56 protein-coding genes and 2 tRNA genes (1 of these 58 running past the window's edge) are annotated in these 55,037 nt (G+C 68.7%); 13 read left to right on the forward strand and 45 right to left on the reverse strand.

Annotated features, from left to right (window positions below):
- The 3 genes from RJQ01_RS01990 to RJQ01_RS02000 form a co-directional block, all read right to left on the reverse strand.
- The coding region (locus RJQ01_RS01990) for a hypothetical protein (protein ID WP_350475031.1) at positions 1–732 on the reverse strand (732 nt) is incomplete at its 3' end.
- A gap of 316 nt (positions 733–1,048) precedes the next feature.
- Positions 1,049–1,124: transfer RNA gene (locus tag RJQ01_RS01995), tRNA-Thr, on the reverse strand.
- Positions 1,125–1,172: 48 nt separating this feature from the next.
- A complete protein-coding gene (locus tag RJQ01_RS02000) occupies positions 1,173–2,105 on the reverse strand; it encodes a DsbA family protein (protein ID WP_350475032.1) in 933 nt (310 codons plus the stop codon).
- A gap of 225 nt (positions 2,106–2,330) precedes the next feature.
- Here RJQ01_RS02000 and RJQ01_RS02005 point away from each other — a divergent pair, with 225 nt between their 5' ends.
- Positions 2,331–3,431 (forward strand): ABC transporter ATP-binding protein, encoded by a 1,101-nt coding sequence (locus RJQ01_RS02005; protein ID WP_350475033.1) that lies wholly within the window; start codon positions 2,331–2,333, stop codon positions 3,429–3,431.
- A gap of 137 nt (positions 3,432–3,568) precedes the next feature.
- Positions 3,569–4,882: a DUF4032 domain-containing protein gene (locus tag RJQ01_RS02010; RefSeq protein WP_350475034.1), complete on the forward strand. Its 1,314-nt coding sequence runs from the start codon at positions 3,569–3,571 to the stop codon at positions 4,880–4,882.
- A gap of 9 nt (positions 4,883–4,891) precedes the next feature.
- Here RJQ01_RS02010 and RJQ01_RS02015 read toward each other — a convergent pair whose 3' ends face one another.
- From RJQ01_RS02015 to RJQ01_RS02035, 5 genes are all read right to left on the reverse strand, one after another.
- Positions 4,892–6,298, reverse strand: a complete 1,407-nt coding sequence (locus tag RJQ01_RS02015; RefSeq protein WP_350475035.1) for an NAD(P)(+) transhydrogenase (Re/Si-specific) subunit beta — start codon at positions 6,296–6,298, stop codon at positions 4,892–4,894.
- Positions 6,295–6,609, reverse strand: a complete 315-nt coding sequence (locus RJQ01_RS02020; protein WP_350475036.1) for an NAD(P) transhydrogenase subunit alpha part 2 — start codon at positions 6,607–6,609, stop codon at positions 6,295–6,297. The genes RJQ01_RS02015 and RJQ01_RS02020 overlap by 4 nt, the downstream gene beginning before the upstream one ends.
- Positions 6,609–7,760: a Re/Si-specific NAD(P)(+) transhydrogenase subunit alpha gene (locus RJQ01_RS02025; protein WP_350475037.1), complete on the reverse strand. Its 1,152-nt coding sequence runs from the start codon at positions 7,758–7,760 to the stop codon at positions 6,609–6,611. Before RJQ01_RS02025 ends, RJQ01_RS02020 begins: the two co-directional genes overlap by 1 nt.
- A 64-nt stretch (positions 7,761–7,824) precedes the next feature.
- On the reverse strand, positions 7,825–9,186 hold the full coding sequence (locus RJQ01_RS02030) for a dihydrolipoamide acetyltransferase family protein (protein WP_350475038.1): 1,362 nt from the start codon (positions 9,184–9,186) through the stop codon (positions 7,825–7,827).
- Entirely contained in the window at positions 9,186–11,375 is a 2,190-nt protein-coding gene (locus tag RJQ01_RS02035; protein WP_350475039.1) for an alpha-ketoacid dehydrogenase subunit alpha/beta, read from the reverse strand. Before RJQ01_RS02035 ends, RJQ01_RS02030 begins: the two co-directional genes overlap by 1 nt.
- A gap of 195 nt (positions 11,376–11,570) precedes the next feature.
- Here RJQ01_RS02035 and RJQ01_RS02040 point away from each other — a divergent pair, with 195 nt between their 5' ends.
- From RJQ01_RS02040 to RJQ01_RS02050, 3 genes are read left to right on the forward strand one after another with little or no spacing between them, the layout of a single operon-like run.
- Positions 11,571–12,071: a VOC family protein gene (locus RJQ01_RS02040; RefSeq protein ID WP_350475040.1), complete on the forward strand. Its 501-nt coding sequence runs from the start codon at positions 11,571–11,573 to the stop codon at positions 12,069–12,071.
- Entirely contained in the window at positions 12,068–12,829 is a 762-nt protein-coding gene (locus RJQ01_RS02045) for a GntR family transcriptional regulator (protein WP_350475041.1), read from the forward strand. Before RJQ01_RS02040 ends, RJQ01_RS02045 begins: the two co-directional genes overlap by 4 nt.
- Positions 12,814–14,190, forward strand: coding sequence for an NADP-dependent succinic semialdehyde dehydrogenase (locus tag RJQ01_RS02050; protein WP_350475042.1), 1,377 nt, complete (start codon positions 12,814–12,816; stop codon positions 14,188–14,190). Before RJQ01_RS02045 ends, RJQ01_RS02050 begins: the two co-directional genes overlap by 16 nt.
- A gap of 40 nt (positions 14,191–14,230) precedes the next feature.
- Here RJQ01_RS02050 and RJQ01_RS02055 read toward each other — a convergent pair whose 3' ends face one another.
- Together RJQ01_RS02055 and RJQ01_RS02060 are read right to left on the reverse strand one after the other, a co-directional pair.
- A complete protein-coding gene (locus RJQ01_RS02055) occupies positions 14,231–14,938 on the reverse strand; it encodes a helix-turn-helix domain-containing protein (RefSeq protein ID WP_350475043.1) in 708 nt (235 codons plus the stop codon).
- Between the two features lie 93 nt (positions 14,939–15,031).
- A complete protein-coding gene (locus RJQ01_RS02060) occupies positions 15,032–15,769 on the reverse strand; it encodes a helix-turn-helix domain-containing protein (protein ID WP_350475044.1) in 738 nt (245 codons plus the stop codon).
- A 159-nt stretch (positions 15,770–15,928) separates the two neighbouring features.
- Between RJQ01_RS02060 and RJQ01_RS02065 the strand changes: the two genes are divergently transcribed.
- Positions 15,929–16,849, forward strand: coding sequence for an NAD(P)-dependent oxidoreductase (locus RJQ01_RS02065; protein ID WP_350475045.1), 921 nt, complete (start codon positions 15,929–15,931; stop codon positions 16,847–16,849).
- Here RJQ01_RS02065 and RJQ01_RS02070 read toward each other — a convergent pair.
- The 7 genes from RJQ01_RS02070 to RJQ01_RS02100 all read right to left on the reverse strand — a co-directional run bounded on the left by RJQ01_RS02070 (position 16,846) and on the right by RJQ01_RS02100 (position 23,673).
- Positions 16,846–17,868, reverse strand: coding sequence for a ketopantoate reductase family protein (locus RJQ01_RS02070; RefSeq protein ID WP_350475046.1), 1,023 nt, complete (start codon positions 17,866–17,868; stop codon positions 16,846–16,848). The genes RJQ01_RS02065 and RJQ01_RS02070 overlap by 4 nt on opposite strands.
- Before the next feature lie 58 nt (positions 17,869–17,926).
- Positions 17,927–18,352: a cupin domain-containing protein gene (locus tag RJQ01_RS02075; protein WP_350475047.1), complete on the reverse strand. Its 426-nt coding sequence runs from the start codon at positions 18,350–18,352 to the stop codon at positions 17,927–17,929.
- A gap of 84 nt (positions 18,353–18,436) precedes the next feature.
- A complete protein-coding gene (locus RJQ01_RS02080) occupies positions 18,437–19,477 on the reverse strand; it encodes a ketopantoate reductase family protein (protein ID WP_350475048.1) in 1,041 nt (346 codons plus the stop codon).
- 75 nt (positions 19,478–19,552) lie between these two features.
- A complete protein-coding gene (rlmB, locus tag RJQ01_RS02085; RefSeq protein WP_350475049.1) occupies positions 19,553–20,542 on the reverse strand; it encodes a 23S rRNA (guanosine(2251)-2'-O)-methyltransferase RlmB in 990 nt (329 codons plus the stop codon).
- Positions 20,535–21,941, reverse strand: a complete 1,407-nt coding sequence (gene cysS, locus RJQ01_RS02090; RefSeq protein WP_350475050.1) for a cysteine--tRNA ligase — start codon at positions 21,939–21,941, stop codon at positions 20,535–20,537. The genes rlmB and cysS overlap by 8 nt, the downstream gene beginning before the upstream one ends.
- Before the next feature lie 24 nt (positions 21,942–21,965).
- Positions 21,966–23,132, reverse strand: coding sequence for a 2-C-methyl-D-erythritol 4-phosphate cytidylyltransferase (ispD, locus tag RJQ01_RS02095; protein ID WP_350475051.1), 1,167 nt, complete (start codon positions 23,130–23,132; stop codon positions 21,966–21,968).
- Between the two features lie 58 nt (positions 23,133–23,190).
- Positions 23,191–23,673, reverse strand: coding sequence for a CarD family transcriptional regulator (locus tag RJQ01_RS02100; protein WP_152582259.1), 483 nt, complete (start codon positions 23,671–23,673; stop codon positions 23,191–23,193).
- A 201-nt stretch (positions 23,674–23,874) separates the two neighbouring features.
- Between RJQ01_RS02100 and RJQ01_RS02105 the strand changes: the two genes are divergently transcribed.
- Positions 23,875–24,369: a hypothetical protein gene (locus tag RJQ01_RS02105; protein WP_350475052.1), complete on the forward strand. Its 495-nt coding sequence runs from the start codon at positions 23,875–23,877 to the stop codon at positions 24,367–24,369.
- Between the two features lie 30 nt (positions 24,370–24,399).
- Here RJQ01_RS02105 and RJQ01_RS02110 read toward each other — a convergent pair whose 3' ends face one another.
- Together RJQ01_RS02110 and RJQ01_RS02115 are read right to left on the reverse strand one after the other, a co-directional pair.
- A complete protein-coding gene (locus tag RJQ01_RS02110; RefSeq protein ID WP_350475053.1) occupies positions 24,400–25,080 on the reverse strand; it encodes a winged helix-turn-helix domain-containing protein in 681 nt (226 codons plus the stop codon).
- Positions 25,077–26,231, reverse strand: a complete 1,155-nt coding sequence (locus RJQ01_RS02115) for a sensor histidine kinase (protein WP_350475054.1) — start codon at positions 26,229–26,231, stop codon at positions 25,077–25,079. The genes RJQ01_RS02110 and RJQ01_RS02115 overlap by 4 nt, the downstream gene beginning before the upstream one ends.
- Positions 26,232–26,402: 171 nt before the next feature.
- On the opposite strand from RJQ01_RS02115, the gene phoU reads away from it, so the two are divergent.
- Positions 26,403–27,056, forward strand: coding sequence for a phosphate signaling complex protein PhoU (phoU, locus tag RJQ01_RS02120; RefSeq protein ID WP_350475092.1), 654 nt, complete (start codon positions 26,403–26,405; stop codon positions 27,054–27,056).
- Between the two features lie 14 nt (positions 27,057–27,070).
- On the opposite strand, the gene RJQ01_RS02125 is transcribed toward phoU, so the two are convergent.
- Both RJQ01_RS02125 and RJQ01_RS02130 read right to left on the reverse strand, forming a co-directional pair.
- Positions 27,071–27,544: a hypothetical protein gene (locus tag RJQ01_RS02125; RefSeq protein WP_350475055.1), complete on the reverse strand. Its 474-nt coding sequence runs from the start codon at positions 27,542–27,544 to the stop codon at positions 27,071–27,073.
- Between the two features lie 20 nt (positions 27,545–27,564).
- Positions 27,565–28,308 carry a phosphoglyceromutase gene (locus tag RJQ01_RS02130; RefSeq protein WP_350475056.1) on the reverse strand — a complete coding sequence of 248 codons (744 nt, stop codon included), beginning with the start codon at positions 28,306–28,308 and terminating at the stop codon, positions 27,565–27,567.
- On the opposite strand from RJQ01_RS02130, the gene RJQ01_RS02135 reads away from it, so the two are divergent.
- Positions 28,307–29,128 (forward strand): class I SAM-dependent methyltransferase, encoded by an 822-nt coding sequence (locus tag RJQ01_RS02135; protein WP_350475057.1) that lies wholly within the window; start codon positions 28,307–28,309, stop codon positions 29,126–29,128. The genes RJQ01_RS02130 and RJQ01_RS02135 overlap by 2 nt on opposite strands.
- Before the next feature lie 17 nt (positions 29,129–29,145).
- Here RJQ01_RS02135 and RJQ01_RS02140 read toward each other — a convergent pair whose 3' ends face one another.
- The 4 genes from RJQ01_RS02140 to RJQ01_RS02155 all read right to left on the reverse strand — a co-directional run bounded on the left by RJQ01_RS02140 (position 29,146) and on the right by RJQ01_RS02155 (position 32,415).
- The gene (locus RJQ01_RS02140) at positions 29,146–30,252 is read right to left on the reverse strand and encodes an FUSC family protein (protein ID WP_350475058.1); all 1,107 of its coding nucleotides are present in this window, start codon (positions 30,250–30,252) and stop codon (positions 29,146–29,148) included.
- 17 nt (positions 30,253–30,269) lie between these two features.
- Positions 30,270–31,397: a CAF17-like 4Fe-4S cluster assembly/insertion protein YgfZ gene (ygfZ, locus tag RJQ01_RS02145; RefSeq protein WP_350475059.1), complete on the reverse strand. Its 1,128-nt coding sequence runs from the start codon at positions 31,395–31,397 to the stop codon at positions 30,270–30,272.
- Position 31,398: 1 nt separating this feature from the next.
- The gene (locus RJQ01_RS02150) at positions 31,399–31,995 is read right to left on the reverse strand and encodes a heme-binding beta-barrel domain-containing protein (RefSeq protein WP_350475060.1); all 597 of its coding nucleotides are present in this window, start codon (positions 31,993–31,995) and stop codon (positions 31,399–31,401) included.
- A 153-nt stretch (positions 31,996–32,148) separates the two neighbouring features.
- The gene (locus RJQ01_RS02155) at positions 32,149–32,415 is read right to left on the reverse strand and encodes a hypothetical protein (protein ID WP_350475061.1); all 267 of its coding nucleotides are present in this window, start codon (positions 32,413–32,415) and stop codon (positions 32,149–32,151) included.
- A 50-nt stretch (positions 32,416–32,465) separates the two neighbouring features.
- On the opposite strand from RJQ01_RS02155, the gene RJQ01_RS02160 reads away from it, so the two are divergent.
- Entirely contained in the window at positions 32,466–33,158 is a 693-nt protein-coding gene (locus RJQ01_RS02160) for a winged helix-turn-helix domain-containing protein (RefSeq protein WP_350475062.1), read from the forward strand.
- A 39-nt stretch (positions 33,159–33,197) separates the two neighbouring features.
- Here RJQ01_RS02160 and pstB read toward each other — a convergent pair whose 3' ends face one another.
- From pstB to RJQ01_RS02190, 6 genes are all read right to left on the reverse strand, one after another.
- Complete coding sequence (pstB, locus tag RJQ01_RS02165) at positions 33,198–33,977, reverse strand: phosphate ABC transporter ATP-binding protein PstB (RefSeq protein ID WP_350475063.1); 780 nt, start codon at positions 33,975–33,977, stop codon at positions 33,198–33,200.
- An 18-nt stretch (positions 33,978–33,995) separates the two neighbouring features.
- Positions 33,996–35,081 (reverse strand): phosphate ABC transporter permease PstA, encoded by a 1,086-nt coding sequence (gene pstA, locus RJQ01_RS02170; protein WP_350475064.1) that lies wholly within the window; start codon positions 35,079–35,081, stop codon positions 33,996–33,998.
- A 2-nt stretch (positions 35,082–35,083) separates the two neighbouring features.
- Positions 35,084–36,034, reverse strand: a complete 951-nt coding sequence (pstC, locus tag RJQ01_RS02175) for a phosphate ABC transporter permease subunit PstC (RefSeq protein WP_350475065.1) — start codon at positions 36,032–36,034, stop codon at positions 35,084–35,086.
- Between the two features lie 151 nt (positions 36,035–36,185).
- Entirely contained in the window at positions 36,186–37,283 is a 1,098-nt protein-coding gene (locus RJQ01_RS02180; RefSeq protein WP_350475066.1) for a phosphate ABC transporter substrate-binding protein PstS, read from the reverse strand.
- 153 nt (positions 37,284–37,436) lie between these two features.
- On the reverse strand, positions 37,437–38,402 hold the full coding sequence (locus RJQ01_RS02185; RefSeq protein ID WP_350475068.1) for an NUDIX hydrolase: 966 nt from the start codon (positions 38,400–38,402) through the stop codon (positions 37,437–37,439).
- Entirely contained in the window at positions 38,399–40,585 is a 2,187-nt protein-coding gene (locus RJQ01_RS02190) for an RNA degradosome polyphosphate kinase (RefSeq protein ID WP_350475069.1), read from the reverse strand. Before RJQ01_RS02190 ends, RJQ01_RS02185 begins: the two co-directional genes overlap by 4 nt.
- A gap of 134 nt (positions 40,586–40,719) precedes the next feature.
- Here RJQ01_RS02190 and RJQ01_RS02195 point away from each other — a divergent pair, with 134 nt between their 5' ends.
- Together RJQ01_RS02195 and RJQ01_RS02200 are read left to right on the forward strand one after the other, a co-directional pair.
- Positions 40,720–41,634, forward strand: a complete 915-nt coding sequence (locus RJQ01_RS02195; protein ID WP_350475070.1) for a metalloregulator ArsR/SmtB family transcription factor — start codon at positions 40,720–40,722, stop codon at positions 41,632–41,634.
- Positions 41,635–41,686: 52 nt separating this feature from the next.
- Positions 41,687–42,115, forward strand: coding sequence for an arsenate reductase ArsC (locus RJQ01_RS02200; protein WP_350475071.1), 429 nt, complete (start codon positions 41,687–41,689; stop codon positions 42,113–42,115).
- Positions 42,116–42,144: 29 nt separating this feature from the next.
- Here RJQ01_RS02200 and RJQ01_RS02205 read toward each other — a convergent pair whose 3' ends face one another.
- From RJQ01_RS02205 to RJQ01_RS02230, 6 genes are all read right to left on the reverse strand, one after another.
- Positions 42,145–42,825: an anti-sigma factor gene (locus RJQ01_RS02205; RefSeq protein ID WP_350475072.1), complete on the reverse strand. Its 681-nt coding sequence runs from the start codon at positions 42,823–42,825 to the stop codon at positions 42,145–42,147.
- Positions 42,822–43,409, reverse strand: coding sequence for a sigma-70 family RNA polymerase sigma factor (locus RJQ01_RS02210; protein ID WP_350475073.1), 588 nt, complete (start codon positions 43,407–43,409; stop codon positions 42,822–42,824). The genes RJQ01_RS02205 and RJQ01_RS02210 overlap by 4 nt, the downstream gene beginning before the upstream one ends.
- 71 nt (positions 43,410–43,480) lie before the next feature.
- Positions 43,481–43,903, reverse strand: a complete 423-nt coding sequence (locus RJQ01_RS02215; protein WP_350475074.1) for a hypothetical protein — start codon at positions 43,901–43,903, stop codon at positions 43,481–43,483.
- A gap of 104 nt (positions 43,904–44,007) precedes the next feature.
- The gene (locus tag RJQ01_RS02220) at positions 44,008–44,679 is read right to left on the reverse strand and encodes a hypothetical protein (protein WP_350475075.1); all 672 of its coding nucleotides are present in this window, start codon (positions 44,677–44,679) and stop codon (positions 44,008–44,010) included.
- Positions 44,680–44,734: 55 nt separating this feature from the next.
- The gene (locus RJQ01_RS02225) at positions 44,735–45,217 is read right to left on the reverse strand and encodes a cupredoxin domain-containing protein (protein ID WP_350475076.1); all 483 of its coding nucleotides are present in this window, start codon (positions 45,215–45,217) and stop codon (positions 44,735–44,737) included.
- Between the two features lie 274 nt (positions 45,218–45,491).
- Positions 45,492–46,124: a DNA-directed RNA polymerase subunit beta gene (locus RJQ01_RS02230; protein WP_350475077.1), complete on the reverse strand. Its 633-nt coding sequence runs from the start codon at positions 46,122–46,124 to the stop codon at positions 45,492–45,494.
- Positions 46,125–46,180: 56 nt separating this feature from the next.
- On the opposite strand from RJQ01_RS02230, the gene RJQ01_RS02235 reads away from it, so the two are divergent.
- A tRNA-Lys gene (locus RJQ01_RS02235) sits at positions 46,181–46,253 on the forward strand.
- Positions 46,254–46,465: 212 nt separating this feature from the next.
- Here RJQ01_RS02235 and RJQ01_RS02240 read toward each other — a convergent pair.
- From RJQ01_RS02240 to RJQ01_RS02275, 8 genes are all read right to left on the reverse strand, one after another.
- On the reverse strand, positions 46,466–47,269 hold the full coding sequence (locus RJQ01_RS02240) for an SDR family NAD(P)-dependent oxidoreductase (RefSeq protein WP_350475078.1): 804 nt from the start codon (positions 47,267–47,269) through the stop codon (positions 46,466–46,468).
- 53 nt (positions 47,270–47,322) lie between these two features.
- Positions 47,323–48,612, reverse strand: a complete 1,290-nt coding sequence (locus RJQ01_RS02245; protein WP_350475079.1) for a M24 family metallopeptidase — start codon at positions 48,610–48,612, stop codon at positions 47,323–47,325.
- 120 nt (positions 48,613–48,732) lie between these two features.
- Positions 48,733–49,734: a sugar ABC transporter substrate-binding protein gene (locus RJQ01_RS02250; protein WP_350475080.1), complete on the reverse strand. Its 1,002-nt coding sequence runs from the start codon at positions 49,732–49,734 to the stop codon at positions 48,733–48,735.
- Between the two features lie 58 nt (positions 49,735–49,792).
- On the reverse strand, positions 49,793–50,869 hold the full coding sequence (locus RJQ01_RS02255) for an ABC transporter permease (protein ID WP_350475081.1): 1,077 nt from the start codon (positions 50,867–50,869) through the stop codon (positions 49,793–49,795).
- Positions 50,866–51,882, reverse strand: a complete 1,017-nt coding sequence (locus RJQ01_RS02260) for an ABC transporter permease (protein WP_350475082.1) — start codon at positions 51,880–51,882, stop codon at positions 50,866–50,868. Before RJQ01_RS02260 ends, RJQ01_RS02255 begins: the two co-directional genes overlap by 4 nt.
- Entirely contained in the window at positions 51,882–53,396 is a 1,515-nt protein-coding gene (locus RJQ01_RS02265; protein ID WP_350475083.1) for a sugar ABC transporter ATP-binding protein, read from the reverse strand. The genes RJQ01_RS02260 and RJQ01_RS02265 overlap by 1 nt, the downstream gene beginning before the upstream one ends.
- A gap of 212 nt (positions 53,397–53,608) precedes the next feature.
- Positions 53,609–54,556 carry an aldose 1-epimerase family protein gene (locus tag RJQ01_RS02270; RefSeq protein ID WP_350475084.1) on the reverse strand — a complete coding sequence of 316 codons (948 nt, stop codon included), beginning with the start codon at positions 54,554–54,556 and terminating at the stop codon, positions 53,609–53,611.
- 4 nt (positions 54,557–54,560) lie between these two features.
- Positions 54,561–55,037: the 3' portion of a DeoR/GlpR family DNA-binding transcription regulator gene (locus RJQ01_RS02275; protein ID WP_350475085.1), read on the reverse strand. It continues 327 nt past the right edge of the window; only the last 477 of its 804 coding nucleotides appear in the window; its start codon lies beyond the right edge, outside the window — the gene reads right to left on this strand; its stop codon occupies positions 54,561–54,563.

Here is a 55,037-nt window from a genome sequence, read left to right on the forward strand (position 1 = left end):
ACTGCGCTGCGACCCGATATGACCCCACGCACTCATCGGATCCGTGCTCGGATCCTCCGCCATCCAGAACAGACGCTGCTCCATGCACGAGTCGTACCGAATGTTCGCGAACGGCACCGGAGGAAGACAGTTCGCCACCCGAATCTGATTGAACCGCGCCGCGAACGTCGCCAGATCGGAGGAGGTTGTACCCGCGACACCGCCAGAGGACGTCGTGCCGGGCGCGCCGCCGGTGGATCCACCCACCGCAGCAGGGCAGGCGGGAGGCTCCGGAGCGGGCGGAGGCTTCGGTGCAGGCGGAGGCTCGCTCGAGCCCGACCCGCCCGACGAGCCGCCGGACGAAGAGCCGCCGTTCGACGATCCACCCGACGACGTGCCGCTGCCGCCGGTAGAGCCGTCCGACGAGCCGGAACTGGTCCCGCCCGATCCGGGCGACGTGCCGACAGCGACGGGCTTCTGCGCGGAGTGCTCGGTGTCGCTGTCGCGAGAATCGCTGTCGGCATCATCGACGCCGGCCTCGGGAGCGGCACGCTCCACCATCTCGAGGAGGCGGATGCTCGACTCGTCTGCCGTGCGTCGCGCGTCGATGCCGGAGATCACGGGCGAGCTGCTCGCCGCTCCCACCTGGCCGCCCACGATGCTCGCCACCTCGCCGCTCGTGCCCCCGAAAAACGGCACGGCGGCGAGCAGGAGGGTCGCAAGAGCGGTTGCCGCGGTCGCGGACTTGAGCATGTGAGGCTCCCCCCGAGCCAGGTCGGCTCGAACTTGTGGCTCGAACCAGCGGAGTGACGGCCCCCCGGCCGCACTGGTCACGGTAGGGTGCTCCGGCACTCCCCGACAAGCGTGTCTGTTCGCAAAACGACCAGATCACCCGCGAACTGGGGGCGTGTCCGGCGCCTCGCGCCCCCCGAGCGGGGCACACCGGGAGGGGTGAGCGCACGGCGCAGCGCAGGAGGGTGGAGAACAGTGGTGCCGGCTGCGGGCGTGGAGCACCGCTCCACGCTGAGGACAACTCGCGCACGGCGCCGCGCAGGAGGATGGAGAACAGTGGTGCCGGCTGCGGGACTTGAACCCGCAACCTTCCGATTACAAGTCGGGTGCGCTACCAGTTGCGCCAAGCCGGCGGGGGCGATCGCGGCGTGCGTCGCCGAATGAAGACTACCGTCGCGTCGCTACGGGGTCGGCGTGGGAGTCGGCGTGGGTGTGGGGTTGGTGGCGAACTCGGCTCCGGCTGCTTCGAGCACGAACTGGGAGAATTCGGACTCTTCGAAGGGGTACCGGAACTCGAACAGAACGCCGTTGACGAACACTGCCGGGGTGCCGGAGATACTGTCGACAGTCGTGCCGGCGATCGGCAGCGGACCGGCAAGCGCACGGTCGGTGGCGTCCCGCACCCAGTCGCGGAAGCGGAGATCCTGCACGCACTTCTCGACGGCGTTGAGCGTCACTGTGCTCGCATCCACCCCGGCCCCGGCTGCGAGCTCGACGAGTTGCTCGTCGGTGAGCCCCGGCGTGCCCTCCTCGGGCTGCTGTGCGAAGAGCGCCTCGTGGAAGTCGAGGTAGCGGTTCGGTGCGTAGTTGGCGACGCAGGCGGCAGCGTTCGCAGAGCGCAGGGAGTACCGCGTGCCCGCGGAGAGATTGGTGAGGGTCGAGAGGGGGTGGTACTCGACGGTTGCTGCACCCGACTCGATGAGGGTGCGGATGAGGTCGCCGTTCTCTTGGTCGAACTCCGCGCACCGTGGGCACAGGTAGTCGACGAAGATCTGAATCTCCACCACTCCGGCCGGGTTCGGTTCCGAGGGGATCGGTCTCGCCCCGGCGGGTCGAGACGGTGTCGCGACGGCCTCGAAGCCCTGACCGATCTTGATGCCATCGCTCGCCATGTTGAGGGGTCCACCGCTCTCCGGCCGCACAGAGTTCGTCAGTACCAGCGCGACGATCGCGATCGCGGCGAGCACGACGGCAGCGATGCTGCCCTGCACGATCCAGAGCGTGCGCCTCTCCTTCTTGCGCTGCGTCTCGCGCAGCGCGCGCGCTTTGTCGCGGGCCTCGGCGCGCCGCTCGCTCCGCGTCGGGGTGTGCGCGGGAGGGATGGCCTCGTTCATGCAACCTCGCTCACGGGGATGGGACGTTCTTCGCCGTCCGTCGTCGGCCGGCGCCGACGGGCGCCCCCACGATGGTACCCGCCGCTCCTGGCCCTCAACCCCCCCCCGCGCGAGGGTCATGACATACTGATCCATAGTGACCGAGGACGTTCCACCGCTCTTGGACACCATCCATTCACTACGGACCGTCCGGCACGTACCTGCCGGTGAAGGAGAAAGTTCACAATGGCAACCGTCACGTATGACAAGGCAACACGTCTCTACCCGGGTTCGGAAACCCCCGCAGTCGACGCTCTCGACCTCGACATCGCCGATGGCGAATTCCTCGTGCTCGTCGGCCCCTCCGGCTGCGGCAAGTCCACGTCGTTGCGCATGCTCGCCGGCCTGGAAGAGGTCAACGACGGCAGCATCTTCATCGGCGACCGCAACGTCACTGACCTGCCGCCGAAGGATCGCGATATCGCGATGGTGTTCCAGAACTACGCCCTGTACCCGCACATGACGGTGGCCGAGAACATGGGCTTCGCCCTGAAGATCGCCGGCGTGAACAAGGACGAGCGCGCCAACCGTGTTCTCGAGGCGGCGAAGCTGCTTGACCTCGAACCGTATCTCGACCGCAAGCCGAAGGCGCTCTCAGGCGGCCAGCGTCAGCGCGTCGCGATGGGCCGCGCCATCGTGCGCCAGCCCCAGGTGTTCCTCATGGACGAGCCGCTGTCGAACCTCGACGCGAAGCTGCGCGTGCAGACGCGTACTCAAATCGCGTCGCTGCAGCGCCGCCTCGGCGTCACGACCGTCTACGTCACGCACGACCAGACGGAGGCCCTCACGATGGGCGACCGCATCTGCGTGCTCAAGGACGGAGTTCTGCAGCAGGTGGGAACCCCCAGCGACCTGTACGAGACGCCCAACAACGTCTTCGTCGCAGGGTTCATCGGCTCTCCCGCGATGAACCTCTTCCCGGCCGCTGTGGCCGACGGCGGAGTGCAGTTCGGTACCGCGATCGCGCCCGTCTCGCGCGACGTGCTCTCGTCGACGAGCGAGAAGACGGTGACCGTCGGCGTGCGACCTGAAGACCTGGTTCTCAACACGAAGGGCGAGGGCCTCTCGGTGGAGATCGACCTCGTCGAGGAGCTCGGCGCTGACGGCTACCTGTACGGCCACATCGACGTCGAGGGTCAGCGCGTTGACATCGTCGCGCGTGTCGATGGACGCTCGCACCCGCACAGCGGCGAGACAGTCTTCCTCACGCCCGAGCCGAAGCACGTGCACGTGTTCGACACCGCGTCGGGCCAGCGCCTCAACAAGGAGCCCATCTCCGCCAACTAGGCGACGCGGCCGAAGCAGACGCTGAGGGCGGGTGGTGTCACACGGCACCCCCGCCCTCCGTGCGTTTGGCGCACCGAGCTGCCCGCGCTCCGCACCGCCCGCGAACCTCCGATGACTCCACCAGAGAGACCACCCCTGTGAGCGCATCCCTGTCGATCACCTCCGCCGTCACCGACCCGGGCCTGCTCGACCTGCCCTGGCATGAACCGCTCGATGTCTGGCCCGATGACGCGATCGCCACTCTGCCGAAGGGCATCTCTCGACACCTGGTGCGCTTCGTGCATCTGAGCGACTACGTCGTAGCGATCAAGGAGACCACTGAGGAGATGGCGCGGCGCGAGTACGAGGTGCTGCGCACCCTGCAACGCATGGACATTCCCTGCGTCGAGCCCGTGGCCGTCATCACTGGTCGTCTCGACAATGACGGCGAGCCGCTCATGCCCGTTCTCGTCACCCGGCACCTGCGCTTCTCCCTCCCGTATCGCGCGCTGTACTCGCAGACGCTGCGCACCGACACGGCGACACGACTCGTGGATGCTCTCGCCGTGCTCCTCGTGCGCCTTCACATCGCCGGCTTTTTCTGGGGCGACGTCTCGCTCTCCAACACTCTTTTCCGACGCGACGCGGGCTCCTTCGCCGCGTACCTGGTCGACGCCGAGACGGGGCAGCTCTACTCGGGTGGCCTCTCGAACGGTCAGCGGGAGAACGATCTGGAGATCGGCCGCGTCAACATCGCAGGCGAGCTGCTCGATCTGGAGGCCGGTGGGCGGCTCGATGAGAACATCGACCCGATCGAGACGAGCAACGGCATCATCGAGTCCTACCGTTCGCTGTGGAAGGAGCTCACGGGCTGGGAGTCGTTCGACAAGTCTGAGCGCTGGCGCATCAATCAGCGGGTTGAGCGCCTCAACGATCTCGGCTTCGACATCGAGGAGCTCGCCATCACGACGGATGGCGGGAGCACGGAGGTGCGCATCCAGCCGAAGGTCGTGGACGCGGGGCACCACACGAGGCGTCTGCTGCGCCTCACGGGCATCGATGCGGGAGAGAACCAGGCCAGGCGCCTGCTCAACGACCTCGATGCATACACCGCGTCTACCTACCCCGGCAGGAAGGTGGACGACGAGGTTGTCGCGCACGAGTGGCTCGCGCGCGTGTTCGAGCCCGTGGTGCGCGCGATTCCCAAAGAGCTGCGCGGCAAGCTCGAGGCGCCGGAGGTCTTCCACCAGCTGCTCGAGCATCGCTGGTACCTCTCGCAGAACGAGTCGCGCGCCATCCCGCTCGCCGAGGCCCTCAGCTCCTACATCGATTCGGTGCTGCGTCACCGTCGCGACGAGGCGACCGTCATCGCGCCCGCGACCGAGACCCTCAGCGTGCCACCGCTGGACACCGCCGCCGTCGACCTTCCCGACGACGACACCGTTGCGGGGTCGTGGCGCGACAAGGTGTGAGGCGGCCTCCTACAGTCGCTTGACGGCGCTGAGAACAGACGTGAGGGAGTCTTTCGCGTCGCCGAACAGCAGCGTCGTCTGGGGCTCGAAGAGCAGCTCGTTCTCGATACCGGCGAATCCGGGACGCATCGACCTCTTGAGGAAGACCACCTGACGGGCCGCAGCGACGTCGAGGATGGGCATCCCGTAGATCGGCGAGCCTGGGCTCGTCTTCGCCGCCGGGTTCACGACATCGTTGGCTCCGACGACGAGCGCCACATCCGCGGTCTTGAACTGGGGGTTGACCTCGCTCATCTCGGCGAGCACCTCGTAGGGAACGTTCGCCTCGGCGAGCAGCACGTTCATATGGCCGGGCATGCGTCCGGCGACAGGGTGAATGCCGAAGACGACCTCGATACCTTTGGCTTCGAGGGTCGAGGCCAGCTCTGCCATGGTGTGCTGCGCCTGCGCGACGGCGAGACCGTAGCCGGGCACGACGATGACGCGCTGCGCGTAGCCGAGGAGGATCGCCACATCCTCGGGCGTGGAGGACCGCACCGGGCGATCGCTCGCGACGGTGGATCCCGCCGTCGATCCGCCCGCGAACGCTCCGAACAGGATTCCCGCCACGCTGCGCCCCATCGCCTTCGCCATCTCGCGGGTGAGGATCGAGCCGGAGGCGCCGACGAGCGTGCCGGCCACGAGCAGCAGCGTGTTGCTGAGAACCAGGCCGGATGCGGCGACGGCGAGGCCCGTGCCCGCGTTCAGGAGGGAGATGACGATCGGCACGTCCGCCCCGCCGACGGGCAGCACGAGCAGCACGCCCAGGGTGAGGCCGACGATGAGGCCGACCACGGCGGCGACTCCCTTGATGCCCGCCATGCCGAGCGCGGCGAGCGCGGCGTCATCGAGCACGATGAGGGTGGCGACGACGAGGCCGAGCACCACGAGCAGCACGATGACGATCGCCTGCCCGGGGAAGATGATCGGCCGGGTGGGCATGAGCTCCTGCAGCTTGAGGAAGGTGATGATCGAGCCGGAGAAGGCGATCGACCCGACGAGAACGGTGAAGGCCACGGCGAGGAACGCCCCTACGGTATCGCTGTGCTCGAGCTCGAGCAGGGCGACGAGGGCCGCGGCACCGCCACCGACGCCGTTGAAGAGAGCCACGAGCTGCGGCATCTGCGTCATCTTGACCAGGCGGGACGCGGGCACGGCGATGATTGTGCCGACGGCGATGACGCCGAGGATGAGCGCGAGGTTGTCGAGCTCCGTCGAGAGGAACACGACGATCATCGCGAGGAGCGCGCCCAGCGCGCCGAGGAGGTTTCCCCGGCGGGCGGTCGCCGGCGAGCCGAGGCCCTTGAGCGCGAGGATGAAGCAGACGGCCGCGACGAGGTACAGGAGGGCCGTCCCTTCAGGGCTGAGGATGCTCATCTCTCCTCGCCCTTCGCCGCGGTCTCGGCGCTCGGACGGCGGCGGCCGAACATCTGCAGCATGCGGTCGGTGACGACGAATCCGCCGACCAGGTTGATGGTCGCCATCAGGACGGCGAGCAGTGCCACCACGAGCACGAAGGTGCTCTCCGCCTGCCCGGCGACGATGACCGCACCGACGAGGATGATGCCGTGGATGGCGTTCGCCCCCGACATGAGGGGCGTGTGCAACGTGCTCGAGACCTTCGACACCACTTCGAAGCCGACGAACACCGACAGCACGAAGAACGTGAGAAGCGTGATGGCGTCCATCAGCGCGCTCCCTTCTGGTCGGCAAGGGCGGTGGCGGTGGGCTCGTGCCGCACGACGCCCCCGTGCGTCACGCACGACGCGGCGATGATCTCGTCGTCGAAGTCCGGCGCGACGGAACCCTCGACGCTCATGAGCGCGATCACGTTGGCGATGTTCTGGGCGAGCAAGCGGGAGGCGTCGGAGGCCATGGTGGAGGGGGCGTCCTTCATGCCGACGATCGTGACGCTGCCGCCCGGCACGTCCACCGCGACGGTCTCGCCGGCGACGGCACCCTCGACGTTCCCTCCGGTCTCGGCGGCGAGGTCGACGACGACGGATCCAGCGGTCATGCCTTCCAGCATCGGCGACGTGATGAGCCGAGGTGCGGGGCGACCGGGGATCGCTGCCGTCGTCACGATGACGTCTGCGGCGGCGACATGCGGTGCGAGCAGCTCTCGCTGACGGTCGGCGCGATCGGCGGCGAGCTCTTTCGCGTAGCCGCCAGCCGCATCCGCGTTCTCCTCGAGATCGAGGGCGATGAACGTGCCGCCCATCGACCGCACCTCGTCGGCAGAGGCCGAGCGCACGTCGTAGGCAGAGACCTTGGCGCCGAGCCGTTTCGCCGTGGCGATCGCCTGCAGGCCCGCGACTCCCGCGCCGAGCACGAGAACCCGAGCCGGGGGGATCGTGCCGGCGGCTGTCATGTAGAGCGGGAAGAAACGAGGAAAGTGCAGGGCTGCCTCGAGCACGCAGCGGTAGCCGGCGATGAGGGACTGCGAGGTGAGGGCATCCATCGACTGAGCGCGCGAAATGCGCGGGATCAGCTCGAGCGAGAACGCGGTGATGCCGCGCTCGGCGAGGGCCGCGACGGCGGGCAGCTCGCTCGCCGGTGAGGCGAAGCCGATCGTGATCGTGCCAGGGGCCAGCGCACCGATCGTCGCGGGGTCCAGTGGCCGCACGTGGGCGAGCACATCCGCGGCGCCGAGGTCGACCTCGGCGACGACCTCCGCCCCCGCATCCCGGTAGGCCCCATCAGGATGCCCCGCCGCGAGGCCGGCCTCCTGCTCGACGACGACCGAGAATCCGGCGGCGGTGTACTGTGCGACCGTCGCCGGTGTGGCCGCGACGCGGCGCTCCCCGGGTATCGGTTCACGTCGGATGGCGATCTGCATCGATCGTGCTCCACTTCTCTGCGCGCGGTGGCGTGAGGGAACTGTACCGCGGCGACGAGCGAGATCAGGCGAGGATCGTGAGCGGGTGCTCGATGCGGGCGACGAAGGCGGCGAGCCAGCGCGCGGCGAGCGCGCCATCCCAGGCCCGGTGGTCCGCTGACAGGGTCACCGACATGACCGACCCGACCTCGAGCGCACCGTCGACGACGACCGGGCGCGTCGATGCCGCGCCGACGGCGAGGATGCCCGCCTGGGGTGGATTGATGATCGCGCTGAATGACTGCGTGCCGAACATCCCCAGGTTGGAGACGGCAAAGCTTCCGCCCTCCATCTCGTCGGGGCGCAACTTGCCGCCACGCCCGCGCTCGGCGAGATCGGCGATCTGCGCGCCGAGCGCGGAGACACTCAGCCCCTGCACGTCGCGCACGATCGGGACGACGAGGCCGTCGTCGAGCGAGACCGCGATGCCGATGTCGACCGAGGCGTGCTGGAGCATTCCGTCGTCGGTCCACGTGCGGTTCGCCTCGGGAACGTCCCGGAACGCGCCCGCGACCGCCTTGACGACGAGGTCGTTGACGCTCACCTTCACCGTGCCTGCCGCGTTGATCTCGGCTCGCATGGCGAGCAGGGCGTCCACCCGGCAGTCCGCCGTGAGGTAGAAGTGCGGCACCTGGTTCTTGCTCTCGGTGAGCCGGCGCGCGATCGTCTTGCGCATGCGGCTGTGCGGCACGAGCTCGGGCTCGGCGCCGGAGCCGCGCGGGGCGGCGGGCGCAGCCTGGGCAGAGTCGGCGGCGGGCGGCGCGCTCGAGGGCGGCGCTGCCGGGGCCGCGGTGCGCTCGCCCGTCAGCAGCGCCTCGATGTCGCGGCGCACGATGCGACCGTCGGGGCCGGAGCCCTGCACGGCGTCGAGCGAGAGGTCGTGCTCGCGTGCAAGGCGGCGCACGAGCGGGCTGATGAACCGGCGCCCCGCGGAGGGGTCGTCGGTGTCGCCGCGAGCGGGGGCGCTGGCGGCGCTGGGCGCATCCCCACCGGATGCCACGGCGGCTGATGCCGCTGTCGGAGCCGATGCGGAGGGTGTGGATGACTCCGCCGAGGGCGCGGCGGACGCCGGCTCGGGGGCGGAGGATGCGGAGGGCGCGGCGGCCGACTCGGCGGCGGGTGCGGAGGGCTGGCCTTCGACGGACTCGCCCTCTGTTCCGACGACGGCAATCGGGGCGCCCACGTCGATCGAATCGCCTTCGGCGACGAGAAGCTCGAGCACCGTGCCCGCCGTCTCCGCGGTGTACTCCACGACCGCCTTCTCTGTCTCGATCTCGGCAAAGGGCTGGCCGACCGCGATCTCGTCGCCCGCGGCGACAAGCCACTTCTGCACGGCCGCCTCGGTGACGTTCGCGAGCACCTCCGGCATGCGGATGGTCGTCGACATCAGACTGCCCCTCCCGCGTGGCGCCGCACTGTCTCGAGACCGGCGACGACCTCCTCCGTGCGCGCGATCGCCGCACGCTCGAGAACTCGTGAGATCGAGGGGGACGACTCGGCGCCCGTGACACGCTGCACGGGCTGATCGAGCCAGTCGAACAAGCGCCTCTGGATCTCGTCGGCGAGCCAGCCGCCGTACGAGGTGCCGACCGCTCCCTGCTCGACGATGAGCACAGCGTTGGTCTTCTTCACGCTCTTCTCGATCGTCTCCCAGTCGAGAGAGGCGCGGTCGAGCCAGCGCAGGTCGATGAGCTCAGCATCGACACCGGTCTGCTCGATCGCCTCGAGGCTGTGCTTCACCATGGAGAGGTAGCTGATCACCGTGACCTCCTCGCCCTCCCGGCGCACGGCGGCGGTGCCGGGCGGGATGATGTAGTCGAGGTCGCCCGCGATCATCTCGTCCTTCTCGCCGTACAGATCGACGTGCTCGATGACGAGCACCGGGTCTCCGAGCGCGAGCGCCGCGTTCATGAGGCCGACGTAGTCGGCCGCCGTCGAAGGCGCAACGATGCGCCAGCCGGGGCTCGTGACGAAGATGCCCGCAGGATCCATGAGGTGCTGCGAGCCGTAGCCCGACCCCATCGCGACCTTCGTACGCAGCACCAGGGGCACGGGGTTTTGGCCGCCGAACATGTGGCGCGCCTTGCCGATCTGGTTGAACACCTGGTCGGCGGCGACCCAGAGGAAGTCCGGATACATGAACTCGATGACAGGCACGAAGCGGCCGTCGAGGGCGAGACCGCCACCGAGGCCAGCGAAGGCGTTCTCACTGATCGGCGTGCCCAGAGTGCGCTCGGGGAACGCCGTCGCCAGACCCTTGGTCGCGCCGTTCGTTCCCCCCTTGAGGCGGTGCACGTCTTCTCCGAGCACGAGAATGCGCTCGTCCTGGCCCATGCGGTGCTCCATGACTCCCGAGACGGCGTCGACGAACTTCACCGATTCGCGGTCTCGGGTGTCGGTGAGCGGCTCGACAGTGCGGAGCTCCGACAACTCGCTCGCGTCTCCGCGCACTCCGACGTCGACGAAGTCGGGGTTGGGCCAGAGCTCGGGGCGGATGCGACGCTTGCCCTGCTTGTCGGGGTCGGCCTCGAGCAGGGGTTCGGTGGCCGCATCCATCGCCGCAAGCGCCTGCTCGCGCACCGACTGCACGCCCGCCTCGTCGATGTGCCCGAGCTTGATCATCTCGCGGGCGACACGCTCGAGGGGGTCGCGTTCCTTCCACTCGGCCTCCTCTTCCTTCGTGCGGTAGCCGAAGGCGCTGCCCGGGTAGGGGCCGTTCTGGTGGAAGAAGCGATAGACCTCAGCCTCAACGACCGCGGGGCCGCCTCCGCTGCGCATGACCTCGGCAGCCTGCTCCATCGCGAGATGCACGGCAAGAGGATCCATGCCATCGACCCGCCAGGAGGGGATTCCGAAGCCCATGCCGCGCACGGAGAGCCGGGTATCCGCCACGCTCTCCTCGATGCGGGTCGCCACCGCGTAGAAGTTGTTCTCGACGAAGAAGCAGACGGGCAGCTTCCACGCCGCCGCGAGGTTCATCGATTCGAGCACCGACCCGATCTGCGCGGCGCCGTCGCCGAAGTAGTTGATCGTGAGGTCGGTCGTACCGGAGTGCTTCTGGGCGTAGGCGTTGCCGGTCGCCATCGGAGCACCGCCTCCGACGATCGCGTTGGTGCCCAGAGCACCCGCCTCGAACCACTGCAGGTGCATCGAGCCGCCGCGGCCCGCGCAGAAGCCCTGGGCGAGGCCGAGGATCTCGGCGAGCGTGCGCTGCAGGACGCCCTGGAGGGTGTCGTCGACGAGGCTCGTGAGATCAAGCTTTCCCTGACTGACGTGCGTGATGGCCTTGGCGAGAAACTGGTGATGGCCGCGGTGCGAGCCGTTCACCGCGTCCGTCGTGCGCAGGCCCACGATCGACCCGACCGCGCCGCCCTCCTGCCCGATGCTGGAGTGCGCGGGGCCGTGCACAAGGCCCTCCCCAGCGAGTTCGAGCACCCGCTCCTCGAAAGCGCGGATGAGGTGCAGTTGCCCGAGCATGGTGGCGAGCAGGGCGGGGTCGGCATTCTTCCAGTCGGCCGCTGTCGTGGACAGCTCGACCCACGGTGCGGTCGATTCCAAACGTCGTTGTCTCGGCATGGCCGTTCCTTCGTCGATACGTGAGCCCGCCGAACTGCGACGGTCGGTGGTGCCACTGTAGACGGGATTGCATCCAATCACAAGAATTTTCCCGCCGAATCCTGGTCTTCACGCCGTTGTTCCAGGTATATTGCATCCACGACGAGCGTGCGCGACGAAGGGACGACGATGCGGGGACTACCGGGACTGCGGGGCATGGAGCACATCGGCTTCACCGTTCCCGACCTCGACGAGGCCGACGACTTCTTCGTCAACGTCATCGGGTGCGAGCGCGTTTACTCGCTCGGCCCCTACGTACGCGATGACGACTGGATGGCCACGAACCTCAACGTGCACCCGCGTACGACCATCCCGGAGCTGCGCTTCTACCGGTGCGGCCACGGTTCGAACTTCGAGATCTTCCAGTACGACGCAGCTGATGGGCAAGCGCAGCAGCCGCGCAACAGCGACATCGGCGGCCACCACCTGGCCTTCTACGTCGACGACTTCGACGCGGGCCTGCAGCATTTGCGCGACCACGGAGTGCGCGTCCTCGGCGAACCGACCGACAGCAGGAACGCGAGCGAAGGGCAGCGGTGGGTGTACTTCCTCAGCCCGTGGGGCATGCAACTGGAGCTCGTGAGCTACCCGAACGGCAAGGCGTACGAACGGGATGCGCCCGTACTGCTGTGGAACCCGAAGGATCCGGCGGCGTGAGCGAGTCGATAGCGGCTCCCCTCTTGCCACCCACAGCCAGTGTCGCGCCGCAGACCCGCGACGGCCATGCCAGCCTGCGCGTCGCACGAGGACTGCGCGAGGCGATCGTCGCGGGCGACTACCCTCCCGGCTCGCGCCTGCGACAGGAGGAGATCGCCGAGCGATTCGGGGCAAGCCGGGTCCCGGTGCGCGAAGCGCTCAAGGTGCTCGAGGCCGACGGGCTCATCACGCTCGTCGCCAACGCGGGCGCCTGGGTCTCCCAGCTCACCCTGGCCGAATGCGAGGAGGTCTATCAGACCCGCGAGCGCGTCGAGCCGCTCCTGCTGCGGCTCGCCGCCGACAGCATCACCGCCGAGACCCTCGACCAGTTGGACTCCCTCGCCGAGGGCATGGTCGACAACGACGACGTCGAGGAGTTCCTGCGCCTCGACCGCGCCTTCCACCTCACGATGTACGCCGGCGCCCGCACGCTCGTGCTCGGCGACCTCGTCGAGCGGCTGTGGAATTCCACTCAGCCTTACCGCCGCGCGTACACCCTCATGATTGACGCGCACAGCCAGCGCATCGTGCACGACGAGCACCACATGCTCGTCACCGCTCTGCGCGAGGGCGACATCGACAGCGCCGAGAGGATCCTCGAGGGGCACATTCGCCGCACGCGTCGTCGACTGGCCGCGCACCCGCAGCTCTTCGCCGACACCACGACAGACCGCCCGACGACACCACGACAGAAGGGGCCCTCATGGCCATCGCAGTGATCAACCCGACCACCGGCGCGACGGAGCGCACCCTCGAGCCGCACGACTCGGCTGAGATCGAGCGGCGTATCGCCGCGGCGCACGCCGCAGAGCAGGCCCTGCGCAGCGAGACCTACGCCCAGCGCGCCACGTGGATGCGCGCCGCCGCCGACGTTCTCGAGTCGGAGGCGGAGGAGGTTGCGGTCATGATCACGCGCGAGATGGGCAAGCCCATCGCGCAGTCCCGCGCGGAGGCGCACAAGTGCGTCAAGAACATGCGCTTCTACGCCGACAATGCGGAAGCCTTCCTCGCCGATGAGCCGCTCGGCGACCCGTCGAGCGTCGGCGCGAGCGCCGCCTGGGCGCGCTACGAGCCGCTCGGGGCCGTGCTCGCCGTGATGCCGTGGAACTACCCGCTCTGGCAGGTCATCCGTTTCGCTGCCCCCGCCCTCATGGCCGGCAACTCCGGCGTGCTCAAGCACGCCTCCAACGTGCCCGAGTCGGCGCTCTACCTCGACACGCTCTTCACCCGGGGCGGGTTCCCGGAGGGATCGTTCACGACGCTGCTCATCGGAGCCTCCGCCGTGGACGCCGTCATCGACGACCCGCGCATCACCGCCGTCACGCTCACCGGCTCCGAGCCGGCTGGCCGCTCGGTCGGCGCGCGGGCCGGTGGTCAGGTGAAGAAGGCCGTTCTCGAGCTCGGCGGTTCTGATCCGTTCATCGTCATGCCCTCCGCTGATCTCGAGAAGGCCGTCGAGACGGCGGTGACCGCGCGCATCAACAACAACGGCCAGTCCTGCATCGCGGGCAAGCGCTTCATCATCCACACCGAGGTGTACGACGCCTTCGTCGCGGGATTCACGGAGGCGATGGCGGCCCTGACGGTCGGCGACCCGATGGACGAGTCGGTGCAGGTAGGCCCCCTCGCGACGCGCAGCGGTCGCGACGAGATCGCCGAGCTTGTCGACGACGCCGTGGCTCAGGGCGCGACGCTCCTCACGGGCGGTTCGGCGCCCGAGCGCGACGGCTGGTTCTACCCCCCGACAGTGCTCGCGGACCTGCCGGAGACCGCCCGCCTCGTCATGGAGGAGGCTTTCGGGCCCGTCGCGACCGTCTACCGGGCGGAGAGCGCCGAGCACGCGGTCGAGATCGCCAACCAGACAACGTTCGGTCTGAGCTCGTCGGCCTGGACGACCGATGCGCTGGAGCAGGAGTACTTCCAGAGCGCCCTCGACGCCGGTGCGGTCTTCGTCAACGGCATGACGATCTCCTATCCCGAGCTGCCGTTCGGCGGCATCAAGGATTCGGGATTCGGGCGTGAGCTCGCCGCGGCCGGAATACGGGAGTTCTGCAACCTGAAGACGATCTGGAAGGCCTGAGCCCCAACGGTCGGCATCGGGCGCGGCCCGCTCCGACGGTCTAGAAGCCGTGGAGGTGGGTGGCGCTGCCGCCGGCCGCTGTGGGGAAGTCGGCCTCCGTGCCGTCGTCGAGCCGGTCGAGCACAAACCAGACCGCCTGCACCTCGGCCTCCTCGCTGTTCCAGAATCGATGCGGGATGCTCGAGTCGAACGCGATCGAATCCCCCACATCGAGCACCGAGCGGCCGAAGCCGACCTGCACATTGAGTCGACCGCGCACGATGATGCCGTACTCACGGCCGTCGTGGCGGATGAAGTCAGCAGGCGGTTCCGCGCCGGGGGCCGGGGCGTAGATCACCTCGATGAACTCGGCCTTGGTCTCCGGCTTCGCCGTGAGGCGCTCCCAGCGCGGCCCCGAGCTCATGCTGATCGTCGGCCGGTCAGCCGAGCGGAGCACGATCCCCGCCTCTTCGAGGGAGGTGTCGGGTGAGGTCGCCACGACATCGTCGGCGGGCAGCTCGGGGGGATCCTCACCGGGAGGGGGCGTCTCTTCGAAGAGGCTGTCCATCGAGATGCCAAGCTCGCTCACGACGTTGTAGAGCGCGCGCACGCTGAAGGAGGCGAGGCCGCGTTCGACCTGTGAGACGTGGCTCGCCGAGACCTGCACGCGGCGCGAGAGCTCGCGAACGCTCATGCGAGCGCTCTCGCGGGCCAGTCGGATGCGCTCCCCGACGACGGCCCACTCGGTCTCATTGTCGACGCGGCTCATGTCGTCCTCTCACTGCAGTGTGTACTCACCCAGTGTATGCATGGGACGGCGCGTGTGCACTAGAGCAGAACGATTTCCCGCAATACCCAGAAACTACGCGCCCCGCGCATCGGGTCGCATGGCCTTCATCTCTCGCAGCACGTCGACGGCCGACGTGATCGAGCGGGAGTTCTCGCTCTCTTCGCCATGCCCGAGATCGGCGAGGGTCTGGTAAGCCATCTCGCGCCGCCCGATCACGAACCAGATGCCGCGAGCGGGCGCATCCGTCTGGTTCGTGTACAGATGCGGACGGTTCGCATCGAAGCAGAAGGAGTCGCCCGGGGCGAGCTCGTACGTCTCGAAATCGATGCGCAGGGTCAGGCGTCCCTCGAGGATCACCCCGTACTCCAGCGCGGCGTGGCGCATCATCTTGCCCTCGACGGACGAGGAGCCCGACGGGGCGTAGGTCACGATGAGCGGGTCGGCGACGGCGGAGTCTCCCACCGCGAGACGCTCCCACGTGACGCCGTTCTCCATCTCGATCACCGGGTTGTCCTCGCGGCGCTGCACGACGGAGTCGCTGCGTCGGCCCTCACTCGTCGACGAGTCACCCGGGCGGGAGTCGAGCCCCAGCGGGCTCGCGGCCGCGGTCGGGTGCCCCAGCAGGCCGTCGAGAGAGACGCCCAGGTAGTTGACGAGCGCGTACAGCGTGCTCACGGAGGGATGCGTCTTGCCCGTCTCGACCTGCGACAAGAGGCTCGCGGAGACCCCGACGGCCCCCGCGACAGCTCGCAGACTCAGCTTGCGCTCCTCGCGCGCCCGGCGCAGTTCCTGACCGATGTCGAGCTGCATGGCTTCCCCTTCGCGAGTCACTCGGCGCCCGTGCACCTCCGCTGAGCCGAGCACTCGTCGTCGAGCGGGGAGCACAGCGGTTGAGAACAAGAGTGTTTAGCACTACTGTACAAGCAAGTGGCGAGATCGCGCTCATTCTACGCGAGCAAAGGAAACATCATGAACGCAACGCGCCCCCACGTCGGGTTCCTCGGCCTCGGAGCGATGGGCATGGGCATGGTCTCCCGCCTGCTTGACGAGGGCTACCAGGTGACAGCGTGGAACCGGTCGCCCGGCCCGCTCGAGGCTCTCGCGGACCGAGACGCGGTGCGGCCCGCCACGGCGCCCCTCGAGGTCTTCGCCGCCGCCGAGGTGGTGCACTCGATCCTCAGCGACGATGACGTGGTGCTCGGGCTCTTCAGCGAGGAAATGCTGGCGCAGGTGCCCTCCGGGCGCACCCACGTGAACCATGCCACGATCAGTCCTGGCGCCGCCGACGAGCTGGCCTCGCGGCACGCCCGCCACGGTGTCGGCTACGTGACCGCCCCCGTGCTGGGTCGCTCGACCGTCGCGGCCACGGGCGCCCTGCTCGTCGTCGCCTCCGGCGACGCCGCCGCTGTGGACGCGGGCATGCCCTCGATGGCCTCCCTGGGCTCACGGGTCTGGAATCTCGGCGATGACCCGCGACGAGCGAGCATCGTGAAGATCTCGGTCAACTACTCGATCATCCAGGCGCTCCAGTCGATCACCGAGTCCGTGGTGCTGGCGGAGAGCGCCGGCATCGACCCGTCGACCTTCGTGGAGATCCTCACGCACACGGCATTCAGCGGTTCCGCCCACCGCGGCTACGGGCCGATCATCGCCGAGAAGCGCTACGAGCCGGTGGGCTTCGCCATGGCACTCGGTCTCAAAGACCTCGCTCTCGCCGAGTCAGCGGCGCGCGAATCGGGTGTCGAGCTGCCGCTGGCACCGGTGCTCGCGCAACTCTTCACCGCGGCGCTGGCCGACCCTGACCTCCGCGACCTGGACTGGTCCGCGGTCGCGGAGGTGACCAGGCGCCGCACTATGGGCGGAGACGCCGCCGCCCCGCGCACCGGCTAGCTGCCGGCGAGCAGCAGCTCGAGGTTGTCAGCACCAGCCCGGCGCGCCCCTGACTCGATCTGACGGGCGAGACGCTCGACGCGCGCGTTGCACGGCGCCGAGCCGCCGAGCCGCTCCTGCTCGCGGACGACGAAGCCGTTGAGCTCCTCGACCTCGCCCCGCCGCCCCTTGCGCCAGTCCTGCAGGACGGTGGTAAGCGTCGTCGGCATCGTGTAGTCGCGCAGCACCTTGTCGAGCAGGATGACCGCGTAGTCGTCCGGCTCGGCGATGTCGCGCTCCGTCATCCCGAAGATCGGCATGAGCCGGCCTCCTGATGCCAGGCAGGCGCGCACCGCCTCGTGAGCGGTCTTCTCCATGAACTCGCGCATGCCGGGCATGCGCACGGCCTCGCCGAGCGGCAGATCGAGAATCGCAGAGGGCACGAGCTCAGCAGCGTTGGCGACGAGCTTCATCCATTTCGAGGAGCGGATGTCGTCGGAGATCTCGACAGTGCCCGCGGCCCTGAGGATGCTCGCCGCCTCCTCCTCGCGGCCCCGGGTCGAGTCGTCCAGAGCACCGAGCGCGAACCAGGAGTGGGCGCGCGAGCTCTGACGATCCACGATCCCGGGCTCGAACATGTTCGCCGTGATCTCGATGACCGCGCCCAGGGTGCGGTGGGCACCCAGGATGCCCGCCATCTCCTCGGCCATCATGCCGTTCTGGAGGCCGATAGCGAGGCCGTCCGGCGCCAGGAGCGGCGCGATCAGCTCGCTGGCCCACCGCGTGTCGTACGCCTTGACGACGATGAACACGATGTCGAACGGCTCGCGCATCTCGGCCACCTCGCACAGGTGGTGCACCGTGACCGGTGTCGTGTGCGACTCGTCGGGCATCTCGACGTGGATGCCCCTCGCGCGCATCGCGTCCACGTGGGCCGGCCACTGCTCGATGAAGGTCACGTCATGGCCTGCCCGCACGAGGTCGGCACCGATACCGGCGCCGTTCGCGCCCGTGCCGAGCACGGCGACGCGCGCGGTCACGACCCCGTGCCGCGGCCGTCGACAGTGTTCAGGTGCGACTGCGAGTCGCGCAGCGTGTTCAGTGGGGCGCCCACGGCGTAGTAGCGATGTCGGGCACGCGGTAGGTGTCGTAGCCGTGCTGAGGGCGGGGCGGGGGCGAGTAGATGTCACTCCAGACGGCCGCCGCATCGCCGATCGACTGCCAGGAGTGCGGCACGCCGAGAGGAATGACCCCGTAGTCACCCGCGACGAGGTGCACCGTGGCCTCGGGGGTCACGAGGAGCACCTCGCCCTCGACGAGGTGGAACGACTCCTCGAACGAGTGCACGTGGGTCGGGATCGACCCGCCGACCTCGAGGCGGGACACACCGAAATCAGTGTGGGCGGCGCCGTCGTCGAAGCCCACCGCGCACCAGCGCGTGAAGCCGTGCGAGTCGGGGGCGAGCGCGCCGGCATCCCGGTAGTCGGCGTCGGCGGCCGTGCGCACGACGAAACGATCCGTCATCGTTGACTCCTCATCCTCCATCAGCGTGAGCGGACGGTCCGTTCAGCGCAGATGAACAGAGTCAAGGGGATCGCGGCGCTCCTGTCAAGCCGCGTAGAGGGCCGCGATGAGGTGCGGAGCGTTCTCGGGCGAGGGCACCAGCTCACCGCGCTCGACGCGCTCTGCCAGTCTCAGCACTGCCTCATTCACCGGCGTGCGCACTCCGGCGCCCGCGCTCGCCGCGACGACGTACCCGCTGAAGGCGTCGAGCTCGGCTCGGCGACCCTTCTCCCAGTCCTGCAGCACGGCAACCCGGGTGTCGGGCCTCGAGAAGTGCGAGAGCACGCGGTCGAGCAGGTCGAGCGAGTACTGGTCCGAGTTGGGCACGTCCTCGGCCGCGATGCCGAGGCTGGGCAGCATGGTGACGCCGAGGTCGATCGCCAGGGCGTAGGCCTCTCGGGACATCGCATCCATCACCGGCCGGATGCCCGGCATGTGCGCCGCCTCGAGGAGCGGTACTCCCAGCAGGCCGGAGGGCAGCATCTCCGGGATGTTGGCGATGAGCTTCATCCACTTCGCCGACCGGATGTCGGCGGTCACCTCCGTTACCGCCGCGTGCTCCAGGACGGCGGCGACCTGATCGAGCGACTCGGTGGGGGTGCCATCGAGGGTGCCGACCGAGAACCAGGTCTCCGCAGGAGTGACCTGCCGGGTGATGACACCCGGCTCGCGCATATTCGCGGCGATGCCGAGCACGCACCCGATCGTGCGGTCGGCCCCCACGATCTGCGCGCAGTCGTCGATCGTCATGCCGTTCTGGAGCCCCACGAGAACCGAGCGGGGACCCATGAGGGGTCGCATGAGCTCGGCGACCCAGCGGGTGTCGTAGCTCTTGACGGCGGTGAGCACGATGTCGAACGGCTCTCGCAGCTCGGCGACCTGGCACAGGTGCAGGGCGCGCACGGGCGTGACCTGGGTCTCGGAGCTCAGGTGGACGGTGAGCCCGCTCTCGTTCATGGCGTCGACGTGGTCGGGCCACTGGTCGATGAGGGTCGTGTCCACCCCCGCCCGCACGAGATCCGCGGCGACGGACCCGCCGACCGCTCCCGTGCCGACCACGGCGATCCTCAGGTCATCGAGCTTCATCGCGCACTCCTTCACCGTTCACTAGGGATGAACGATGCGATCGTACACGCACCCGTGGGCGGGTGGAGAGAACACCTATCCTGCGGAGCGCTTCCGGGCGACCTCGTAGAGCGTGACGCTCGCGGCGATACCCGCGTTGAGCGACTCCGTCGCCGCGGAGATCGGGATCGACACGATCGCGTCGCAGGTCTCGCTGACGATCCGCGAGATCCCCTTCCCCTCGCTGCCGACCACGATGACGATCGGCTGATCGGCCAGCTCGAGCTGCGGCAGCGAGATGTCGCCGTCGCCGTCGAGCCCGAGCACAAAGAGCCCCTCGGCCTTGAGGGCCTTGAGCGTCTGCGTGAGGTTCGGTGCCATCGCGACGGGCGTGCGCGCCGCGGCGCCCGCCGACGTCTTCCAGGCCGCCGCCGTCACTCCCGCGGATCGACGTTGCGGCACGATGACGCCGTGCCCTCCGAACGCGGCCGTCGAGCGGATGATCGCGCCGAGGTTGCGCGGGTCGGTCACGCCGTCCAGGGCGACGATGAGCGGCACCTCCCCGCGATCGCTCGCGCGCGAGACGAGGTCGAGCGCGTGCGCGTACTCGTACGCCGGCACCGAGATGGCGATGCCCTGGTTGACGGAGTTCTCGCCCGTCATGCGATCGAGCTCGGGCCGCATGATCTCGAGCACGGCGATGCCGCGCTTGGTGGCGAGAGCCAACGACTCCTTCACCCGATCGTCCATGTCGATGCGGGAGGCGAGGTAGAGAGTCGTCGCGGGAACCTTCGCCCGCAACGCCTCGAGCACGGAGTTGCGCCCGCTCACGATCTCCGCCGCGTCGCCGCCCTTCGCGGGCCGCCGCTTCTGCCGCTGCCCTCCCCCGTCTCCGCCGCCGGAGCGCGACTTCGCCGCGGCGAGGCGCTCCTGCGCCGCCTTGCGCTTGCCGGCCGGGTGCCACGAGCGGTCCTCCGCCTTCGGGGTCGGCCCCCGGCCCTCGAGAGCTTGGCGGCCCTGACCGCCCGACCCGACGGTCGCGCCCTTCTTGCCCTTGCGTGCGCCGGGGCGCTGCGGCTTAGCCATCGATACTCCAGTCTGTTGCCGTCGGTGTGTCCTCGAGCACGATCCCCGCTGCCGCGAGGTCGTCACGAATGCGATCGGCGGTCGCCCAGTCCCGTGACTCGCGGGCCGCGCGCCGTTCCGCGATGAGACGATCGACGAGGATGCTCAGCGCGCGTCGCGCGGGATCCGCATCGTCGGTGACGCGGTCGTCGGGAGCGTCGAGCCCGAGAACCGAGACCATGGCCTGGACGGCTGCCGCGGCGGACGCGACCGCCGCGACGTCGTCCGCATCGAGCGCGGCGTTGCCCGAGCGCACGGTCTCGTGCAGCACGGCGAGCGCCTGCGGCACCGCGAGGTCGTCGTCGAGCGCCGCGGCGAACTCGTCGGGCACCGTGAGCGGAGCATCCGCGAACCGGGTGCCGGCCACGCGGCGCGCGGCGCGCGCGAGAAACGACTCGATGCGGTCGAGAGCAGCCTCGGCCTCGTCGAGCACGCCGTCGTGGTAGTCGATGGTCGAGCGGTAGTGTGCCGAGCCGAGCCAGTAACGTACGACCGCTGGCCGTGCCGTCGCGAGCAGGTCGCGGGCGAGCACCGAGTTGCCAAGCGACTTCGACATCTTCTGCCCGCCGATGGTCACGAGCCCGTTGTGCACCCAGTGCCGTGCGAAGGCGTGCCCCGCGGCCGAGGATTGCGCGAGCTCGTTCTCGTGGTGCGGGAATCTCAGGTCGAGTCCGCCGCCGTGAATGTCGAACTCCTCGCCCAGGTAGCGGGCGGCCATCGCGGAGCACTCGATGTGCCAGCCGGGGCGCCCCGCGCCCCACGGCGACTGCCAGTGGGCGCTCGGAGGCTCGGTCGCCTTGGCGCCCTTCCAGAGCGCGAAGTCGCGCGGGTCGCGCTTGGCGCGCGCGGGCGCATCCCCCGCGTGCTCCATATCATCGGGTCTCTGCCGGGTGAGCTCTCCGTAGCGCGGCCAGCTGCGCACGTCGAAATACACGTCGCCGCTGCCGTCGTCAGCCGCGTAGGCGTGCCCGGACTCGATGAGGCGCGCGATGAGGGCATGCATGTGCGCGATGCTCGCCGTCGCCCTGGGCTCGTAGGTGGGTGCGAGCAGGCCCAGAGCGCGGTACGCCGCGGTGAACTCGAGCTCGACCCGGTAGGCCAGCGCGTACCACTCCTCTCCCGCGGAGGCGTCGAGAATCTTGTCGTCGATGTCGGTGACGTTCCGGATGAACGTCACCTGCAGCCCGCGGTGGGTGAACCAGCGCCGCCAGAGGTCGTAGACGAGCGCGCTGCGTACGTGGCCGATGTGGGGCGACGACTGCACCGTCGGCCCGCACACGTAGATGCCGACCCGGCCCGGCACCCGCGGTGCGAAGTCGACGACGGCCTGGTGCAGGCTGTCGTACAGGCGGATGCTCACGCGCACAGCCTAACGGCGGTGCGGTCAGGAGGCGCTGGACAGCAGCGCTGTAGCCACCGCCGTCAACCCTTCGGCGCGTCCGGTGAAGCCGAGCCCGTCGGAGGTGGTCGCCGCGACGCTGACGGGGGCACCGAGTATGCGGGAGAGGAGCGCCTCCACCTCGTGCCGCCGGGCGGCGAACCGCGGCCGTGCCGCGATCACCTGAACGGCGACGTTGACGATGTCGAACCCAGCGTCGCGCACGAGCTCGAGTGTGGCGGAGAGGAAGATGTCACCCCGGGCATCCGCGAATCGCGGGTCGTCGACGCCGAAGCGGGAGCCGATGTCTCCCAGCCCGGCCGCCGACAGCAGGGCGTCGCACACGGCGTGCGCGATCGCGTCGCCATCGCTGTGACCGGCGAGACCCGCTTCGTCCGGCCAGTAGAGGCCCCCGAGCCACAGCGGCTGCGCGTCATCGTAAGCGTGCACGTCGACGCCGATGCCGGTGCGGATGGCCGGTCGCGCCCGCGCGAGCAGCAGCTCGGCCCGCCGCAGGTCCCACGGCGTGGTCACCTTGAAGGCAGCGTCGTCGCCCGCGACGGTGACGACGGGATGCCCGGCCGCCGCGTACACGGAGGCGTCGTCGGTGTGCCCGGGTGTCGCGATCATCGTCGCGGCGCGATAGGCCTCGAGGGGAAAGCCCTGCGGGGTCTGGATGGTGGCAAGCTCGGAGCGGTCGACCTGGTCGCGCACGCGGCCGTCCGGGCTCGTGCGCGCGATCGTGTCGATGACCGGGAGTGCCGGGATGACGCCGACCCCGTCGGCGCGCACGCGGGCGATGACCCGCTCGAAGACGTCGACGGGCGTGAGCGCGCGGGCCGCGTCGTGGATCAGCACCACATCGACCCCGTCGGGCACCGCGGCGACGCCGGCGGCGACGGATTCCTGACGAGTGGCTCCCCCGACGACGATCGTGACGTGGTCGGACGCATACCCGGCAACCCGTCGCGCGATGCGGTCGGCCTCATCATGGTGGGTTCGGGGAGCCACCACAATAAGGTGGACGGGCTCGGCGAGGGTGAAGATGCGCTCAAGGGCATGCTCAAGGAGACTGCGGCCGGCGAGCGGCACGAAGGCCTTCGGTTCTGCGTGACCCAGCCTGCTGCCGCTGCCGGCGGCGACGACGACGACGGCAAGGGAGGGCGCGCTCATGCGACCGAGCGTATCCGACGCCGGTGTTGCGCCGGCTTTGTCGGGTGAGCACGAGGGCTCAGGAGGCGAGAACCTCGTCGAGGGTGCTCGAAGCCTTCTCCTCGTCGGTCTTCTCGGCAAGGGCCAGCTCCGAGATGAGGATCTGGCGCGCCTTCGCGAGCATGCGCTTCTCGCCAGCGCTGAGGCCACGGTCCTGATCGCGGCGCCACAGGTCGCGCACGACTTCGGAGACCTTGATCACGTCGCCGGAGGCGAGCTTCTCAAGGTTGGCCTTGTACCGGCGCGACCAGTTGGTCGGCTCTTCAGTGAAGGGAGCCCGCAGTACCTCAAAGACCTTGTCGAGGCCGTCTTGGCCGATGACATCGCGCACGCCCACGAGGTCGACGTTCTCCGCCGGCACCTCGATGGTCAGGTCACCCTGCGTGACGTTGAGCTTGAGGTAGAGCTTCTCTTCACCCCTGATGGTTCGGTTCTTTACTTCGATGATCGTCGCCGCCCCGTGGTGGGGGTACACGACCGTCTCGCCGACCTGAAAAATCATGGATGGTGGTCCTTCCGCAGAACATCGATTCTACCACAGGCATTTCTCAGAATTCCGGGCCGGTGGGAGCCTCGGCAATGGTCGCGGCGGACGGCGGCGCGACCGTCCCGGCCTCGCTAGACTGGAAACCGGTCGCGTTCTCGCGGGCGCAGCCCGCCCGCGCAGCGACCGCCGAGACGACGGCCACGGGAGGCTACGCACGTGAAGAACCGATGGGCAGCAGCCACCGCGCTCGCCGCCGCACTGATCCTCGGCACCACCGGGTGCACGTTCTCGGCAGAGATCGCCACGCAGAAGGAGTACGACCCGAGCGATGGCGTGAGCACCGAGTTCGGGGAGCTCGCGGTCTACAACGCGATGCTCATCGGCGAGAACCCTGAGGCACTCAACCTCGTGATGACGGTCTTCAACCCGACCGACAGCGTGCGACGGGTCGAGGTGCAGTGGTTCGTCGAGGGTGAGCGCGTGACCGAGTCGGTCTTCGCCGAGGCGTCGGGGCTCACCACCGTCGGCGGTCCTGACGACCCCGTCGTCATCGTGACCGGGCTCGACACGGCCATCGGCGGGCTCGTTCCCCTGTACTTCAGCACCAGCACGGGCTCGGTGAGCGAGCTGCTCGTTCCGACTCTCCGCGGCGATCTGGAGGAGTACGACGAGTACGCACCCGAGTTCGTGGTCGTGCCCGAAGAGGAGTAGCCGTCGAGCCGCAGCTGACGCTCCGATACGTCAGCCTTCGAAGCGGTAGCCGAGCCCTCGCACGGTCACGAGCAGTTGGGGGTTCGAGGGGTCCTTCTCGATCTTCGAGCGGATGCGCTTGACGTGCACGTCGAGTGTCTTGGTGTCGCCGAAGTAGTCGGCGCCCCAGACGCGGTCGATGAGCTGGCCGCGCGTGAGCACGCGCCCCGCATTGCGCAGCAGCAGCTCGAGCAGCTCGAACTCTTTGAGCGGCATCGCGATCTCGCGCCCGTCGACGGTGACCTGATGCCGGTCGACGTCCATGCGCACCCCGTTGGCCTCGAGAGCGCTCTCGGCGGGTCCGTCGTCCTCGACCTGACGGCGAAGGACAGCGCGGACACGCGCGAGCAGTTCGCGCGTGGAGTACGGCTTGGTCACGTAGTCGTCAGCGCCCAGCTCGAGCCCCACGACGATGTCGATCTCGCTGTCCTTGGCCGTGAGCATGATGATCGGCACGCTCGAACGCTGGCGCAGCTCACGGCACACCTCGGTGCCCGACAGGCCGGGCAGCATGAGGTCGAGCAGCACGAGGTCGGCCCCCGCGCGCTCGAACTCGGTGATCGCGGCCAGGCCGTCATCGACGACGGTCGGCTCGTAGCCTTCGCGGCGGAGGAGGTAGGAGAGCGGCTCGCTCAGCGAGGGCTCGTCTTCGACGATCAGGATGCGGGTCATGTGCGTGCTTTCGGTCGTGAGGATGCCGCCTGGAGGACGCGAGGCAGCCTGATGGTGAAGGTGGATCCGCGGCCGGGCTGGGACCACACGCGAATCTCGCCGCCGTGATTCTGCACCACGTGCTTGACGATGCTGAGGCCCAGGCCCGTGCCGCCGGTCGACCGTGATCTCGCCTGGTCGACGCGGAAGAAGCGCTCGAAGACCCGATCGAGCTCGTCGTCGGGAATGCCGATGCCCTGATCGGTGACGGCGATCTCGATTGTGTCGTCGGTGCCGCTCACGCCGATGCCGACGCGGGAGGGCGGAAGCGAGTACTGGATGGCATTGGCGATGAGGTTGTGCACAGCGGTCACGAGCATCGCTTCATCGCCCCAGACGCGCAGGCGCTTGTCGCCGCCGCTCACGAGGGTGATGCCGAGACTGTCGGCGACGACGCGGTTCTTGTCGATCGCGGCCTGCACGATGTCGTCGACGCCGACCTCTTCAGCGGAGTCCAGCACGTCGATGGCCTGCAGGCGCGAGAGTTCGATGATCTCCTGCGTCATCGACGCCAGGCGGTTGGCCTCAGTCGTGAGGCGGTGCGCGAACGCCCGCACCTGGTCGGGGTCATCGGAGGCCTGCTCTAGCGCCTCCGCGAGCAGACCGACCGCGCCGATGGGGGTCTTGAGCTCGTGCGAGATGTTCGCCACGAAGTCGCGGCGCACGGCGTCGAGGCGGTAGGACTCGGTGCGGTCGTCCGCGATGAGCAGGATGAATCGCGAGCCGAGCCGGGCGACCCGCACGACGAGATGCAGTGAGACGTCGCCGAGTGGCCCGCGGCTGATCGCGAGCTCCTGGGTGACCGGCTCTCCCGTGCGGCGCACGTCGTCGACGAGGCCCACGAGGGTCGGCTGCGCGAGGCTGCGGTGCCAGACGAGACCGAGGGCGTACGCACCGGGGGAGGCCGTGACGACGTTGTTGCTCGGGTCGAGGACGACGGCGGCCGACTCGAGCGCGTCGATCACCTGATCGACGCCATCCGGAACCGAGGAGGACGCGACCTCGACCGCCACCCGGCCGCGCCGGGCCGCGCTCACGACGATCGCGACGGCTCCGCCCCCGACGATCGCCCCGACGGCGATGGCGAGGGGCACGAGCAGTGCCGGGTCCATGAGGACTAGATTAGTGACTGTCATCGTGCAGGAATCGCGATCGGGCCACCGGGCCATGCCCGGGGCCGCACTGTTCACACCGACGTCACCGGGCGTTCATACGATGGCGACACTGTAGGTCGGTCTGCCCGCCGGGCCGTGCGAGTCGAAGAAGCGAAGGAAGTGACCCCCATGCGCGAAGTGTTCCAGCAGGAGTTGCAGGAGGTGCAGGAGCGCCTCGTCGAGATCTCCGGACTGGTCGCGGCGTCTATCGACAGCGCGACGCGCGCGTTCAACGAGTCGAACGTGGAGCTCGCCGAGACCGTCATCGCCGACGACGCGAAGATCGACGCCGCGTGCGCCGAGCTCGACGAGCTCGCCATCAACATCCTCGCCCGGCAGCAGCCCGTCGCGCGCGACCTGCGTATCGTGGTGAGCGCGCTCCGCATCAGCGCCTCGCTCGAGCGCATGGGCGACATGTCCGAGCACATCGCGCAGCTCGCCCGGTACCGCTTCCCCGACAAGGTCGTGCCCAAGAGCCTGCGCGGCACGTTCAAGGAGATGGGCGCGCTCGACGCCTCCATGGCGCGCATGCTCGTCGAGCTGCTGCAGACCGAGGACGTGTCGATCGCTGAGGCGATCCGCAACGAGGACGACAAGGTCGATGCGCTGCACCTGAGCGTGTTCGACAAGGTGCTCGGTGAGAAGTGGAAGGGCGAGGCCATCGACACCGTCGACGCGACCCTCGCAAGCCGCTACCACGAGCGCTTCGCCGACCACGCCGTCTCGATCGCCAAGAAGGTTCAGTACCTCGCGACCGGAGACTGGGTTCCGACCGAGGGTTAGCAGCCCCCGCCCGCTCAGATGAGGGGGAACTGGTCCATCACGACCACGCGCCCGTCGTCGCCCTCGGGGGCGAGGTCGAGCACCGCGATGGCACGCAGCTCGAGGCGCTCGCCCCGATCGATGCGCTCCTCCGGCGCAAGCGGAACGTGCGGACGGTAGGCGCCCGCCACCACGCTGGGATCATCGACGCGCACGCCGAGCTCGCGCAGGAGCATCACGAGGGTGAGGTGCGCTTCGACGAGCTCGTCGGCGTCGTCGAGGAGCGTGACCTCGGTCTGCTCTGCACCGAGCGTCTCGTCGTCGCCCCCCGTTGCCTCGAAGGGGCCGTAGCTCGAGTAGGCGGCCTCGACGGCGGCGACGATCTGGTCCGGGTCGGCCTCGCTGCTCGCCGCCCCGAAGAGGCTCACGTGCAGGGGCAGGGCATCCGGGAGCAACTCGGCCTCGAGGGCGATCTCGTCGAGGAAGGCGACGACGGCGAAGCGCAGCATGGCCGCGGACGACCCGGCGCCTACTTTGTGCCCTGGCTCGCGACCGCGGCGGCTCCCGCCGCAGCCGCCTCCGGGTCGAGGTACTCGGCGGGCTTGACGGGCATGAAGTCGTCGCCGAGCTCGTAGACGAGCGGAATACCGGTCGGAATGTTGAGGCCCGCGATCTCGTCGTCGCCGATGCCGTCGAGATGCTTCACGAGGGCGCGCAGCGAGTTGCCGTGCGCGGTGATCAGCACCGTGCTGCCCGCCGCGAGATCGGGGGTGATGTCGCTCTGCCAGTAGGGCAGCATACGGTCGATGACGAGCTTGAGGCTCTCGGTGCGCGGAACCTCGCCGTCGATGCCGGCGTACCGCGGGTCGTGCACCTGGCTGTACTCGGCGTCGTCCTCGAGCGCGGGCGGCGGGGTGTCGAAGCTGCGCCGCCAGGTCATGAAGAGCTCCTCGCCGTGCTTCTCGAGCGTCTCCGCCTTGTTGAGGCCCTGCAGGGCGCCGTAGTGACGCTCGTTGAGGCGCCAGCTGCGCTTGACGGGAAGCCAGTCGAGGTCGGCCGTCTCGAGGGCGATGTTGGCGGTGTGGATCGCACGCTTGAGCAACGAGGTGTAGAGGATGCGCGGCGCGAGCCCGGACTCCTTGATGAGCTCGCCGGCGCGGCGTGCTTCGGCCCGGCCCTGCTCGGTCAGCTCGACATCGACCCATCCGGTGAAGATGTTCTTCTCGTTCCAGACGGAGTGGCCGTGGCGCAGCAGGATGAGCGTGTGAGTCATGTCTCCACCCTACCGACGCGCCTCGACCGAGTTGAATGGGGGGATGGTGCAGGGGCGGGTGACGCGCGGGACGACGGGTACGAACCGGCTGCGTCGTATGGATCGATGGATCGCCGCGCATCCCGTGCTGCGCCGCACGACCGATCCGCTCATCGTCGACCTCGGCTACGGCGCCTCCGCCTGGACGACGATCGAGCTGTTCGCGCGACTGCGCGAGGTGCGACCGGATGCCCGGGTGACGGGCCTCGAGATCGATCCGGTGCGCGTGCGGTTGGCGGCGCCGCACGCGCGTCCGGGGCTCGACTTCGCCGTCGGAGGGTTCGACGTGCCGCTCGACGGCGGGCGCCGGCCCGCGGTCATCCGCGCGGCGAACGTGCTGCGCCAGTACGACGAGCACGAGGTCCCGGGTGCGTGGCGGCTCATGCGCGAGCGCCTGCAACCCGGCGGGCTTCTGCTCGAGGGCACGAGCAACGAGGTCGGCCGCGTGGCCAGCTGGGTGGGTCTCGACCCGCAGGGCCCGCGCACGCTCACGATCTCGCTGCACCTGCCCAGCCTCGAGCACCCCTCGATCGTCGCCCAGCGGCTGCCGAAAGCGCTCATCCATCGCAACGTTCCGGGCGAGCGCATCTACACCCTGCTGCGGGATCTCGACGCGCACTGGGCACACCATGCCGCCCTCGACGCCTTCTCGGCCCGCCAGCGCTGGGTGGCGACGGTGCAGAGCCTGCGCGACGCGGGCTGGCCCGTGCGCGACACCGCGGCGCGCTGGAGGCTCGGTGAGTTGACGGTCGACTGGGGCGCGGTCGCACCGCTGCCGTAGTGCGGCGCGACCGCGCTTCAGAGTGGCGGCAGGGTCGCGCGCGCCTCGTCGGCGGGCATCCCAGCGGCGAGGAGCGCGTCGTAGGCGAGAGGGCGCAGCAGCACGATGACCACCTGGTCGGCGACGCCGGCGCCGTCGATGCGGTGGGGCGCGAGCTGACGGGCCAGCTCTGCGGCGACCGCGCGGAGGGCGTAGCGCGCCGCCGGCTCGTGGTGGCTGCGGCCGAGCAGCCGCACGACCTCTGCCGCGCGCGCGACGACGTCGGCGAGCGCGCGGCGCTCCCCGTGATCGCGCACGAGCACGTCGATGCGGCGTGCGAGTGCGCGCAGGTGGCGCGTGACGAGGTCGGTGGTCTCGAGCAGGCGCGCCTCGTCGCGCAGTCGCGCGCGGTGGCGACGCAGCCACGGGCTCACGTCGGCGACGGCACGGGCGCTCTCGAGGCTGCGCTCCCACTCGTCGATGAGTCGCTGGGTGCGACGGGCTCTCGCGAGGGCGAGGTCGGCAGCGGGCTCATCGCCGTGGCGCAGTGCGGTGACGAGGCCTTCAAGCGATTGGTCGAGCACCGAGAAGAGCGCACGGGCCTCGTCTCGGGCCCGAACAACGTCGAGGCGGGGGATGAGCGCGGTGGCGGCGAGAGCCATGGCCCCACCGACGAGGCCGTCGAGGCTTCGGGCGAACACTCCCGTCTCCGGGTCGGGCAGCAGGGCGACGAGCATCGACTGCACGGCCGCGGCGATCGCGAAGGGCGCGGAGGGCGAGACGGCCCGCGCGACGATGAGCGTGGCAGCCAGGATGAGGGCGAGCTGCCCGATGCCGCGCCCGATACCGGCCACGATCAGCGCGGCGACGATGATGCCGATGTTGATGCCGATGACTGTCTCGACGACGTGGCGCGGCCGGGCGTCTCGGGCAAGGCCCAGAGCGATGATGGTGACGGTGACGGCGACGACGGGCACGTCGTGCCCGAGCCCGAACCGCGCGATGAGGTACGCGGTCGTCGCAGCGACGACGATCTGCGCGATGCCGGGCACGGATCGCACGACTCGCCGCCCCGCGGCGCGCAGGCCCAGCTGGCGGCGGATGCGCCGCTCGAGCCTGCGCAACGGGTCGGGCAAGCGGGCCATAGCGGTCGGCGTCGCGACTAGCGCTGCACGGCGCCGAGGCGCGGGATGCGCGGAACCCCCGCGGTCGCGCCCGCCTCGGGCGGCACGATGACTTCCTGGGCCGCGGCGATGAGCTCGGCGGGTGACTCGCCCTCCGCGTCGATGCGCACGGCGAGGGGCGCCTGCGGGTCAAGCGAGCGCTTGACCACGGCGAGCCCGATCGGGCCGAGTTCGTGGTGCCGCGCGCTCGAGGTCAGCCTTCCCACCTCTGCGCCGTCGAGCAGCACGGAAGATCCGGAGTCGGGCAGCACGCCCGCCGACCCGTCGAGATGCAGCAGCACGAGGCGCCGGGGCGGGTGCCCGAGGTTGTGCACCTTGGCGACGGTTTCCTGCCCGCGGTAGCAGCCTTTCGCCAGGTGCACGGCCGAGCGCATCCAGTCGAGCTCGTGCGGGATGGTGCGCTCGTCAGCCTCGGTCGCCTGGCGAGGGCGCCACGCGGCGATGCGCAGAGCCTCGAGGGCGAGGGTGCCGGCGACGGCGAGCTCGCCGTGGAGAGCCTGGTCGGCGAGGGCGGGCATCTCGTCGCGCGCGACAAGCATCTCCGCTGCAGGGTACGCGACTCCGGGATGCTCCGCCGACGCCGCGTACTGCCACCCGCCGTCTTGCACGACCGTCCACGGGTCGCGCCACATCAGAGGCACCCCGTGCGGGGTCGCGGCGCTCACGAGCTTGGCGCCATCGCTGCTCAGCTGACCGAGCGTCGCCCACTGGGCGGAGACGTCGGCGACCTCCACCTGCATCATGAACCGCATGCGATCGAGCCACGCGGCGAGCGGCTCGGCCTGCTCGCCGTCGACGAGCAGCCAGGTCGTCGTGCCGTCGTCGACGAGGCGCATGCTGTGCTCGAGGCGACCCTGCGGGTCGAGCAACAGAGTCTCAGCGCTCGACCCCGGCGCGAGGTGCGCGATCGCCTGGGAGGTGAGGGAGTCGAGCCAGCGCAGGCGGTCTTCCCCCGTGACCGTGACGACGCCACGGTCGGAGAGGTCGACGATGGCGCGGCCCGCGGCGAGCATCCGCTGCTCCACCACCGGTTCTCCGTAGTGGGCCGCCACGCGCCCTGAGGCGTCGGCGACGGCGCCGGGGAGGGCGAGGAAGGGGGAGGTCATGTCACTCCTGACGGTTGAGCGTGCCGGAGGCGTGCGTGCGCAGGTCGTTGCCGAGCGCGGCGATATCCCACGCCCACAGCAGGCGGCCCTCCACGAGGCCGTAGAGCCGCGTCGCTGCACTGTAGTCCTTCGCGCTCGCCGAGCGCATGACCGCGTCGGTCTGCAGGTCGATGCGGGCCGGCATCGCGCGCCCCAGGTAGAGCTCGCTCACGCCGCCCGGGTGGATGATGGCCACCTCGACCTCGAAGGCGCTGTCGGCGGTGCGCAGGGCCTCGACCTCGTCGGCGGTGGCGAAAGGGCGTGCGCCTTCGCCGGGCAGCATTCCCGGCCCCGGGTCGCCCGGCTGAGCGGGTCGGTGCAGCCGCCAGTAGCCGGCCTCTGCGGTGAGCGGCGTGTTGGCCTCGTCGAGCAGCCAGGTCTGCGACGAGTAGTTGAGGTAGCCCAGGCCGTCGTGGCTGAAGCTCACGCGCTGCCCGAACTCGTGCTCGCGCACCTGGTCGCCGTCGACGTAGTGCACGACGCCCGTGCCCTCCCAGAGGCCCACGAGCCACGCGAGCGGGGCGAGCTCGGCGGGGAGGTCAGAGTCGAGAGAGAACACGGTGTCGCGTGAGCGCGGTCGAGGCGGGCGGGCGCCGCTCAGCGCTGACCGCGGTACAGGTTGACGAGCACCACGACGGAGACGAACCCGATCGCGAGGGTTGCCAGCCCGAGGAGGCCGAGGAAGAAGATTTCGAGGGCGAGCAGCATGGGCCTAGTCTACGCCCGCGATGATGAGCAGGAGCCCGGTGGCCGCGGCGAGGATGAGCACGATGCCGCTCGTGGTGACGAGCAGTCGGGTGACGAAGCCTTCCTTGAGCTGCAGGCTGACCTGCACGACGAAGGTCACGAGAAGGGCGCCGCCGGCGATGGCGGGGAGGGCATCGCCCCACCGCTCCTCGGGTAGGAGGGCGGCGGCGAGGGCGACGGCCACGACGACCGCGATCCACACCGGGATCGCCGTCGCCAGAGTGCGGGTCATCTCCCCATGGTAGGCCGCTTGTAGACTGGCGGGGACACCGTGGAGGACTCATGGCGCAGCTGCTCATCCTGACCTCGCAGGTGAACGCCGACGTTCTCCCCGCGCTCGGTCTGCTCAGCCACCGGGTTCGCCAGATCCCCGCCGAGCCGGCCGCTCTCGTCGGGGCGCCCGCGGCGGACGCCGTCGTCGTCGACGCGCGCACCGATCTGGCGGCGGCGAAATCGCTGTGCAAGATTCTCACGACGACGGGCGCTGGCTCCCCCCTCATCGTCGTGCTCACTGAGGGCGGTCTGACGGCGATCAATGCGGAGTGGGGCGTCGACGACGTGATCCTCGACACGGCGGGCCCCGCGGAGGTGGATGCCCGGCTCCGGCTGGTCATCGGTCGGCAGGCGATCGGCCCCGAGACGTCGATGATCCGCGCCTCGGGTGTCGTCATCGATGAGGCCAGCTACTCGGCGAAGGTGCACGGCCGTACGCTCGACCTCACGTTCAAGGAGTTCGAGCTGCTGCGGTTCTTCGCCACCCACCCGAGCCGCGTCTTCACGCGTGAGCAGCTGCTGAGCGAGGTGTGGGGCTACGACTACTTCGGCGGCACCCGCACGGTCGATGTGCACGTGCGGCGCCTGCGCGCCAAGCTCGGCGATATGGAGTCGCTCATCGGCACGGTGCGCAACGTCGGCTACCGCTTCACTGTTCACGAGGACGACACCGAGCAGCCCGCAGCGCGCTCCGGCGTGTAGGCGCCGAGCAGGCCGGAGCTGCTCGGCTCGGGCTATGCCCTAGCCGAACTTGCCGGAGACGTAGTCCTCGGTGTCCTTGATGCTCGGGTTCGAGAAGATTGTGACCGTGTCGTCGACCTCGATGAGCTTGCCGGGCTTGCCCGTTCCCGCGATGTTGAAGAAGGCCGTTCTGTCGCTCACGCGGCTGGCCTGCTGCATGTTGTGCGTCACGATCACGATCGTGTAGTCCTGCTTGAGCTCTTCGATGAGGTCTTCGATGGCGAGCGTCGAGATCGGGTCGAGGGCCGAGCAGGGCTCGTCCATGAGGATGACCTCGGGCTCGACGGCGATCGCACGAGCGATGCACAGGCGTTGCTGCTGTCCGCCCGAGAGCCCGTTGCCGGGCCGATCGAGGCGGTCCTTGACTTCGTTCCAGAGGTTTGCCCCGCGCAGGGACTTCTCGACGAGCTCTTCGGCATCGGACTTCGAGATGCGCTGGTTGTTGAGCTTGACGCCCGCGATGACATTGTCGCGGATCGACATCGTCGGGAACGGGTTGGGGCGCTGGAAGACCATGCCGACCTGGCGGCGCACGCGAACGGGATCAACGCCCGGGCCGTAGAGGTTGTCGCCGTCCATGAGCACCTCGCCGTCGACCCAGGCGCCGGGGATCACCTCGTGCATGCGGTTGAGCGTGCGGATGAAGGTCGACTTCCCGCAACCGGAGGGGCCGATGAGCGCCGTCACGCTGCGGGGTTCGATGACGAGGTTGACACCTTCCACAGCCTTGAACTTGCTGTAGTAGACGTCCAGGTCGTTGACTTCGATGCGCTTTGACACGGGTGCGTTCCTTAGGGTCTATCGGCCGAGCTTGGGGGCGAAGATGCGGGCCACGAGTCGCGCGCCCAGGTTGAGGATCATCACAATGGCGATGAGCGTGAGGGCTCCGGCCCACGCACGATCGATGTAGGGCTGGAAGTCTGTGCCCTGGCTGATGTACGAGTAGTAGACGTAGACGGGAAGGCTCTGCATGCGGCCCTCGGTCAGATCGAAGTTGAAGTTGTTCGAGAAGCCCGCGGCGATGAGCAGGGGTGCGGTCTCACCGATCACGCGCGCGATCGAGAGCATGACGCCCGTTGTGATGCCGGCGATCGCGGTCGGGATGACCACCTTGAGGATCGTCAGCCACTTGGGCACGCCGAGCGCGTACGAGGCCTCGCGCAGCTCGTTGGGGACGAGTCGCAGGATCTCCTCGCTCGAGCGCACCACGACAGGGAGCATGAGCACCGTGAGGGCGATCGCGCCGGAGAGCCCGACGCGCGTTCCCGGCCCCAGGATCAGCTCGAACAGGGCGAACGCGAAGAGGCCCGCGACGATCGACGGGATGCCCGTCATCACGTCGACCAGGAAGGTGATCGCCTGCGCGAGACGGCCGCGACCGTACTCGACAAGGTAGATGGAGGTGAGCAGACCGATGGGCACCGAGATGAGCGTTGCCACCCCGGTCATGAGCAGCGTGCCGATGATCGCGTGTGCCGCACCACCGCCCTCGCCGAGCACGTTGCGCAGCGAGAGGGTGAAGAAGTCGAGGTCGATGCGGCCGCTGCCCTGCGCCAGGACGGTGAAGACGAGCGAGATCAGGGGGAGCATCGCGATCACGAAAGCGAGGCCGACGAGCGCCGTGACGAAGCGGTCGGTCGCGCGGCGGGTGCCCTCGACGAGTCGCGAGACGATGTAGATGAGCACGACGTAGCCCACGACGCCGAAGAACACGGCGCCGACGATGTTGTAGTCCTCTTCGGCGGTGGATGCCTGGAGGAGTCCGAAAACGGCGGCGGATGCGGCGAGGGTGCCCGCGAGGATGCCCCACGGTACCGCGGTGGGCAGGCGGCCCGCAGTGAGCGGGTTGGTCACGGCCTGCGGCGGGCTGACGGTGCTGACCATGATCAGTTGGCTCCCGAGAAGTCTTTGCGGCGATTGACGATATAGCGAGCGATCGAGTTCACGATGAGGGTGATCGCGAAGAGGATGAGCCCGGTGGCGATGAGCACGTTGACGTTGATGCCGTACGCCTCCGGGAACCGCAGTGCGACGTTCGCGGCGATCGTGAGCGGGTTCTCCGAACTGATGATGTCGAACGTGATGATGCCGCTGCCCGAGAGCACCATCGCCACCGCCATGGTCTCACCCAGAGCGCGCCCGAGGCCGAGCATGGCGCCAGAGATCACACCGGGCCGCCCGAAGGGCAGGACCACGGTGCGGATCATCTCCCACCGGGTTGCGCCGAGCGCGAGCGCGGCCTCCTCGTACAGAGGCGGTGTCTGCAGGAAGACCTCGCGCGAGATCGCGGTGATGATCGGCAGGATCATGACGGCGAGCACGATCGCCGCCGTGAGCATGGTGCGTCCAGTACCCGAGGCGGGCCCGGCAAAGAGAGGGATCCACCCGAGGTTCTCTTCCAGCCACACGAAGCTGGGCTGGATCGCGCCGGCGAGCACGTTCGCTCCCCAGAGGCCGAAGACGACTGAGGGCACGGCCGCGAGCAGATCCATGATGTATCCGAGGCCCTGCGCGAGACGCCGCGGTGCGTAGTGCGAGATGAAGAGTGCGATGCCGATCGCGAGGGGGAGGGCCATCGCGAGGGCAAGGGCCGCCGCCCACAGTGTGCCGAAGATGAGGGGGATCACGAAGGACGTGAAGTCGATGCCCTCCGCATAGATCGAGACCGACTCCGGGTCGGCGGCGATGCCGGGGATACCCTGCAGGACCAGGAAGCCCGCGACGGCGGCGAGGATGGCGAGGATGAGACTGCCCGCGATGAGGGCGCTCGCCGAGAAGACCCGGTCACCCGGTCGCTGCTTCGCTCGAGGGCGGATGATCTCGACGGGCGATGACATGGGTTTCTCCTCGGCTCCGGCTCGGGCTGGGGCTGCGCCGTGGACCTGGAAGGCGCTCTGTGTCTCTTGGTGATGCTATCGGGGCAAACGCCCCGCAGTCCCGCCGATCGAGAGATCGACCGACGGGACCGCGGAGTGCGTCGTGCTACTGCTACTGGACGGCGTCGATGAAGCCCTGTGCCTCGGCGCGCAGCGCGTCCGAGATCGGAGCCGAGCCAGCGGCGTCGGCGGCGAGAGCCTGGCCCTCTTCGCTGATCATGTAGCTGAGGTACGCCTTCACGAGGTCGACCGGAGCGCCCTCCTGGTACTCGTTGCAGGCAACGATGTACGACACGAGAACGATCGGGTACACGCCGACCTCTTCGGACGCGCGGTCGAGGTTGATCGCCAGGTCACCGGGTCCACGACCCTCGACGCGGGGGGACGCGTCGACGATGGCGGCGGCAGCCTCCGGGGAGAACGGCACGAAGTCGCCACCCACGGCGACCGCAACGGTTCCGAGGTCGCCGGCGCGCGAGGCGTCCGCGTAGCCGATGGTACCGGTGCCGTTGGTCACGGCGTCGACGACGCCGGAGGTCTGCGGGGCAGCCTCTCCGCCGTACTCGGTCGGCCATGTCTCGATAGCACCCACGGTCCACACGTCAGGTGCGTTGACCGCCAGGTAGTCCGTGAAGTTCGCCGTCGTGCCCGAGTCGTCCGCGCGGTGCACTGCGGTGATCGTCAGGTCGGGCAGTTCGACGCCCTCGTTGGTGGCGGCGATGGCCGGGTCGTTCCAGTTGGTGATCTCACCCGCGAAGATGCCCGCGATGGTCGCGGCGTCCATGTTGAGCGAGTCGATGCCCTCGAGGTTGAAGATGATCGCGATCGGCGAGATGTAGGCGGGGATCTCGATGATGCCGGTGCCGGGCACGCACGAGGCGAAGTTGTCCGCGGCGATCTCCTCGTCGTTGAACGCACGGTCGGTACCGGCGAACTGCGACCCGCCGCCGATGAAGGTCTCGCGGCCGCCGCCGGAGCCGATCGGGTCGTACTCGACGGTCACGTCAGGGTTTGCGGTCTGGAAGCCGACGACCCATGCCTCCTGGGCCGACTGCTGGGACGATGCGCCAGCGCCGATCAAGGTGCCGGAGAGCGACGACATGTCGTCGTCGGTACCGGGCTCGGTCGTGTCGCTGCTCGCGCACGCGCTGAGCACGAGGGCACTGGCGGCGATGATGGCAGCGAAGCTGCCTGCACGCGTGATGTTCACTGTGTTCCCTTCGGGGATTGGTGACAGGGGGGTGGGCCGCACGGATCGCACGGCACGTCACAGACGCTAGGGAGCGTTGTTGACGAGAGTCGACGCTCTCGATGAACGGAAGGTGAACGAGGGCGTAACTCGGCGGCAGTGCGGCCGCGCTGATCAGGGCGTCGAGGGCGAGTGGGTCTCGATGGCCACGAGCCTCGGAGACTCCGTTTCTGCGGAGAAGTGCAGCACGGTGTACTCGCCGGTGGCGAGCGACGCACTGCGCCGCAGCGCGCCATGATCGGCATCGCCCCCCCGTGCGGCCGCTGCGGAGATGATCTGAGGGATGACCGGGCCGTGGCTGCAGAGAACGCTCGACTCCCGACGTGCGAGCCGCTTGCCCACGATCTTTGCCACTTTCTCGCCGTCGCCCGCGTAGGCGTCCTGGCTGAGCGACATGGACGTCTTGACAGACAACGCGAGCAATGCGGCCGTCGGCTCGATCGTCGACAGGCACCGGGCGGCGGTGCTCGACACGAGCACGGACGGCCCGAACGCGGCCACGCCGCCCGCCACGGACGCAGACTGCTCGAGACCGCGATGGAGGAGCGGACGCGTCGCGTCGGGGCCGTCCCACTGGTCATGGGGCATCGCCTTGCCGTGCCGCAGCACGATGAGAGCAAAGGTGCGAGCGAGGCCGGCGTCGAACAGGGCGGCGAATCGGTCTACGACGTCGGCGTCGTGCTCGTAGCTGAGTCGCTTCGCCGCTTTGGAGGCGGCGACCCACTCCAGGGCACGGATCTCGCCGTTCGCCTCGTAGCTGTGCCGCTCCGCAGCGCCGGGGTCGACCTCGGCCGCCCAATAGTGCACAACCTTGTCTTTGCCGTTCGGCATCGTGTACTCAACGGTGCCCAGTGGCGCGCCGAGCACCACGTCGAATCCAGTCTCCTCAGCGATCTCGCGCACCGCTGTGTGCGGCAGCGTCTCCCCCGGGTCGACCTTCCCCTTCGGCAGAGAGACATCCTTGTGCTGCGTGCGGTGCACGAGCAGGATGCGCGCCTTTCCGTCCACGAGCTTCCAGACGACGGCGCCCGCCGCCAGCACGGTCGTGGACGCGGTCGCGGTGCTGCTCGTCGGAGTCATCGCTTCTGTGGGCTGCGGCGTCGGTCGGCGATCGACTTCATGAGGCCATTCTGCACGTCATCCAGATCGGCCGCCGCGCCATCGAGGTGGTGTCGATGCCACGCGCCATCGGGGTGCAGATGCCACGACGCCGCGTCCTCGTGCAGATGGCGCTCGAAGAGCTCGTCGATCTGAGCGAGGTGCGCAGGGTCGCTGAGGCGGATGAGTGCCTCGATACGACGGTCGAGATTGCGATGCATCATGTCGGCGCTACCGATGTACACCTGCGGGTCGCCGTCGTTGTGGAAGGAGAAGATGCGCGAGTGCTCGAGGTAGCGCCCGAGGACGCTGCGCACACGGATCGTCTCGCTGAGCCCCTCGCGGCCGGGAACGAGGGCGCAGATGCCGCGCACCACGAGGTCGATCGGCACACCCGCCATGCTCGCCTGGTACAGGGCGTCGATGATGGCCTCGTCGACGATCGAGTTGAGCTTGAGGCGGATTCCGGAAGGCTTGCCCGCGCGTGCGTTCTTCGTCTCGGTCGCGATGAGTTTGAGCAGACCCTTGCGCAGATACCGGGGGGCGACGAGGAGCCGCTTGTACTTCTTCTCGATCGCATAGCCCGACAACTCGTTGAACAGCCTCGTCAGATCGCGACCGACCTGCTCGTCGGCGGTGAAAAGCCCGAGGTCCTCGTAGATGCGACTCGTCTTGGGGTTGTAGTTGCCGGTACCGACGTGGCTGTACGACCGCAGTGAGCCGTCTGGCTCCTGGCGCACAACGAGGGCGAGCTTGCAGTGCGTCTTGAGACCGACGAGCCCGTAGACGACGTGCACGCCGGCTTTCTCGAGCTTGCGCGCCCAGTCGATGTTGTTCTGCTCGTCGAAGCGCGCCTTGATCTCCACGAGGGCGAGCACGGCCTTGCCCGCCTCGGCCGCGTCGATGAGCGCCTCGACGATGGGGCTGTCGCCGCTCGTGCGGTACAGCGTCTGCTTGATCGCGAGCACGTTCGGGTCCTGTGCCGCCTGCTCCAGGAAGGCCTGCACGCTCGTCGCGAACGACTCATAGGGATGGTGCACCAGGATGTCGCCCTCGCGGATCGAGGCGAAGACATCCGGAGTCGTGTTCGGCTCACCCGGCTGCAGCTGCACGGGGGTCACCGGCACGTGCTTGGGGTACTTGAGCGAGGGTCGGTCGATCTTCGCGAGCTCGAAGAGCCCGCCGAGGTCCAGCGGCGCGGGCAGGCGGTAGACCTCCTGCTCGGTAATGCCCAGTTCGCGCACCAGAAGCCCGAGCGTCACCGGGTCCATGTCGTCGGTGATCTCGAGGCGGATCGGCGGCCCGAAGCGTCGCCGCAGCAGCTCGCGCTCGAGAGCTTGGATGAGGTTCTCGGTCTCGTCCTCCTCGATCTCGACGTCCTCGTTGCGTGTCACGCGGAACTCGTGGTGCTCGAGAATCTCCATGCCGGGGAAGAGTTCGTGCAGGTGATTCGAGATGAGGTCTTCGAGGGTGAGGAAGCGCAGATTGCCCGAGGAGCTGTCGGCGAGCTGCACGAAGCGTGGCAGCACGGTGGGCACTTTGAGCCGCGCGAACTCGATCTTGGAGGTCTTGGGATTCCTCACGCGCACGGACAGGTTGAGCGAGAGGCCCGAGATGTAGGGGAAGGGGTGGGCCGGGTCGACCGCGAGCGGCATGAGCACGGGAAAGATCTGCTCGGTGAAGATCTCGTCGACGCGCGCGCGATCGGCGTCGTCCAGATCGGCCCACGTCTCCACATGGATGCTCGCCTCGTCGAGGGCGGGCTTGACGAGCTCGTGGAAGGCGCGCGCGTGGCGGTGCTGCAGCTCGAGAGCGAAGCTGTTGATGCTCGCGAGCACGTCGGCGGGCACGCGCCCCGTGTTCGTCGGCACTGCGAGACCCGTCACGATGCGCCGCTTGAGCCCGGCGACGCGCACCATGAAGAACTCGTCGAGGTTCGACGCGAAGATGGCGAGGAAGTTCACGCGCTCGAGCAACGGCACGGTGGGGTCTTCGGCGAGCTCGAGCACGCGCTGGTTGAAATGCAGCCAGCTCAGCTCTCGATCGAGGTACCGGTCGGCGGGCAGCGTGCCGTCATCGACGCTCGTGGTCTCGTCGTAGTCGTCAGAGAAGTCTCCGCCCACACCGCCGTCGACCTGGTAGTCGCTTGCGCCCTCGTCCTGCATCCCGACAGTCTGACACCACCGGGTGTCTCGCGAGCGACACGCACCTTAATGGTCATCGTGAGCGTGCACACTCACTGTGGGCGGGCACGCGGGCGTCGGCCACGCCCCTGTGACCGTGCCATAGACTCGCATCTATGAATGCACGAGCTCCGCTGTCGCCGGGCATCGCCGCACTCGGCGACCCGACACGGGGTGACATCGTCCGTTTTCTGCTCGACGCACCACGTAGCACGGCGACCGTCGGACAGCTCACCGAGCACTTGGCGCTCCGCCAACCCACAGTGTCGCACCACCTGAAGATTCTCCTGAGGGCAGGCGTCGTCACCCGGGAGCCACGCGGTCGCGAGGTCTGGTACTCCGTGCCGGCCGATGTCGCGGCTCGACTGGTTGAGTGGCAGCCTCTCGACGTGCGAGGCGCGGTGGACAGCGCGCTCCTCGATCGCATGGCCGCCGACCTGGAGGTTCGTTTCGCGGGCACTGTCTCGGCAGAAACCGTGCGACAGGTTCTGGAGGAGAGCGCACGCCTGTTGAGCGGGCGACCGGGGGACCGCCGCCAGGCAGCGTCGGCCGTGGCGCAGTTCAGCGCCGATCGGCTCGCGGCTCTCGAGGCGTCGCGCGCGCCACGACGCCCCGATCGTGCCACCTCTCCGATCGAATTGCTCTTCGTATGCGTGCAGAACGCAGGGCGATCGCAGATCGCCGCGGCGATCGCTCGCTATCTGGGTGGCGACAGAGTGCGGGTGCGCACCGCGGGGTCAGCTCCGACCGGCACGGTTCGCCCCTCCGTCGTCTCCGCGCTCAACGAGTGGGGGGTGCCTCTCGGCGCCGAGTTCCCCAAGCCGCTGACCGAGGAGGTCGTGCTGGCTGCTGACGTCGTCGTCACGATGGGGTGCGGTGACGCATGCCCCGTGTTCCCCGGTCGGCGCTATCTCGATTGGGCTGTCGAGGACCCTGCCGATCTGCCGCTGGACGGCGTGCGGGCGATCCGGGACGACATCGATGGTCGCGTGCGAGCACTGCTCACCGAGCTGGACGTCATCGGTGTGTAGCGCTCGATCGTCAGCACTAGCCAACACATAGATTTGTGTCTATGCTTTGTGCATGAAGAAGAACAAGGTCCCCTCCGTCTCGGCCTCTACCGTGCTCTTCGTCTGCGTGCACAACGCCGGTCGTTCCCAGATGGCGGCGGGCTATCTGCAGCACCTCGCCGGCGATCGCGTCACCGTTCTCTCCGCTGGCTCGGAGCCGAAGGATCGGGTCAACCCGATCGCGGTACAGGCGATGGCCGAGGAGGGAATCGACATCGCCCGCAATGTGCCCACGATTCTCACCGTCCAATCCGTCGTCGAATCCGATGTCGTCATCACCATGGGGTGCGGCGACGCCTGCCCGATCTACCCCGGCAAGCGCTACGAGGACTGGGTTCTCGAGGATCCGGCCGGCCAGAACATCGAGACCGTGCGCGTCATCCGCGACGACATCAGGCAGCGGGTGGAGGCGCTGCTCGCGGACATCGCCCCTGCGCGCTGACGCGCGAGCGCTTCTGATCCGTCGCGACCCTACGCGGTCGCGATCGCGACGATCGGCGTCGTCGTCGGAGCAGGGCTGCCGGAACTCGGCTCGACCGTCACCCCGACGACCGTCCCGGCCTCGAAGGAACCCTCGAGCACCTGCACGACCGTGCCGTCGTCGCCGACCGAGAACAGACCAGCCGGCGTCGGCTCGCCATCGGTGATGTACCAGAGAGCGTATGCCTGCTCCTCCGTGAGCTGAGGCAGACCCTCGAAGACCATGGCGGATACTCCCAGGGTCTCGGACGACACGAGAGTGGCGCTCGCGCCGCCCTCGATGGGGGACGACACTGTCTGCACGTCCGGTGCCGCGACGATCGCCGCAAGTTGCTGGGCATCGCCCGCCGCCGGATTCACGAGGTCGGCGGAGAGGACACCGCCGAAGAAGAGAGCCACCGCTGCGGCGGCTGCGAGCACCACCGAGCCGGGACGGTGGAACCATCGCGCCTGAGCGCGGCGCTCCACAGGGCCCACCGCATCGGGTCGCGCCTCGATCGCCGCAGCGACGGCAGCGGGCTGCGGCGCATCCTGCGGCGTCTCGGCGATGCGCGCCATGACGGCGTCCTTCATCGCCGCCGACGGGGTCACCGGCGGCACAGCGAGGCCGAGAGACGCTCGCGTGTCGGCGAACTCCTCATCGGTCATCACATCATCGGCATCACGGTTCATGACGCCACCCCCAATTCTTCGCGCAGCCGGATCATGCCGTCGCGCAATCGAGTCTTGACGGTGCCGATCGGCACACTGAGCATCGTCGAGACCTCGCTGTGGGTGTACCCGCCGTAGTAGGCGAGCTCCACAGCCTGTCTCTGCAGCTCGGTGAGCTTCGTCAACGCCCTCTCCACTCGCTCGTGTTCGATACGGATCTCCACGCTCTCCGAGACGGAGTCGTACTCCCGCCCCAAATCGCGGATGCCGATCTTGGTGTCCCGGTCTCGCGACGACTGCGCGCTGCGCACACGGTCGATCGCTCGCCGGTGCGCCATTGTCAGCATCCAGGTCACCGCTTTCCCCTTATTCGGATCGAAGCGCGGTGCGGTTTGCCAGATCTCCAAGAGCACCTCCTGCACCACCTCCTCCGACTGGGCGTGATCCTTGAGCACGTGACGCACCAGGCCGAGCATGCGTGGCGTGATGAGGTCGTAGAGCTCGCTGAAGGCGCGCTGATCGCCCGTGGCGACGCGCTGCAGGAGGTCGGTCGCCGCGTCGAGCGCGCTCGGCGCGCTCACGGAGACGTCGGTTTCGGGAGACACTCCCCCAGCATTCCACCCCTCGTGCCGAATGTCCCGTCAGGACACTCGGCCGCGAAGCGCGCGGCGTGCGGCTACGGGGTGTGCGAGACGGCGCCGCGGCGACGACGCTCGACGATGGCGAGCGCCCCTGCAGCGAGAGCCGCGACACCCTGCGCGATGGCCGCGACGACCTTGTCGACGTACCACACGGGCTCGAAGATCGCCGGCAGCCCGAGCGCAGTGAGGTCGAGCACCAAGATCGTGCTGAGCACGAGCATCCCGAGCCCGCCGAGAGCGATGACGGCCGCGATTGCGGCCACCCAGGCGCGGCGCACGGCCCCGAGAGCGACGGTGATGAGGATGCCCGCTGCGGCCTGCACGCGGAACAGGTCACCCTGGCTGAGCAGGGCACCCGCGATCGCGTCGAAGGTCGCCGCGAGTTGCAGGTGGATGACGGCATTGACGATGAGGCCCGCGCCGGCGACGGCGTAGAGGGCGAAGCGCAGAACTCGCATGGTCCTGCTCCTTTCGGTCAGCGGTACGGGGGTGCGGGAGAAACGAGAAAGGCCGGGGGAGAGAGGCGCTGTGCCCCTCTCCCCCGGCCCGGAGGAAACCGGATCTACTCGATGCCGGCGTTCGCCGCGATACCGCCGGCGAGAGCCGTGGCGGTCATCGGCATGTGGCCCGCGGCCTCCTTGAGGAGGCTGAAGTACTCGGGGTCACCGGCGATGTTGGCGTCGATCGCCGCGAGCAGCGAGACGGCGTGCATCTCGAGCTCGCCCTGAACGGCCTCGGCGGGCAGCTCGGGAACGACCGAGTTGATGAGCTGGCCGAACGACACGGCGTAGCCGTTGAGGTCCTCGACCGCCTGCGCGGCCAAGTCCTCATCACCCGTCGCCTTGCCGAGCGTGTAGTTGACGAAGAACGGAATGTGCGAGCGCCACGAGTCGAGGAACGCCTGCTCGGCGTCCGGGTAGACCGAGCCCACGAGGGCGGCGATCTCGACGGAGTTCTCGTCGACGGTCGCCACAGCGGCCTCCACGTCGGCGGTGGTCAGGTCTCCGCCATCGGCGAGTGCCTGGTCGATCGCGGCACCCGCGAGGTACACGTGGTCGGCGAGGAGCGCCGTCAGCTGGGCGCGCAGCGCTGCGCCGTCGCTGTTCACGGTGTCGACGACAGCCGGCTCCTCGGTCATGGTCTCGTCCATCGGCTCCTCGGCCGTGGCAGAGCATCCGGTGAGGACGAGGGCAGCGGCGAGGCCGAGCCCGGCGAATGCGGTGGTCTTGCGCATGATGTGTCTCCTTCAGTGAGTTGATCGTGCAGGTGTGATGCGGTGCAGGGGTCGGCTACCCCTCGACGATGACCATCGCGTTCATGGTCAGGTGCGGCTGGCAGAAGTACGGGTACTCGCCGGCCTCGTCGAAGGTGAACGAAAAGGTGTCCCCCTCCTGTCCCATCGGCGCGAGCGCGTGATCGAACAGGCCGTCAGCCGACTGGGATCCCCGCAACCCGGTGCTCTCGTTCACGTCGCCCCAGGCACCCGATGTCACGGTGTGCCCGATGGTCTCGCCGTTGCGCCAGGTCACTGTCGTTCCCACGGGCACCGTGATCGTCGGCGGCATGAACTTCAGCCCGATCGTGATGACCTCGTTGGGGCCCTGCTCCCTCGGCTCCTCCATCGGTGCGGACGCGCTCGGCTCGCTGGGCGCCTCACCGGCTGGCGGCATGGTGCCCGCGCATCCGGTGAGAGCGACCACGAGGGCCGGGAGCGCCAGCGCCGCGGCGAAGCCGGTGAGGCGAGGGCGGGATACCAGTGCTGTGGTTGACATGCCTGGTGTTCGGCACCCGGCGCCCGGGGGTTTGGCGGGGCGGGCTCTACTCAGCCCACTGCCAGGTTCGCTGCGTGCGGCGGCCCAGCGCGCAACCCACGACGGGCAGCTCACGCACCGAGCGAGCACAGAAAAACCGGGCCGCAGAACGCCTCTCGGCGCGAGGCCGCTCGAAGCGGCTAATTGTGGAGCCCGGGGTTACTGCGGCCCGGCCACCCCAGTGTAACGAGGGGTCTGCGCGGCGCATTCCGCTGCCTGCCAGGTGCCCGACTCGCTAGTAGAGGGCGCCGCGGCGCTCGAGGCGCGCGCAGGCCGTGAAATCCTCCGCACTCGTCGCGAGCCGGGATGCTCTGCTCGTGAAGTCGGCGGCTCGATCGTCGTTGACCACGAGGTCAGCGGCGTCGGCCAGATCGGCGGCACCCGAAGCGGCCGTGCGGCAGAACGCGGCCGCACGGTCCAGCGCGATTGCGAAGTCTCCCGTGTAGGCACCGCGCAGTACGGCATCGGCGAGGTCTCGGATCTGCGCGGGACCGGTCGGCGCCTCCGCCCCCGCCACCACGACATCCGCCGTACGCAGGATCTCGCTTCCGCGCTGGAACATCAGCGAGGTTCCGTCCGGGTCCTGACGGATGAGCGCGCGCAACAGGGAGAGTCGCCATAGGGCGCCCGGTAGAGACCGGGCGGAGGCGCGGGCCCAGAGCTCGGCGAGCGTGTCGAGCCCGTGCTCGTCGGTGTAGGCGACCATGCGCTCCACCAGGTCCGGGTCGTCGCTCGACCGCACACGGTGCACGAGGGCTCGCGCGGAATCGTGGGCGATCCGCAGCTCGAGGGCAGGGTCGAGCCCACCTTCGAACGCCTCGAACGCGTCGTTGGAGCGCTTGACGGGTCGCATCGGGCGGTCGTTCATGATGGCCACGCTACCCGCCCCCGCCGTGCGCCTCGGGGCGGTAGATTAGGGCAAGCGGGCCTCTAGCTCAGTTGGCAGAGCAGCGGACTTTTAATCCGCGGGTCGTGGGTTCGAGCCCCACGGGGCCCACCTGGCACGTCACTCGTTCGTGGCCGCACTCCGGCCGTCTCGAGGCCGCAGCTCCACAACTCAGGAGTCTTCGCGGGACGAGAGCGACGACACGCCTCCACAGCGGAGTTCTCGAGCACTCGGGACGGGTAACTCCTGAGTTGTGGAGGCGGGCGCGCTCTCGGTCGCGCCCGGGCGTGCGCACGCGCACGCCCGCATCACCCGCGGTCGCGTTACTGGATGACCATGCCGCCGTCGATCATGATGAGCTGCCCCGTCATGTAGTCGCTGTCCGAGCTCGCGAGGAACGCGGCGGTGCCGATGATGTCCTCCGGGTAGGAGTAGCGCTTCATGAGGATCATGTTCTCGGCGATCGAGTCCATCGACTGCCCGGGCTTCTCGAACATGCCGATCTCGACGAGGTCGCGGTCGAGCTGCTCCCACAGCTCCGTGCGCACCACACCGGGCGCGTAGCCGTTGACCGTGATGTTGTGCTCGATGAGCGACTTCGCCCCCGCCTTGATCATGCCGAGCACAGCATGCTTGCTCGCCGTGTAGACGGTGACGTCGATGAACGCCTCACGCGAGAGGATCGAGCCGACGTTGATGATCTTGTAGGGCTCGTCTTGCTTGCCCTGGTCGCGCATCTGCTTCGCGGCCTCCTGCATGCACACGAGCGTGCCCCAGGCGTTGACGTCCATGATGCGCTGCCAGTTCTCCTCCGTGATGTCGAGGAAGAACAGCGGCTTGTTGATGCCGGCATTGTTGAGCAGCACGTTGATCGAGCCGAACTCCTTGACGGTGTGGGCGACCGCGGCGGCAGCGTCCTCCCGCTTCGTGACGTCGAGCTTGACCGCTGTGGCGACGCCGCCATCGGCGATGATCTCGTCAGCGACGGCTCGCGCGCCGTCGAGGTTGACGTCGCCGAGGCAGACCTTGGCGCCCTGGGCGGCATAGTGCTTGCCGACAGCGGCGCCCATGCCCTGCGCGCCGCCCGTGATGAGTACGTGCTTACCTGCGAGTCGAGTGGTGTCCATGGTGGTGGTGTTCCTTTCTTGCGGGGAGTGATGCCCTGGTGGAGGTAGCTGGCTCAGTATGGGTTGGCGACGAAGAGATCCTGTGCCGGGAACTTCGTGAGCACCTGCGCGCCAGTCTTCGTGATGACGACCTCTTCCTCGATACGCGCCGCCGAGATGCCGTCGCTGGCAGGGCAGTACGTCTCGAGCGCGAACACCATGCCAGCCTGGATCTCGACCGGATGGGTGAGGGAGTTCAGGCGCGAGATGATGGGCCGCTCGTGCAGACCGAGCCCGAGGCCGTGCCCGAACTGCAGCCCGAAGCCCTCCATCTCGTTGGCGATGCCGATGTCGGTCGCCTTGGGCCAGAGCTTCGCCACCTCGTCGGTGCCGACGCCGTCGCCGACCTTCTCGATCGCGGCGTCCATCCACTCGCGCGCCTTCGTGTACGCGTCGTGCTGCGCAGGGGTCGAGCTGCCGACCGAGAACGTGCGGTAGTAGCACGTGCGGTAGCCGTTATACGAGTGGATGATGTCGAAAAAGGCTTGATCACCAGGTCGGATGAGCCGGTCGGTGAAGTTGTGGGGGTGCGGGTTGCAGCGCTCCCCGGAGACAGCGTTGATCGCTTCGACCTGATCACTGCCCAACTCGTAGAGCTTCTTGGCGGCGAGGGCGACGATCTCGTTCTCACGAATACCGGGTTTCAGGGCATCCGTGATGTCCTGATAGACGCCGTCGACCATCGCGGCGGCCTGGCTCAGCAGCATGATCTCATCGACATTCTTGATGGAGCGCGCGCCGAGCATGTCCTGCTGGATGTCGACGACCTGGATGCCCTGAGCCTGCATCTCGAACAGGAAGGCGGGCTCGACGATGTCGACGCCGATGGGCATACCGTCCAGCCCAGCATCGTGCAGGAGGCCTTTGATCGTGGAAACAGCCTCTTTCATGAGGCCGACCTCGGGGTGAATCGCGCCGCGCAGGCCGAGCATCCCGGCGTGGCTGTGCCCCTCGTGCAACCACGGGGCGAAGAGGCGGTGATGCTTGGCGGCCGAGCCGAAGTCCCACAGGTGCGGCTTGCCGTCACGGGCGAGGAGCGCGTAGCGCGACATCTTGTCGCCGAGGGCTCCGCCGATCCAGGTCTGGGTCGTGTAGCGGATGTTGTAGAAGTCGAACAGCAGGAAGGCGCCGCACTCGGTCGCCTCGAGAGCCTGCATGGCGCGCCCCAGCCGGTACTCGCGGAGTCGAGCGAAGTCGACTCTCTGCTCGTAGTCGACGCCCATCTGGCCGTGCGCGGGGATCATGCGGTGATCGAAATCCAGCGCGTCGACGAGGGGCTGCGCGGTGTCGCTGCTCGCGGGCATGAGGAAAGGCTCCTGACAGTAGTCTGTGGGGGTGTGGTGAGGCCGGGGCGGGCGTGGCTGATACGCCCGCCCCGGCTCTCGAGGATTCAACTCAGGGTCTGCTGACCCAGGGTCGAGTGCCTACCACTCCGGTGCGACCGAGGGGTCGTCCGCGTTCTCCGCGGTGACCTTCACGCTCGGCATGAAGAGGTTCTCCTCGTAGTCGGCGCCGGTGAGCACCGCGTGCGCGAGGCGCGCGGCGTTCTCGCCGTCCCACGACGAGGACTGGAACACGGTGCCGTCGAGCTCACCCGAGACCACCAGGGGGTTGCCCAGGAAGGTGTTGCCGATCGAGGTGATGTAGAGCGGCTCCGGGTCGATGCCACGGGCCTTGAGTGCGTCGATCGCGCCCGCCACCATCGTGTCGTCGGCCGCGTAGATGCCGTCGACGTTCTCCGGGCCGACCGCGGTCAGCATCTCGGAGACGGCGATCTGCGAGTCGTCCTTGTTCCAGTTGCCCGGCTGCTCGGCGAGGATCGTGACGTTCGGGCAGTTCGCCTCGACGGTGTCGACGAAACCGGCGTTGCGGTTGATCGCCGTCGAGTTGCCGGTGAGGCCGTTCACGACGAGGATGCCGAACTCTTCACCGTCGGCGAGATCGCACATGATCTCCGCCGAGGAGACGCCCTGGCCATAGGTGTCGGGGCCCGAGTAGGCCTCGGTCAGATCCTTGTCCTCCGGGTTGACGTCAGAGTTCGTGACGGTCACCGGAATGCCGGCGGCGTTCGCCGCAGCGAGGCACGGACGCACGGTGTCGCCCACAGCGGGCCACAGGATGATCAGGTCAGGCTGGGCCGCGACCGCCACCTCGCACTCGCTCGCCTGTGCATCGGCGTCGTACTGCGAGTTCGTGATGGTCAGGTTGAGCCCGAGCTCCGCTGCCGCTTCCTCGAAGGGCGGCAGGTAGGTGGTGCCGTAGGGCTGGTCGGTGCCCTGGGGCAGGAGCGCGTAGACCTCGAAGGTCTCCTCGCCCGAGCCGCCGGCGTCAGGGGTCTCAGTGTCGGCGGCGGCGCAGCCGGAGAGTACGAGCCCAGCCGCGGCCATCAGGCCGAGGGCGGAGAACGTGATGCGAGAGTTTCGCATGGTCTGCCTCTTTCCGTTCGTGTGGTGGGGAGAACCGCCGGGGTCGACGGCTCGAAGCTCAGACGGGGGTCTGAGCCTTCTCGCGGCCCCGGAACGACGAGCGAACGCCGGCCAGTGCTGCGCGAAGATTGGCGGGGTCGGTGATCACCGCGAGCAGCAGGATCACACCGATGAAGATGTCCTGGATGTCGACCTGCACGCCCGAGAGCGTGAGCGACACCTGCAGGATTCCGAGAGCTAGGGCTCCGATGAGCGTTCCGAGGACGGAGCCGCGGCCGCCGTTGAGCAGCACGCCTCCGATGATCGCTGCGGCGAAGCTTGCGAGGAGCACGGTCGAGCCGGCCGTGGGGTCGGCGGCGGTGCGCTCGAGGGTGTTGATGACGCCCGCGAGAGCAGCGACGAAGCCCGAGATCATGAAGCCCGTGAAGATGCGGCGACGCACCGGGATGCCGGCATCCATCGCGGCCTGGCGGTTGCCGCCGACCGCGTAGAACTCGCGCCCCGCCTTGACGCGGCTGAGGAAGATCTGCAGGGCGATGAAGGCGGCGATGAAGAGCAGCACACGGGGGGTGAGCGGCCCGAGCAGCGGAGTGCCGAAGGCGATGCCGGCATCGATGTTGCTCAGCCGCACGGGCTCTTCGTCAGAGAGCACGAAGGCCAGCCCTCGGAGCGCAAAGAGCATGCCGAGTGTGGCGATGAAGGAGTTGATGCCGACGACGACGACGAAGAAGGCGTTGATCGCGCCGATGATCAGGCCCGTCGCGAGTGCCGCGAGCACCCCGAGCCAGATGTCAGGGATGCTCGCCATGACGACTCCGGAGACCGCGAGCGTGCTCGCCACGCTGAGGTCCAACTCGCCCATGAGAATGACGGCGGTGAGGCCGAGCGCCACGAGTCCGATGAGGGCGACGCGACCGAGCGTGACCTGGTAGGAGGTGAACACGACGGGCTCCAGGATCGCCGCCGCGATGACCACGACGGTGAGGAGCGCGAGCCCACGGCCCTCGGTGCGCCGTGCGAGCGTGACGCGCAGCTGGCTGAGGAACCCGCCGCGCGCGGCGCCGAGCTGCATGGTCTGCGGGGTCGCCTCCGGCGCGGGGGATGCGCCCGTCGAGTGATCGGTGTGCTGGCTCATTTCTTGGCCGCCCTTCGCGCGAGAGCATCGACAGAGACCGCGACCACGATGAGTGCGCCGATGGCCATCTGCTGGAATCCGAATCCGATACCGGAGAGGACGAGGATGTTCGTGAGCACGCTCACGAAGATGACGCCGAGCAGCGTGCGCAACACGCTGCCTTTGCCGCCGAAGACGCTCGTGCCGCCGATGATGATCGCCGCGAGCGCCCGGAACTCGTAGCCGTCCGACATGGACGACACGGCCGTGTTGGAGAAAGCCGCGAGGGCGAAGCCGCCGATCATGGCGGCGAGGGCGGTGATGACGAAAGCGCCGATGACGACGAGCGTGGTGTTGACGCCGGCGAGACGGGTCGCCTCCTTGTTGGAGCCGTAGGCGCGCACCGCGAAACCGAAGGTGGTGCGGTTGAGCACGAACCACAGGATGAGCGTGATGATGATGAGGAGAAGGGCGGAGGCGGGAATGGGGCCGAGACGGGCCTGGCCGAACGCCCGGATGGGGCCGTCTTCGGGCCCGAAGAAGATGCTGCCGCCGGAGAGCCAGCGCAGAATGCCGAGGCCGATGAAGGTCGTCGACAGCGTGACGATCACGGCGTTGGCCTTGAAGAAGCCGACCGCGACACCGTTCACGATTCCGTACAGCATCGCCACCAGGGTGGCCACGAGCAGTCCGGCGAGCAAACCGTAGAGATTGCTGATGCCGATGAAGATGACCGCCGAGGTCGCGACCTGGGCGACTACGGAGAGATCGAGGTAGTTGGCGCTGATGACGACGAACGTCATGCCCACGGCGACAATGCCGATCGGAGCGGCACGGTAGAAGACGTCGGTGATGTTCGGCAGGGACGCGAAGCCGTTGACGAAGATCACCGCAAAGAGGATGAGCGCCGCGGTGAAGACGATGACGCCGTTCTCAGCGATCCACAGCAGGGGGCTGAACTTCTTCTTCTCGATGCCGCCGGCGCCGGATCCGGCGACGGCGATCGCCTCGGTCAGACTCTCTTTCGTCGCCATCAGGCACTCACCATCGTCTCGCCGGATGCCAAGGACATCACGGTCTTCTCGTCTGCTTCGGCACGCGGCAGCGTGCCCTGGATGCGGCCGTCGCGCACGACGTGGATGACGTCGGAGAGCTCGAGCAGTTCGGGGAGGTCGGAACTCACGACGAGCACCGCAGCTCCCTCGTCTGCCAGCTCTCGCACGAGGCGGTGGATCTCGGCCTTCGCGCCGACGTCGACGCCGCGCGTGGGCTCGTCGAGGATGATGAGCTTGGGCTTGCGACCGAGCCACTTCGCGATGACGACCTTCTGCTGGTTGCCGCCCGAGTACTGCCCCACCTCGCGCTGAATCTCGGGCGGGCGCAGCCCGACGACGTCGGCGAGGTGACGCACAAAGCGGGTGATCGCGCCGAACGAGAGCACCCCGGCCCTGGACAGGGCCGCTCGGTTCGGCAGCGCGACATTGTCGGCGACGGTCATCGTCAGCGCGAGGCCGTCGGTGCGACGCTCCTCCGGCACGTAGCCGATGCCGGCCTTCACCGCGGACTGGTAGCCGCCGATCGAACTGGTCTTTCCGTCGACCGTCATGGTGACGTGGCCGGCGGTGCGCGGGTCCGCGCCGACGATGGCCCGCACGAGCTCCGTGCGACCTGCACCTACGAGGCCGCCGAGGCCGACGATCTCGCCGGCACGCACCGTGAGGTCGACGTCGTGGACGCCGGGCGCGCGGATGCCGGTGGCCGAGAGCACGACCTCGCCGGGGTGTGCATCGCGGCTGACCTCGAGGTCGAGCTTGAGCTCGCGGCCGACCATGGCGTCGATCACGGCGCTCGGCGTCGTCTCGCTGATTGCGGTGGTCTCGACCAGCTGCCCGTCGCGCAGAATCGTCACCTCCGTGCAGATGCTGAACACCTCGGGGATGCGGTGCGAGATGTAGATGATGGCCATGCCCTTGGCGGCCAGGCGCTGCAGCATGCGCAGCAGGTAGTCGGTCTCCGCCGGTGTCAGGGTCGCGGTCGGCTCGTCGAGGCTGAGCACGCGCGGCGAGCGGGCAACGGCTCGCGCGATCTCGACGAACTGGCGGAGGGAGACCGAGAGGCGAGCGATGGGCTCGTCGAGGTCGACGCTCACGCCGATCTCCTCGAGAGCCTCGGCGGCGATGCGCTTGAGCTCCTTGGTCTTCGTGAAGCCCGCCGCCGTGGGCGGGGAGCCGAGCATGATGTTCTCGGCCACAGTCATCTCGGGAACCAGGCTCAGCTCCTGGTGGACGAGAGCGACGCCGGCGTCGAGCGCGGCCTTGGCGCCGCCGTCGATGCGCTTGCCGCCGACGGACACGGTGCCGGAGTCGGGAGTGAGGATGCCCGCGAGAATGCGCATGAGGGTGGACTTGCCCGCACCGTTCTCACCGACGACGGCGTGGATCTCGCCTTCGGCGACGGAGACGCTGACGCCGTCGACCGCGACGGCTCCACCGAATCGCTTGACGATGCCGGATGCCTCGATCACGGTCTGCGCTGACTCGCTCGTCACGGTGTCAACCTCCATTGGTCAGTCGAACGTCCTCGTTCTCCTGCCAGTGTAAACACACAGAACACACCCTGTACACCCCTGGGAGGAAAGTGACCGGAATGTAACCCTTAGCAGAACGCGTGCTCTGCGGGACGGCCAGATGTGCGGCGAAGGAGCGAGAAGGGGCCTCTCACTGTGTTCCCAAGAGCAACAGAGCGGGGCCCGAAGGGCCGCTACGCCGGGCGGCAGATACCCCAGCAGCCGCTCCACGACTCACCAGGGGCGAGCCAGCGCAGTCCGTCACCCGAGACCAGCGCGCCGGCCGGTGCCGTCATGGGCTCGACGGCGATCGCCGTCACGGGCCCGTCGCTCGTCGGGTACGAGCGCGTGATGAAGACCTGCAGCCATCGCCACTCGCTCTCTTGCCAGAGCTCGGTCTCGGTGCCGTCCCCCGCACTGAGGATCGTGCGGATGACGCCGTCGGCGTCCGGCTCGACGCGCCAGGCATCGTCGAGCTCGAGGTCGGCCACGCGGCGCCCCGAGGAGAGATCCAGAGCGCTGCCCGCGACCGCCTCGAGCGCGAGGGGGTTGAGGCGAGCATCCACGGCCACATGCTCGGCGGTGCGCGCGGTGATGGTGAGGGAGTCGACCGGGTGATCGCCCACGCGGAGGAAAGGGTGGGCGCCCACCGCGTACGGAGCGGCGTCGGCCCCGACATTCGTGACGCCGTGCTCGACACGGATGCCATTGCCTGTGAGGCGGTACTCGACCGTGGTGACGAGATGGAAGGGGTAGCCGTGCTGCGGCACGACGGACGCACCGAGAGTGATCGCGTCGGCCGTGCGCTCCACGACCTGGTAGGAGGTGTTGCGCAGCAGCCCGTGGATCGCGTTGCTCTTGTCCACCTCGGTGATGTCGAGCTGCAGCTCGCGACCGTCGTGGGTCCAGCGGCCGTCACGCACCCGGTTGGGCCACGGCACGAGCACGATACCCGTCGCGAAGGGGGGCGTCGAGGTCTCCGCGTATCCCTGCACCAGGTCGTGACCGTCCACCGAGAGCTGGCGCAGGCCCGCCGCGACCTGCACGATCGTCGCCTCGACCGGGCCGTGGGCGCCATCGTGGTGCAGGGCGAACTGCTCGCCGGTCGGAGGGGCGGGAGCGACGGGCGCAGAGGGGCTCATGACCTCAGACTACGAGGCCTGCCGTCGGCGCGGTGGTCACATCGAGGCCCGTCGAGCGCAGCGCGTCCAGATGCTCTTGCGCGGCATCGGCGTCCGTGATGAGCGCGTCGAGCTGCTGGACCGTCGCCACGCGACCGAGGTGCACCTGCCCGAGCTTCGAGGAGTCGGCGACGAGGATGCGGCGGGTCGACGCCGCCACCATGCGCCGCTTGACCTCCGCTTCCGGCAGGTTGACATTGGTGACGCCGTGCTCGGCGTGCACGCCCGTCGCCCCGAGAATCGCCGTGTCGGCCCGCACCTCGTCGAGCAGGCTCGTCGCCAGCGGATTCACCAGGGAGTGCTGCAGCGAGCGCAGAGTGCCGCCGGTGACGACGACGGTGAATCGCGGGATGGCCGGCTCGAGCGCGAGGGCGATCGCGAGCCCGTTGGTGATGACGACGAGCTCGGTGAGCTCGCGCCGGTCGGCGAGCGCTTGGGCCAC

Origin of the sequence: Microcella sp. (assembly GCF_040286215.1) — a bacterium.
Classification (GTDB): domain Bacteria; phylum Actinomycetota; class Actinomycetes; order Actinomycetales; family Microbacteriaceae; genus Microcella.

Excerpts from the sequence above, each read along its gene's own strand:
- RJQ01_RS02000 (WP_350475032.1), bottom strand. The coding sequence starts at position 2,105 with ATGAACGAGGCCATCCCTCCCGCGCACACCCCGACGCGGAGCGAGCGG.
- RJQ01_RS02005 (WP_350475033.1), top strand. The coding sequence starts at position 2,331 with ATGGCAACCGTCACGTATGACAAGGCAACACGTCTCTACCCGGGTTCG.
- RJQ01_RS02015 (WP_350475035.1), bottom strand. The coding sequence starts at position 6,298 with ATGAGCATCCTCAGCCCTGAAGGGACGGCCCTCCTGTACCTCGTCGCG.
- RJQ01_RS02020 (WP_350475036.1), bottom strand. The coding sequence starts at position 6,609 with ATGGACGCCATCACGCTTCTCACGTTCTTCGTGCTGTCGGTGTTCGTC.
- RJQ01_RS02025 (WP_350475037.1), bottom strand. The coding sequence starts at position 7,760 with ATGCAGATCGCCATCCGACGTGAACCGATACCCGGGGAGCGCCGCGTC.
- RJQ01_RS02030 (WP_350475038.1), bottom strand. The coding sequence starts at position 9,186 with ATGTCGACGACCATCCGCATGCCGGAGGTGCTCGCGAACGTCACCGAG.
- RJQ01_RS02035 (WP_350475039.1), bottom strand. The coding sequence starts at position 11,375 with ATGCCGAGACAACGACGTTTGGAATCGACCGCACCGTGGGTCGAGCTG.
- RJQ01_RS02040 (WP_350475040.1), top strand. The coding sequence starts at position 11,571 with ATGGAGCACATCGGCTTCACCGTTCCCGACCTCGACGAGGCCGACGAC.
- RJQ01_RS02050 (WP_350475042.1), top strand. The coding sequence starts at position 12,814 with ATGGCCATCGCAGTGATCAACCCGACCACCGGCGCGACGGAGCGCACC.
- RJQ01_RS02055 (WP_350475043.1), bottom strand. The coding sequence starts at position 14,938 with ATGAGCCGCGTCGACAATGAGACCGAGTGGGCCGTCGTCGGGGAGCGC.
- RJQ01_RS02060 (WP_350475044.1), bottom strand. The coding sequence starts at position 15,769 with ATGCAGCTCGACATCGGTCAGGAACTGCGCCGGGCGCGCGAGGAGCGC.
- RJQ01_RS02065 (WP_350475045.1), top strand. The coding sequence starts at position 15,929 with ATGAACGCAACGCGCCCCCACGTCGGGTTCCTCGGCCTCGGAGCGATG.
- RJQ01_RS02075 (WP_350475047.1), bottom strand. The coding sequence starts at position 18,352 with ATGACGGATCGTTTCGTCGTGCGCACGGCCGCCGACGCCGACTACCGG.
- RJQ01_RS02080 (WP_350475048.1), bottom strand. The coding sequence starts at position 19,477 with ATGAAGCTCGATGACCTGAGGATCGCCGTGGTCGGCACGGGAGCGGTC.
- rlmB (WP_350475049.1), bottom strand. The coding sequence starts at position 20,542 with ATGGCTAAGCCGCAGCGCCCCGGCGCACGCAAGGGCAAGAAGGGCGCG.
- ispD (WP_350475051.1), bottom strand. The coding sequence starts at position 23,132 with ATGAGCGCGCCCTCCCTTGCCGTCGTCGTCGTCGCCGCCGGCAGCGGC.
- RJQ01_RS02100 (WP_152582259.1), bottom strand. The coding sequence starts at position 23,673 with ATGATTTTTCAGGTCGGCGAGACGGTCGTGTACCCCCACCACGGGGCG.
- RJQ01_RS02110 (WP_350475053.1), bottom strand. The coding sequence starts at position 25,080 with ATGACCCGCATCCTGATCGTCGAAGACGAGCCCTCGCTGAGCGAGCCG.
- RJQ01_RS02115 (WP_350475054.1), bottom strand. The coding sequence starts at position 26,231 with ATGGACCCGGCACTGCTCGTGCCCCTCGCCATCGCCGTCGGGGCGATC.
- phoU (WP_350475092.1), top strand. The coding sequence starts at position 26,403 with ATGCGCGAAGTGTTCCAGCAGGAGTTGCAGGAGGTGCAGGAGCGCCTC.
- RJQ01_RS02125 (WP_350475055.1), bottom strand. The coding sequence starts at position 27,544 with ATGCTGCGCTTCGCCGTCGTCGCCTTCCTCGACGAGATCGCCCTCGAG.
- RJQ01_RS02135 (WP_350475057.1), top strand. The coding sequence starts at position 28,307 with ATGTCTCCACCCTACCGACGCGCCTCGACCGAGTTGAATGGGGGGATG.
- RJQ01_RS02130 (WP_350475056.1), bottom strand. The coding sequence starts at position 28,308 with ATGACTCACACGCTCATCCTGCTGCGCCACGGCCACTCCGTCTGGAAC.
- RJQ01_RS02140 (WP_350475058.1), bottom strand. The coding sequence starts at position 30,252 with ATGGCCCGCTTGCCCGACCCGTTGCGCAGGCTCGAGCGGCGCATCCGC.
- ygfZ (WP_350475059.1), bottom strand. The coding sequence starts at position 31,397 with ATGACCTCCCCCTTCCTCGCCCTCCCCGGCGCCGTCGCCGACGCCTCA.
- RJQ01_RS02155 (WP_350475061.1), bottom strand. The coding sequence starts at position 32,415 with ATGACCCGCACTCTGGCGACGGCGATCCCGGTGTGGATCGCGGTCGTC.
- RJQ01_RS02160 (WP_350475062.1), top strand. The coding sequence starts at position 32,466 with ATGGCGCAGCTGCTCATCCTGACCTCGCAGGTGAACGCCGACGTTCTC.
- pstA (WP_350475064.1), bottom strand. The coding sequence starts at position 35,081 with ATGGTCAGCACCGTCAGCCCGCCGCAGGCCGTGACCAACCCGCTCACT.
- pstC (WP_350475065.1), bottom strand. The coding sequence starts at position 36,034 with ATGTCATCGCCCGTCGAGATCATCCGCCCTCGAGCGAAGCAGCGACCG.
- RJQ01_RS02185 (WP_350475068.1), bottom strand. The coding sequence starts at position 38,402 with ATGACTCCGACGAGCAGCACCGCGACCGCGTCCACGACCGTGCTGGCG.
- RJQ01_RS02190 (WP_350475069.1), bottom strand. The coding sequence starts at position 40,585 with ATGCAGGACGAGGGCGCAAGCGACTACCAGGTCGACGGCGGTGTGGGC.
- RJQ01_RS02195 (WP_350475070.1), top strand. The coding sequence starts at position 40,720 with ATGAATGCACGAGCTCCGCTGTCGCCGGGCATCGCCGCACTCGGCGAC.
- RJQ01_RS02200 (WP_350475071.1), top strand. The coding sequence starts at position 41,687 with ATGAAGAAGAACAAGGTCCCCTCCGTCTCGGCCTCTACCGTGCTCTTC.
- RJQ01_RS02205 (WP_350475072.1), bottom strand. The coding sequence starts at position 42,825 with ATGAACCGTGATGCCGATGATGTGATGACCGATGAGGAGTTCGCCGAC.
- RJQ01_RS02215 (WP_350475074.1), bottom strand. The coding sequence starts at position 43,903 with ATGCGAGTTCTGCGCTTCGCCCTCTACGCCGTCGCCGGCGCGGGCCTC.
- RJQ01_RS02220 (WP_350475075.1), bottom strand. The coding sequence starts at position 44,679 with ATGCGCAAGACCACCGCATTCGCCGGGCTCGGCCTCGCCGCTGCCCTC.
- RJQ01_RS02225 (WP_350475076.1), bottom strand. The coding sequence starts at position 45,217 with ATGTCAACCACAGCACTGGTATCCCGCCCTCGCCTCACCGGCTTCGCC.
- RJQ01_RS02230 (WP_350475077.1), bottom strand. The coding sequence starts at position 46,124 with ATGAACGACCGCCCGATGCGACCCGTCAAGCGCTCCAACGACGCGTTC.
- RJQ01_RS02240 (WP_350475078.1), bottom strand. The coding sequence starts at position 47,269 with ATGGACACCACTCGACTCGCAGGTAAGCACGTACTCATCACGGGCGGC.
- RJQ01_RS02245 (WP_350475079.1), bottom strand. The coding sequence starts at position 48,612 with ATGCCCGCGAGCAGCGACACCGCGCAGCCCCTCGTCGACGCGCTGGAT.
- RJQ01_RS02250 (WP_350475080.1), bottom strand. The coding sequence starts at position 49,734 with ATGCGAAACTCTCGCATCACGTTCTCCGCCCTCGGCCTGATGGCCGCG.
- RJQ01_RS02255 (WP_350475081.1), bottom strand. The coding sequence starts at position 50,869 with ATGAGCCAGCACACCGATCACTCGACGGGCGCATCCCCCGCGCCGGAG.
- RJQ01_RS02260 (WP_350475082.1), bottom strand. The coding sequence starts at position 51,882 with ATGGCGACGAAAGAGAGTCTGACCGAGGCGATCGCCGTCGCCGGATCC.
- RJQ01_RS02270 (WP_350475084.1), bottom strand. The coding sequence starts at position 54,556 with ATGAGCCCCTCTGCGCCCGTCGCTCCCGCCCCTCCGACCGGCGAGCAG.